Below are 55115 nucleotides of genomic sequence, written 5' to 3'. Positions count from 1 at the left end.
GATCCGACAGCCAGCGATGCAGCGAACTGGTCCCGGCCTTGGGCACGCCGCAGATGAACAGGTTGGGCAGCCAGTCGGGGGTCATGCGGCAAGGGCCTTTGCGGGGCCGTCTTCGGACAACAGCGTGTCGATCTCGGCCCGCCAGCGCGTCATGGCGAAACGGGCTTCATAGGCCGCGCGGCAGGCCGGGCGCATCCGCCGCAACTCGTCGCGATCCAGCCGCAGCAGAAGCGATTCGATCGCCTCGACCGTCAGCGGGAAATGATCGCCGGTGGCGCCGGGGGTCACCAGCCGCTCCATCCCGCTGCGCCGCGAACACAGGACCGGCGTGCCATTGCGAAGCGCCTCGGGGATGACCAGCGGCAAGCCCTCCCACCGCGAGGGCACCAGAATGGCATCGGCGCTGCGATACCAGTGGTCTATCTCGGCGCGATCCACCCAGCCGACAAGCTGCACATTCGGCGGCGGCTGGCTGGGATTGTGGCCGCCCCGGACGGCCTCGCCGATCACGTTCAGGCGCAGATCGGGGCGCTGGCGGCTGGCGCGGGCGAATGCCTGAAGCAGCAGGTCCAGCCCCTTTTGCCGGTCGAAGCGCCCCACGAACAGCAGTTGCAGCGTGTTGGGCTGGATCGGTTCGGGCAGCCGCGCGCGATCCGCGACATCGGGAACCGCATTCTCGATCACCCGCATCCGCCCGCGATAGCCAAGCCGCTGCGCCAGCTCGCATTCGGCGGTCGAGACATTGACCACGCAGGTCGCCAGCCCGGACAGCCGCCCCTCGATCACCCGCACGACGCGCTGTTTCCAGCCGCCCTCGGCAAAGTTGCTGACCGCCCAGCCATGCGGAAAATAGAAGGCGGGACTGCGATCCCCCGACAGCCGCAACAGCAACAGCGCCAGCAGCGCGAAGGTGCTGTGAAACAGATAGATATCGGGCGCAAGCCGCCGCCGCGTCTGCTGAAACCGCAGCAGCATATGCAGCAGCGCGACCAGCCCCCGGCGGCGGCGCTGAAAGGTCACGACATCCAGATCGGGGTCGATCAGAGAGCTGTGCTGCGCGGGCACCAGAAAATGCAGGTGACGCCCCTCATGCGCCAGACCGCCCAGATAGTTCTGATAGATGCCGACCCCGCCCATCGCGGTTTCGCACAGGCTGAGAACGCGCATTACGCGTTCTCCTTTGCATCTCGGCAGGAAAACAGGAAACCAGACAAATGGGGCACCAGAATGAATATCGAAACGAATGAAAATGGCCGACGGCGCAAAAGGCGATCAAATCCGAATAATATGAAGCACACGATAATTTCAAATGGAGGGGTTCACCCGGTTAATGGGATGCGATCCGTTTTGTTTCAAAAATCATCTGTTAATTGCCGTATATGAAATTGCATCAACTCAAGATTGAAGTTGCGGCGGCCGTTATTTGCCAAACCGGTTGTCTTGCCACGCTCGCATGCCGTGTTTATAATTATGTCACAAAACTGCATTATTTGTGAATTAACCATAATATGCCCGCCGTTTGCACACGCAAGGCGAGAGTAATGGGAACGAATTTTCGCACAAAAATCCCAATATCGGCGAAATATTGCCGCAATATGACGACCGGTCCCGCATCCCGCAATTGACTTCCCATGCGTTGGCAGATGGATTGGCGCGGTATTTCGTGATGTTTTTCCTTCGTGTCGGCCCGAATGTATTCAGACTGCCAGTGTTCAATCGGATCAGCCGGGCGAGGGATCGCCCGTGACCTGTCCATGCGTCTGTCCGGCACCGTCAACGCCCCGCGTTGCAGGACGCCGAGGCAATGAGCCGCCACCCCCACAACACCGCCAGCGAGACGCCCCGTGGCCCCTCGCTGCAACGCAATATCGCCTATGCGATTTCGGCGCGGGTGTTTATGGCGCTGTCGCAATTCGCGATTCTGGCGATCATCGTGCATATGGGACTGCCGCAGGATGTCGGGGCGCTGACCCTGGCCTCGGCCATCGTGACGCCGCTGTTCTTCCTGACCTCGATGGGCATGAACGAGGTCCATACCGTCGATGATTTCGACCGCTTCACCCGTGCCGATTACGTCGCGCTGCGGTTCTTTGCCGGGATCGTGGCGATCGGGCTGACGATTCTGGTCGTGGTCTTCTTTCAGGGCGACGAGAGCCGGCTGGTGCAACTGACCGCCATCGCCTTTTCGCTGGTGCGCTTTTTCGGGGCGCAGTCCAGCCTGATCCACGGTGTGTTCCAGCGGGACGAGAGGCTGAATTTCGTCGCCGTCTCGACCATCGGGCGGGGCAGCATCGGGCTGGTGGTCTTTGCCACCACCTTCTGGCTGACCCGCAACCTGCCGCTGGCCTTGTTGTGCGAGGCGGTGGCGTGGTTCTTCAGCTATTTTGTGGTGGACCGGGCCTTGCTGGTGAGGATGAATGCGCAGACGCAATTCGCGCAGTTGCGGCAGGTGCGGGCGCGGACGATCCTGGCGCTGGCGTGGTGGGTGTTGCCCATCGGGGTCGCGCTGTGGATGACGCGGGCCTCGGCCAGCGTGCCGCCGATGGTGCTGGCGCGTTATACCGATCTGGCGGCGGTCGGGCTGTTCGGGACGCTGGCCTATGTCCATTCGGCGCTGTCGATGGCGGTGGGCCCGATGGGCACGGCCAGTGCCGCCCGGCTGCGCAAATACTATCGCGAGGGCAGGGCGCGCAAATTCAGTCGCCTGACCTGCAACCTGGCGCTGTTTGCTGGGCTGATCGGGCTGTGCGCCGTGGCCTTTGGCTGGTTTCTTGGCGATGTCGCGCTGGGGCTGGTCTTTGGCGATACCTATCGCAATGCCGAGCTGTTCACGATCATCCTGCTGGGCACGGCGGTCAGTATCATCGGCATGCAGTTGCTGACGGCGGTCACGGCGGCGCAGGCCTTCAACCACCGACTGCTCAGCAGCGCGCTTGGCCTTGTCGCGGCAATGATCGCGGCGCTGGTCCTGATTCCGTCGCATGGCGTCTATGGCGCGGGCTGGGCGATGGTGGTGATGGCGGTGGTGCGGCTGATCTTCGCGCTGACCGCGTTTCGCATCGTGCTGGGCAAGATCCCGCAAGCTCGCGGAGATGCCCCATCCCATTCCATCGTCGGAGCGTGATCCGTGAATACCGCTGCTGTCAAACGCATGGCCCGCAAGACCGTGGCTTCGGCCAGAACCGCGCGCATGCATATGCTGAAACGCGCCATCGCCCGGCGCGCGCTGTCCGCGCTGGAGGCGTCGGGCCGGGCGCTGTCGCCGCAGATGCGCAGGCAGGCGCTGGACTATGCCATCGGGCATCTGGGCTGGAAGGGCTATGCCGAATGGTTGCAGGTCTATGCTGCCGCATCGGGGCAGTTCCGGCCGGGCTGGCTGCCCGACAACTATTACACGGCCGAGGTGATGCCGCGCGTCAACGGTGCCTATCACCATATGGCCCGCCAGCGGGCGGCCAACCGGGTGCTGTTCGGCGATGATGCCTTTCCCGATATCGGCTATGTGGTCAACGGCTTGCTGCTGGATGCCGATTACCGGGTGATCCCGCCTGCGGCTGCCGCCGCGACCATGTCCCGGTTCGGCGACCGGATCGTCGTCAAAAGCGATGCCAGCGGCTTTGGCGCCGGGGTGCGCAGCCTTGCGACGCGGGGCCTTGATATGGCCAGCCTGACCGCGACGGGCAATGGCGTGATCCAGCGCATGATAGAGCCGCATCCGTTCTTTGACCGTTTCGGGCTGCCCTCGGTCCCGACGCTGCGTATCGCCACTGTCATCACCGATCAAGGGCAGGCCGAGGTCAGGGGCTGCTATCTGAAGCTGGGGCGCAAGGGGCATGGTCATGTCATGGCCTCGGACCAGCTGCGCATCGCGGTGGACTGGACCAGCGGGCGTCTGGCGGATGAGGGGTTCATGACCTCGTGGCGGGTGGTGGAGCGCCATCCCGATACGGGGGCGGAATTCGCCGGGCTGACCCTGCCGCAGATCGGCGATTGCGTCCAGACCGCGCTGCGCCTGCATCGCCGGATGCCGCTGCCCCGGTTTCTCAGCTGGGACATGCTGCCCGACCGTCATGGCCGGGTGCAGGTGCTGGAATGGGAAGGCGGCGTGGTCAGCTTTGCCGAGCCGATGCAAGGCCCGTGCTTTGCCGATCTGGGCTGGGACCGGTTGCATCTGACGGGCGGGGCGTCAGGCAAGCCCGGCGCCGCGCCGACGCTGATCGCGGGCCGGACATGACCGCGCAAGGGCCGCATATCCTGCTGATGGCCAATGGCATTCTGGGCTGGAAGACCTATTCCCAGCAGGTCGCCGCGGTCATGGCATCGCGCGCGGACCTGCGTTTCGCCGTCCATTGGCGTCGTCCCAGCGGTCTCAGCACCGCCTTCGTCAAGCGCCATGACGTGTCGGGCAGGCTGATCCGCTGGCTGCGCTGACGGGATCCGATCCACGCCTACAGGGGGCGGCTGGGGGCCGATATCCGCCGCCAGATCACCGAACACGCCCCCGAGATCGTGCATTTCGCCTCTCACTGGCCCTCGGGCGCGCTGCTGGACATGGCGGATGCGCCGCCCTTTACCGTGTCGCTGGACTGCACCCGCGCCAATATCGAGCGTGATTTCGGCTTTGGCATCTGGACCCTGCCGGAAATGGAGCGAGAGGCCGAATTGCTGCGCCGCGCCGCCCGCATCTATCCCATGAGCCACTGGGCCGCCGATTCGCTGGTTGGTGATTACGGCATCGACCCCGCGCGGATCAGGATCATTCCGCCCGCGCAGAATCTGACGGCGTTCAAACCGAAGCGAAGCCATGACGGGCCGCCCAATATTGTTTTCATCGGCAATGATTTCGTGCGCAAGGGCGGGCCGCGTCTGGTGGAATGGGTGCAGGGACCGTTGGCCGGGCGCTGCCATCTGCATATCGTGTCCGCCGATCCGTTGGCGATGGTGCGGGGGCCGGATATCACCGCGCATGGGCGGGTGCCGCATGCCGATCTGATCGCCCGGTTGCTGCCGAAGATGGATATGATGTGCCTGCCCACGGAACTGGATATGTCGCCCCATGTGCTGGTCGAGGCCGCCGCCGCGCGGCTGCCGGTCGTGGCCAGCAGGCTGGGCGGCATTGCCGATATCGTGCTGAATGGGCGCAGCGGGATTTTGGCCGATATCGACAGCGACGCGGAATTCATCGCCGCGTTGACGCAGCTGATCGAGGCGCCCGACCTGCGCCGCCGCATGGGCGAGGCCGCCTTTCGCCATGCCCGCATCGCCTTTGACGCCGATACCGTCTATTCGCAGATGATCGACGAAATCCGCGCGGCAGCCTCGATGCAGGATGCCGCCATCTTCGCGCCCTATGTGCCGCAGGGGGTGGGGGTGCTGAATGCGTCACGTCAGCCGGGATGATCTGGCCGGGCGGCTGGAACCGTTTCTGATCGCGCGGCTGGCACCGGGGCAGGGGCAGTTTGCCTGTCGCCGTTTCCGGCCTGCCCTGATCTGGTCGCGGCTGGATCTGGCGATCAAGCTGCTTTACCTGAAGGACGCGGAAACCGACCGCGATCTTTATGATGCGCATATCGCCGCGTTTTCGCTTGGCGACATGAAAGAGCCGGGCAGCAACAAGTACGGCGCGGCGGCGTTCCGCCAGCAATTCGAGGATCTGCACCGGCGCATCCGCGACGAGGGGTTCGACGCGGATCAAAGCCTGATCCCGCTGGCCCGCGACGGCAGCATCCTCAACGGGGCGCATCGGGCCGCCTGCGCCATGCAGGCCGGTCAGCCGGTTGTGGGGGTCGAGACCGGGCTGGACCCGGTGATCTATGATTACCGCTATTTCCGGCGGCGCGGCATGTCGGATGAGGATCTTGATGCGGCGGTGCTGGCTTATGTCGATCTGGCGCCGCAGGCCCGCATCGCCCTGCTGTCGCCCATGCCCCGGCGGGCCGAGCGGGCATTGCTGGCCCGACTTGGGCCGCTGGTCTATCGCCGGGTGATCCGGCTGACCCCCGCACCCAATCTGCCCGCAGATGGCGCGCTGCTTTTGCTGGTCGTTGATGCGGACGCAACCGTGCCCGACGCGGCGCTGTGGGTCAGTGCTTCGCATGATGAGGCCCGGGCGATGGCCCGGCTGTTGCTGACCCCGCTGCAAGGGGCGCGACCGGGGGCTTCACGGCGCCTTCTCTATCGCTGGCGGCGTGGCACATCGCGGCTGCGCCATCAGGTGATCGCGCTGCTGGGGCGGATGGGCATGAAAGAGAACGTCCGCCGCCTCTATCGTCGGGGTCGATAGGGTCAGCCGTCGATGCGCTGGCGGCTTTCGGCGTCGAACAGAACCGCATGGGACAGATCCAGCCCGACCCGCTGCACGCCCCCGGCCACCGCCCGCGCCGCGCCGGGCAGCCGCGCCGTCAGCAGCGCGGTGCCGAAACGCAGCGACAGGAACACGTCCGACCCCGTCGGCTCGACGATCTCGACCGGCAGGTCCAGCGCGAACATGCCCGGCCCGATTTCCTGCCCGATATTTTCCGGGCGGATCCCCAACACGACCTTGCGACCCGGCGACAGAGGGCAGGGCAGCGGCAGCACATCGTCGGGCGCCGCCTCGGGGATCAGGCCTCTGCCATCCGGCGCCACCGTGCCCGGCAGCATGTTCATCGCCGGCGACCCCATGAAATCGGCCACGAACATGTTGGCCGGCTGGCCATAGATCTGCGCGGGCGTGCCGGATTGCTGGATCTCGCCCTCTTTCATCACCACGATCTGGGTGGCCAGCGTCATCGCCTCGATCTGGTCATGGGTGACATAGATGATCGTCGCGCCGGTTTGCTGATGCAGGCGCTTGATTTCGGCCCGGACCTCGACCCGCAGTTTCGCGTCAAGGTTCGACAAAGGCTCGTCGAACAGGAACAGCCGAGGCTTGCGCACCAGCGCGCGGGCCATCGCGACCCGCTGGCGCTGCCCGCCCGACAACTGCCCGGGGCGACGCCCCAGCAGATGCCCGATCTGCAAGGTCCGCGCCACGGCTTCAATGTCGGTTTCGCGCTGTGCCCTGGCCACCCCCGCCATCTCCAGCGGAAAGCCGATATTCTGCGCCACGGTCATGTTGGGATACAGCGCATAGGATTGAAAAACCATGGCAATATCGCGCTTGGACGGATGCAGGTCCATCACGCTGTGACCGTCGATGCGGATATCGCCCGCCGTTGGCGGCTGCAATCCGGCGATGGCGTTCAGCAGCGTGGACTTGCCGCAGCCCGATGGCCCCAGCAGCACCAGAAAACCGCCCTTTTCCAGCGATATGTCGATGCCTTTCAGGATTTTCAGGGCACCGATGCTGCGTTCCAGCCGCTCGATCTCGATGAAGGCCATGCTTTATCCCTTGACTGCGCCCGCCATCAACCCGCGCATGAAATAGCGCCCGGCGACGACATAGACGATCAGCGTGGGCAGGGCCGCGATCACCGCCGCCGCCATGTCCACATTGTATTCCTTGACCCCCGTGGATGAGGCCACCAGATTGTTCAGCGCCACGGTCATCGGCGCCCCCCCGCCCGAGGCAAACGAGACGCCGAACAGAAAATCGTTCCAGATATTGGTGAACTGATAGATCACGCAGACGACGATGATCGGCGCCGAGGACGGCAGCAGGATGCGCCAGAAGATGGTAAAGAAACCCGCCCCGTCCACCTGCGCGGAATGAACCAGCTCGGTCGGGAAGGCCTCGTAATAGTTACGGAAAAACAGCGTGGTAAAGCCGATACCATAGACGACATGGACCAGCACCAGCCCGGCCGTGGTATTCGACAGGCCCAGTTGTCCCAAGACCCGCGCCATCGGGATCAGCACCGACTGGAAGGGGATGAAACAGGCAAACAGCATCAGCCCGAAAACCAGCCTGTGCCCGCGAAACCGCCATTTCGTCAGCACATAGCCGTTCAGCGCCCCCAGCGCGGTCGAGATCAGCACCGCCGGAACCACCATCCTGATCGAGTTCCAGAAGTAACCCTTGATCCCCTCGCAGGTGACGCCGATGCAGGCGCTGCCCCAGGCGCGCAGCCAGGGCTGGATCGTCGGCTCGGACGGCAGCGCCAGAATGTCGCCGCCCCGGATCTCGGCCAGCGGCTTGAAAGAGGTGGTCAGCATCACGAACAGCGGCAGCAGATACATGCCCGCGAAGATCAGCAGCAGACCATAGATCACCACCCGGTTCAGCCATGAGGCGCCGGAACCTGCGGGCATGTCATGCACGCTCATCGCTTCTCCTCCCGCAGCTCGGAATAGAGATAGGGCACCATGATCGCCGCGATCCCCATCAGCATGATCATGGCCGAGGCCGAGCCCACCGCCATCTGGCTGCGGGTAAAGGTGTAGGAATACATGAAGGTCGAGGGCAGCTCGGTCGCATTCCCCGGCCCGCCGCCGGTCAGCGCGATCACGAGGTCATAGGACTTGATCGCCATATGGGCCAGCACGATCACCGCCGACAGGAATGCCGGGCGCAGCAGCGGAATCACGATGCGGCGATAGATGGTGAAGGTCGAGGCGCCATCCACCGTGGCGGCCTTCAGCATCTCGCTGTCGATGCCGCGCAGACCCGCCAGAAACATCGCCATGACAAAGCCCGATGCCTGCCAGATCCCGGCGATGGCGACGGTATAGATGGCCATGTCGGGCCGGACCAGCCAGTCGAAGGTGAACCCCTCCCATCCCCAGCCGCGCACGGTGTTCTGAAACCCCATGCCGGGGTTCAGAAACCATTTCCACGCCGTCCCTGTGACCACGAAGGACAGTGCCATCGGGTAAAGATAGATCGGCCGCAGCACGCCCTCGATGCGGATGCGCTGATCCAGCAGGATCGCCAGCAGCAGCCCCAGCGCGATGCAGATGATGATATAGAGCGACCCGAAAATCGCCAGATTTTTCAGCGCCATCCACCAGTTTGGTTGCGCGAACAGCCGCTCGTAGGCGTCAAAGCCCGCCCATTTATAGACCGGCAGGATGCGCGATGTGGACATGGACAGGACCGCCGTCCAGACGATGAAGCCATAGACGAAGATCAGCACCAGCGCGAAGGAAGGTGCCAGCACCAGACGCGGCAGCCAATCCTGCAGGCGTCGCAGCATGCCGGGGGATGTCGTGGCCATGGGCGCTCCTTGGGATGCGCGGATCGCCCGGACCGGGGGTCCGGGCGTCCTTTGGTCATTGCGCGGCGGCGACGGCCTGCGGCAGGCGGGTCAGCGCCTCATCGGTGGTGATCTGCCCGTTCAGATGCTGGGTCACCACGTCGAAGACGGCTTCTTTCACCGCCGAGGGCTGGCCATGGCCATGCGCCAGCGATCCGGCCAGCGTGCCGCCTGCGGCTGCCTCGACCAGATCGGCCATGCCTTTCTTGCCGCAATCGTCGAAGTCGGTATCGGGCACATCGGTGCGCGCCGGGACCGAGCCCTTCACCGTGTTGAACGCCACCTGAAAGGCCGGATCCTCGACTGCTGCGGCCATTTTCAGCTGCGCGCTGCGTTTTTCGTCATCGCCCAGATCGAACATCACGAACTGATCCGAGTTGAACAGGATAGAGCCCTGCGTGCCCGGAAAGCGGATGCAGACGAAATCCTCGCCCGGCACCTGATCGGCGCTCAGAAACTCGCCCTTGGCCCAATCGCCCATCTGCTGCGCGCCCGCCTGACCCTCGATCACCATGGCCGAGGCAAGGTTCCAGTCCCGTCCCGAAAAACTGCCGTCGAAATATTCGCGCAGCTTGCTCATGTCGTCAAAGACCTGCCGCATGGTGTCGCCGCCAAGCGCATCGGCGTCGGCGTCCAGCACGGCCTGACGATAAAAGTCCATGCCGCCGCGCGACAGCACCACCGATTCCCACAGCGTGCCGTCCTGCCAGGGCTGACCGCCATGGGCCAAGGGTGTGATGCCCTGTTCATTGAAGGCGTCCAGCATGGCGAACAGCCCGTCCATATCCTCGGGCGGCTCTGCGCCTGCGGCATCCAGTGCTGCCTTGTTGATCCACAGCCAGTTGGTCGAATGGACATTGACCGGCGCCGCGATCCAGTGATCGTCATATTTCGAGAAGGCCTGAATCGCCTCGGGGATCACCTCGGCCCAGCCTTGTTCCGCGGCCAGATCGTCCAAATTGCCCAGCACGCCCATCTCGGCCCAGTCGCGGATGTCGAAGCCCAGCATCTGCACGGCGGTCGGCGGATCGCCCGCCGTCACCCGCGCACGCAGCGCCGTCATCGCCTGCACACCCGAACCGCCCGCGACCGGCATGTCGGACCAGCCGACACCTTTGGACGCCAGATCCTCTTTCAGCACGTTCAGCGCGGCAGCCTCGCCGCCCGCGGTCCACCAGTGCAGGACCTCGACGCTTTCTTCGGCCCGGGCCGTGGCGCTGGCCAGAACGGAAATGGCCGCACTGGCCATCAGAATTCTACGCATTTTTCAGCCTCCCTCAGCCGGCCTCCACACCGGCGCATTATTTATAACGATTTAACATACCTTGGTGTCAAGTCTGCAATCATCTGTGGCGTCGAATTAAAATCTTTAATATTCATGCAAGTGAAGGTAACAAGGATAACGCTGCGGAAAGATGGCGGACATCCGGGTTGCTTGTATCGTTGTATATCAGGCGCCGATTGCCGCCGGGGAGGGGGAAAGATGGTCAAACGCGACCGGCCGACGCTGCGCACCGTCGCGCAAGCGACCGGGCTGGCGGTGACCACCGTGTCGCGCGCGCTGTCGGATGATCCGCGAATCGCGCAAGACACCCGCCAGCGGGTGCAGGAGGCCGCGCGGCAGCTGGGCTATTCGCCCGACCGGGCAGCGCAGAGGCTGCGGACCGGGCGCACCAATGTCATAGCCTTCGTGCTGAACCCGCATGAGGAAATTCTGGGCTATGGTTCGTCGATGATCCGGGGGCTGACCAAGGCGCTGCGCGGCACGCCCTATCATCTGGTGGTGATGCCGAACTATGCCGACCGGCCCGCGATCGAGCCCATCGAGAACGTGCTGCGCAACCGGCTGGCCGACGGGCTTATCATCTCTCGGACCACGCCCGACGACCTGCGCGTGCGGCTGATGCTGGAAGGCCGCTTTCCCTTCATCAGCCACGGCCGGACCGAGCTGGCGACGCCGCATCCCTTCGTCGATTTCGACAATTTCGGCTTTGCCCATGCGGCGGCGGCGCGGCTGATCGGGCAGGGGGCGCGACGCCCCTGCCTGATCCCGGCCCCCTCGGGCATGACCTTCGCCCAGCATCTGCGCATGGGTTTCCTGCGCGCCTGCGGCGAGGCCGGGATCGACGGGCTGATCCTGCCCGACGTCTCACTGGACGACCCGCCCGAGGCGATCCATGCCCATATCGGCGCGATGATCGCCCGGGGCACGCCCCCCGACGGCTTCGTCTGCCCGGGCGAGGTCAGCGCGATGGCCGTCCATGCCGCCTTTGCCGATGCGGGCCGGGCCGGCGATTGCCGTCTGGTGATGAAGCATACCTCGGGCATGGCCGGGATCATCCGCCCGCGATTCGACAGCATCTTCGAGGATCTGGCCGAGGCAGGCGAGATGATGGGCCGCCTGCTGCTGCGCGCCATCGCGGGCGATGCCCCGGCGGATTTGCAACATCTGTTTCCCGCCCCGCCCCTGATCGCGGGCGCCGCATATGAGGTCCGGCCATGACTGAACACACCATTCCCGCCTCTGGTCCGTGGTGGGGGACCGGGGCACATCGCGACTGGCTGCTGGCGGACGCCATGCGGCAGTTCCGGTTCTTTGCCCGCAGCCTCGATCCGGCGGGGGGCTTTCACGCGCTGGACCTGAATGGCGATCCCATCCCCGGCGTGGCGCGGGAACTGCATGCGACCACGCGCATGGTCCATGCCTTCGCGATGGCGCATCTGCTGGGCGTCAAAGGCGCGGACCGGATCGTCGATCACGGCATGGCGGCCCTGTGGCACCTGCATCGGGACAGCCGCCACGGCGGCTATCTGTGGTCGTTTGCGCCCGGAGGCGCCGCGCTGGAGGGCAACAAGCTGGCCTATGGTCATGCCTTCGTGCTGCTGGCGGCGGCCAGCGCGAAACAGGCGGGCCATCCCGATGCCGACCGCCTGCTTGCCGATATCCTCGACGTGATCGAGTCCCGTTTCTGGGACCACGACCACGCCCGCATGACCGAGGAATATGGCCGCGACTGGCGCGTCATCTCAGGCTATCGCGGGATGAATGCGAATATGCACATGTCCGAGGCGCTGCTGGCCGCGACCGAGGCGACCGGCGACCTGGCCCTGCTGCGCCGGGCGAGGGGGATTTTCGATTTCTTCATCGGCCGGATCGGCGCGGAACATGACTGGCGGTTGCCGGAACATTTCACCGACGACTGGCAGGTCGATCCGGCCTATGAGGGCAATCCGATGTTCCGCCCCGGCGGCACCACGCCCGGCCATTCCTTTGAATTCGCGCGGCTGCTGTTGCAGGCGTGGGATCTGGACGGGCGGCGGGACGCGACCCTGCCTGCATGGGCGGGCAGGCTGTACGAGCGCGCGTTGGGCGATGGCTGGCTGGATCAGGGCGGCATCCTCTATACCGTCGATCCGGGTGGAAAACCGCTGCGCCGCGACCGCTATTGGTGGCCGGTGACCGAGGCGATCGGCGCCGCCGCCGCCCTGCTGAAGGCGGGCGATGACCGGGGCGAGGATTACCTGATGTTCTGGCGGGCGGCAGAGCGTCTGTTCATCGACCGCCAGCGTGGCGGCTGGTTCCCCGAGATCGACCGGGACGGCGCGCCTTCGGACCGGCAGTTTCCGGGCAAGCCCGACATCTATCATTCGGTGCAGGCGGCGCTGCTGCCCCTGCTGCCCGGCCTGTCGGGCATGGCGCGGGATCTGTCGGCGCTGCGGCCCGGCAACCTGCCCGAGCTGAATCCGTGACCGGGATTGCCGGAAATTGCGCGGATCGGACCCCGGAAAGGCACATGAGCGGCTTGACTCCGGGGAAAATTTCAAGGGACGATGCGGCATGATCCGATTTATTGTTCTTGCCTCCGTCCTCGCGCTGTCCGCCTGTTCGTCCTCGACCACCACGACGACACGGGCGACGGGTGGGATATCCATCGGCGATCTGCGCGCGACCTGCCAGCAGGGCAACCGTTCGGCTTGCAATGCCGTGAGCGCCCATGACGGGCTGCTCTAGGTCGCGCTGCGACGGGCGCTGATTTCCCGCGTGTTTCGCGGATCGTTGCCGGGACATTCGCCACACCGGCAACGATCCGCAAATGTCATGCCGTCTTTACGCTGCGGGACTGTCGCGGCGTGCCGGGCCGTGTATAGATGGCCGCAGCCGCAATCCGTGGATTCTGTTGTTCGTGATCTGTGACAAGGCAAGGGTTCCGGCTGACCCGAAAACGCGGACAAGGGAACAGAATATGGGCGGCAAGCAGGCGATGGCCAGGATCCACATGCCGGGGGTCGATCCGGGCTTTGCCGCCTTGGGCGATGCGCCCGACCTGACCCCGGATTTTGCCGACAAGCCCGCCCTGAAGGCATTGATCGCCACCGATCATCCGCTGCACAACCTGCTGCTGCATCGCTTTCTCAGCGCCTATCGCGGCAATCGCCGGGCCGACAAAAGCGTGGTGCTGAAATCCTTCCCGGTGGTGGTCGAGGATTTCTCCTATTACGAGCGGCTGCCCAAGGCGGGCAAGAAGGTGATGATGGCCGGGGCCTCGGCCCTGCGGGTGCGCACCCGGCTGACCCGCAAGCTGAACGAGAAGAAGGCCATCGGCCAGATCGTCAAGACAACCGATCAGGCGCGTGCCAAGGGGGGCGTCCATATCCCCGGCACCGGTGCCGGTCAGGCGCGCAAGCTGCGGGACCTGCCTTTCTTGATCGAGACCAGAAATTTCTACAATTTCTATCACTTCACCACCGAAAGCCTGATCTATCTGCAAATGTATCTGGATCACGGCCTGACCGGGGAAATCCATTTCCTGACCGGCGGCAAGACCGAGGTAAAGGGCTATCTGGTGCAGGCGGTCAGGGACTTCTATCCCGAAATCGCCGATCGCGTGACATGGCATAATGGCGGCGCGGAATTTCCCCACGCCATCGTGCCGTTCAACAGCAATCACCTCTATCACGCCTGCACGCCCGACATCCTGCCCGATATCGAGGAACCGGCGGGCTTTGTCGGCGTGGCCACCGGGGATCTGCGTCCGGCCAGCACCGACAATTACAAGGCGATCTATCGCCACAGCCGCGACGAATATATCGACCGCCACCGCAACGCTGCCCTGCAACATGCGGCTTGCGAAAACCCGCTGACCCGCATCTATGTCGCGCGCAAGCCGGGCGATACCGTCAAGGAACGCGCCATCGAGGGCGAGGAAAAGCTGGTCGAGATGCTGCAACGCCACGGCTTTCAGACAGTCCATTTCGAGGACATGCCGCCGCGCGAACAGGCCGGGCTGTGCAATGGCGCCGAAATCATGGTGTCAGCCCACGGCGCGGGTTTCGCCAACATGCTTTATGCCAGTCCCGGCAGCCATTTCATCGAACTGAGCCATTTGCAGACCGCCCGCCACCGCTTTGACGATTTCAACATGCATGCGGCGGCGTCGGGAACGAATTATATCCGCTTTTTCGTCGATCACAGCGACAGCGGCGGCGAGGTGGACGCGCAGGACGTGCCGCAGATGTCCAGCGAGAACCATGTTGGGCTTTGCCTGTCAGAGGCGGCGATCCTGCGGCTGGAAGGCTATATCGACACGCTGGCGCATCCCGGCCGCTATCGCTCGTTTACCCGCCGCCTGAAGGCCAGCGTTGACCGGAATGAGGACCAGAAGGCCATGCAGATGATCCGGCGCAATGATCTGTATGCCCGGACCTGCGTGAATACCTGCATCATCGGCGGCGAGATCAACGAGCGCTGGCAGAATCAGCAGGGCGCGATGGATTTCTATCGGCGGGCGGCGTCGCTGGCCCCTTACCGGCAGGATGTCTGGGCGCGGATCATCCGGCTGGCCGAGGCGCAGGGGCTGGACAAGGAATTGGCCGAAGCGACCGAGGCCAGCCGGAAATATCGTCCTTTCCGCTGGATGCGATGGGCGCGCGACCCGGGCGGCGGGATCAGGTTCCTGAAGGGCTGAGCGGTCTGGGGCGCAGGTTCAGCCCGGCAATCGCCCGATCCACCTGATCGACCAAAGGCAGGGACAGATCGACGCGCAACCCGTCCTCGTCCGGGGTCAGCGGCTCCAGCGTGGCAAGTTGCGATTCCAGCAGCGCGGCGGGAAAGAAATGCCCAGGCCTGTTGCCGGTCCGCGCCGCCAGCAATTCGCGCGAGCCGTGCAGATGCAGAAACCCGACCCCCGGCGCGGCATCGCGCAGAATGTCGCGATAGGCGCGACGCAGCGCCGAACAGCCCGTTACCGAAGCGATGCCACGCGCCTGCAATCCGCCAATCTCTGCCGCCACCCGGCGCAGCCATGGCAGGCGGTCGCTGTCCTCCAGCGGCTGTCCCGCCGCCATCTTGCGGATATTGCTGTCGGGATGCAGCTGGTCGCCTTCGATCCACTGCCAGCCCAGCCGCTCGGCCAGCGCCCGGCCCACGGTACTTTTGCCGCAGCCCGAGACGCCCATCACCACCACATGCCGGATGCCGCCCCCCATCCCCGGCTCAGACCGCATCCAGCCCAACATCGCGCAACCGGTCCAGATCGGCCCATTCGGCATCGCTCAACGGAATACCCCCGGCCTGCGCCCGTGCCCGCGCGGCAAAGCGGCGCTGAGAGGGCAGGCGCGCGCCCTGATCCTCGATCCCGCCCAGCAATGTCTCGGCCGAGGCCATTGCCGCCGCCGCCCCTCCGGCCGAGAACCGTTCGGGCGCAAAGGCCAGGATCAGCTCTCCATGATTGGGCAGGATGGTGGTCGAGCCCAGATAATCCAGCGCCTCGCGGCTGGTGCGGTCGCCGATCATCGACCCGGCCAGCAATTCGATCATGATCGCGATGGCCGATCCCTTATGGGCGCCAAAGGGCAGCATCGCGCCATCCAGCGCCGCCTCGGGGTCGGTGGTGGGCTGGCCTTCGGCGTCCAGCGCCCAGCCTTGGGGCAGGGGCTTGCCCTGTTGGCGGTGCAGCTCGATCTCGCCGCGCGCGGCGACCGAGGTGGCAATGTCGAAGACGAAGGGATCGCGATCGGGCCGGGGCCAGCCAAAGGCGATCGGGTTCGTGCCCAGCAGCGGCGCGGTCCCTCCGGCAGGCGCCACCACGGCATAGCTGGGACACATCGCCAGCCCCGCCAGCCCCATATCGGTCAGCGCCTCGATTTCCGGCCACAGCGCGGAAAAATGGGTGCAGTCATTGATGACCAGCGCGGCCACCCCCAGATCGCGCGCCCGTTCGGCCAGAACCGGCGCCCCCAGCTCAAACGCCGCGGGGGAAAAGCCGCCTTGCGCATCGACCCGGATCACGCCTCCGCCCGCATCGTCCAGCACCGGATCCGAGGTCGCATCCACCTTGCCCGCCCTGATCGTCCGCAGCAGCCCCGCGATGCGATAGACGCCGTGGGATTTGCAGTCGTCACGCTCGCCCTTCGCGATCACCCGGGCAACCGCCCCGGCCTGCGCGGGGCAGGCGCCGACATTCAGGAAAATCTGTTCGATCCGCTGGCTCAGCGTCTCGAAGGGAATGGTGGTGCTGGACATGATCTCTCCGGTCTTGACCGCCCCAGCCTGCCTGTTCTGGCGACAACGGCAAGACCCAAGATTCGGGTCCGGGATTCAGGCGCGCTGGATCGCCCGCCACAGTTTGGCACGGGCCGAATCCAGCGCCGCCAGCGTGTCGATCTGCCGCGTGGCCAGCAGCCCCAGCCGCTGCGCATGGGTCAGCAGGATGGCCAGCATCTCGGTCTCGGTCAGCCCGATCCAGTCGGCGGGAACCAGCACCACCCGCTCGCGGCGCAACCGCTCGGTATCCTGCGACCAGACGGTGAACCAGCGCGGCCCGGCGCTGCGGATGGTCCAGCCCTCGGCCCGGATATCGGCGGCCAGTTCGGCGATGCCCAGCCGGGTCAGCCGGGGCATGCGCACCGGGCTGGTGGTGAACCGGAAAACAACATGCGCCAGACCGCAAAAGCCGCGTTCCGGGCCGGTCACGCGATGATGCCTGAAATCATGGTTGATATCGGGATACATCATCCACCTGCCCGCGCGGACCTGACCGCGCCCTGTGGCAGCGGGTCGATCCGGGCCTGCCACAGCGCCGGGTCCCGCCCTTTCAGCAATTCCTCGGCCGAGCCTTTCGGATCGGATGTCAGCACCGACAGCGGCGAGCCGTTGCGCCTGTGGATGCGTCCCGTGCGGCGATCGACCAGCGAAACCGCCCAGCAGCCTTCGGCATCGCCCCGCATCGCCGTATTCCGTGCAGTTCCGTTCATGTCAGCATCTCCTTTGCGCTGATTGCCCTGCGGCAATTCCTTAATTACGACATGAACGGTCGTGTTTTGCAAAAGAGAATCCGACACGAATTTTCCGCCCGAAAGAGCGGATTTTTCTCTGTTTCGGCGATTTGAGAGATCAGGGTTCGCTCAGTTCCTGCGGCAGGTGGCCAGCCGAAAGGATATCGGCCAGCGTCAGCGACTCGATGATGATCAGATAGGACCAGAAGATTTCGGCGAACATGCGACGGATGCGGCAGGTGGCCTCGTCGGTGCAATCGTCGCATCGCTGATAGGCGCTGCGTGACAGGCAGGGCAGGGGCGCAATCGGCCCGTCCAGCAGGCGCAACAATTCCGGGATCGAGACCAGCGCCGGTGGCCGGATCAGCAGATAGCCACCATCACGCCCCCGGATCGACCCGACGATCCCGGCATTGCGAATCTCCAGCAGGATCTGCTCCAGAAACCGCTTGGGGGTTCCGGATCTGCGGGCGATGGTGCTGATGGTCAACGGCTCGGGAACGGACCGCTCGGCCTCGTCCCCCAGAACCATCAATGCCTTGAGCGCGTATTTCGCCTTCTGGGTAATCATTCCCGAAAGGTAGATTGCCGCCGCGCGCAAGACAATCAGACGCGACGATCCGGGCATAGGATATTTTTCCATATATCGACGCTTTGGGGGAAATTTCATCCGCCCCCGCCCGGAAGGCCCGCGATCTTCCCTTCCACCCACGCGCCAGAGGCTATCATTTCCCCTGCACCGCCAAGTTTGGAACAAAAATACACGACCAGTTTGCTAGATTTAATGCAGGACATAAAGGAGGTCGCTTCGATGTATGATATCCAGACCGAACTGATCCTGCGACGCATGGACCGGCAGGCCGAGGCCGCAAGCAGCGCCCGCATGAGCCGGCAACTGGCGATTCTGGCCAATGTGGCGGTTTGGGGGCTGCTTCTTCTGCTGCTTGTGTGACCCGTCCCGAACGGCCCGCCCGAGGGGCTTTCATGCGACAGGGAATTGGCTAAGCTGAACCCTGACGGGGCGGCCATGCCCCTTGCATGACAGGAGGATGGGCATGTCGGTCAAGTCGCACAAGGGCGGGTCATTCAGCTGGGACGATCCGTTTTTCCTCAGTGAGCAACTGACCGAAGAAGAGCGGATGATCAGCGACAGCGCGGCGGCCTTTGCGGCTGATCGACTGGCCCCGCGGGTGCAGAACGCCTATCTGACCGAACATACCGATCCCGAGATCTTTCGCGAAATGGGCGCCGCCGGCCTGCTGGGCGTCACCGTGGCCGAAGATTATGGCGGCATCGGGGCGTCCTATGTCGCCTATGGTCTGGTCGCGCGGGAAATCGAGCGGATCGACAGCGGTTATCGCTCGATGGCCTCGGTGCAGTCCTCGCTGGTGATGTATCCGATCGAGGCCTACGGCAGCGAGGACCAGAAACGCAGATATCTGCCGAAACTGGCCTCGGGCGAATTCATCGGCTGTTTCGGCCTGACCGAACCCGATGCCGGCTCCGATCCGGCGGGCATGCGCACGCGGGCCGTCGCCTGCGATGGCGGCTATGTTCTGTCGGGATCGAAGATGTGGATATCGAACGCGCCGATCGCCGATGTCTTCGTGGTCTGGGCCAAGTCCGAAGCGCATGGCGGCAAGATCAGGGGATTCGTGCTGGAAAAGGGCATGAAGGGGCTCTCCTCGCCCAAGATCGAGGGCAAACTGAGCTTGCGCGCCTCGGTCACCGGCGAGATCGTGATGGACAATGTCGAGGTGGGCGAGGACGCGCTGCTGCCCGGGGCCGAGGGCATGGGCGGCCCCTTCGGCTGTCTGAACCGCGCGCGTTACGGGATCAGCTGGGGCGCGATGGGCGCGGCCGAGGATTGCTGGTTCCGGGCGCGGCAATACGGGCTGGACCGGCACCAGTTCAACCGCCCGCTGGCGGCGACGCAGCTTTACCAGAAGAAACTGGCCGACATGCAGACCGAAATCGCGCTGGGGCTGCAAGCCAGCCTGCGGGTGGGGCGATTGTTCGACGAGGGCCGCTTCGCCCCCGAAATGATCAGCCTGATCAAGCGCAACAATTGCGGCAAGGCGCTGGACATCGCCCGCATGGCCCGCGACATGCATGGTGGCAACGGCATCCAGATCGACTATCACGTCATGCGCCACGCCCAGAATCTGGAAACCGTGAACACCTATGAGGGCACCCATGACGTGCATGCCCTGATCCTTGGCCGGGCGCAGACGGGGATTCCGGCCTTTGGTTGAGGCGCCGCTGAAGGGGCTGCGCGTCGTCGAACTGGCCCGCATCCTTGCCGGACCCTGGATCGGCCAGACCTTGGCCGATCTGGGCGCCGAGGTGATCAAGGTCGAATCCCCCGAAGGCGACGACACCCGCCGCTGGGGCCCGCCCTTCATCACCCGAGCCCGCGCCGATGGCGGATCCGAAACCGTCGCCGCCTATTTCCACGCCGCCAATCGCGGCAAAAGCTCGGTTATCTGCGATTTCAACGACCCGACCGATCTGGAACGCCTGAAGGCGCTGATCGGTGACGCCGATGTGGTGATCGAGAATTTCAAGGTAGGCGGTCTGACGAAATTCGGGCTGGATTACGCCAGCCTGTCCACCCGCAACCCGGGCCTGATCTATACCTCGGTCACGGGTTTCGGACAGAACGGCCCGCGCGCCGCGCAACCGGGTTATGACTTCATGATCCAGGGCATGTGCGGAATCATGGACCTGACCGGCGACCCGCAAGCAGAGCCGCAAAAGGTCGGCGTCGCATGGATCGATATCTTCACCGGACTGTATGGCGTGATCGCGGTGCAGGCAGCGCTGGCCGAGCGCGCGCACTCTGGCCTCGGCCAGCATCTGGACCTGTCACTGCTGGATTGCGCGACGGCGGTGCTGGCCAATCAGGCAACGAATTACCTGCTGGGTGGAACGGTGCCGCACCGGCTGGGCAACGCCCATCCCAATATCGTGCCCTATCAGCTGTTCCCGGCATCCGACGGCCATCTGATCATCGCCTGCGGCAACGACCGGCAATTCGCGGCACTTTGCCGGGTGCTGGACCTGTCCGACCTGCCCGCCAATCCCGATTACGCCACCAACCCCGCCCGCGTCGCCCATCGCGACCGGCTGGTACCGATCCTTGCCGCAGCCACCGCGCGCCGCCCCCGCAACGACCTGATCGCGGCGCTGGAACAGGCGGGCGTACCCGCCGGGCCGGTCAATGACGTGGCCGAGGCGCTGGCCGACCCCCAGATCGCCGCCCGGGGCATGCGCATCATCCCCGAAGGCATCCCCGGCCTGCGCAGCCCCCTCAATCTGTCGCGCAGCCCGCTGACCACCACCCGCGCCGCCCCCGCCCTGGGCCAAGGCGAATGGCGCTTTCATCCACGATCCTGAAACACCCATCCCATCTCTGGTGTCGCAAATATCCCGGGGGAAGCCCAGCCAGCCCCATCGAGGGGCTGGCTGGGCTGGGGGCAGAGCCCCCGCGCCACTCCGAAAGGACAACACGCCTCAGCCACCGAACCCACGACGGACGCAGTCCTCGATGCCGCTGACCCGTCCGCCCTCGAAGCCCAGAACCAGCACGATCACCGCATGACGAAAGGGCGGCTCATTATCCTGCCACAGCCGGATGCTCAGCACGGCGCTGCCATCCGCCTGCCACAACAGATCGAAATCCGACCGGAGGTGATCGATATGATCGGGCAATTCGGTTGCATGCAGGCCGGTCAGAATCTCGCCGGCAACGACACTGATCTGCGCCTTGTCCATATCCAGACGCAGTCGCAGCGCGCCCGGCCGCTGCCCTTCGGTCATTTTGGCATGGCCTTCAGGCCCAGCAAGTCGGTCACCACCGACCCGTCATGGCCAAGATCCAGAAGGAAACGCTGATCGGGGCGGAAAAACCCGCGCCGCAAACCGAAGGTGACCGACAGAACCTGATCCCCTGCCCGCAGCCCGTCGCCCAGATCGGTGCCCGGCGCAAGATCCATCGCGGCCAGATCGGTGACGGCAACCCCTTGCGCGCCAGCCTCGGCCAGTCGCCCGGCCACCGCATCCGGCGCAAGTCCGATCAGTTGTCGGGCCAGTTTGGCGCGGGTCGCCTCAAGCGCGTCAGAGGGGTTCAGCGGCTCGGCGGCTGGGATCATGCTGGTCTCTTGGGCTGGCGGCTGTTGGGCAAAGGCGGGGGCGGTCAGGGCGATCAGGGCCGCCAGCAGGACAGGGCGCGGGATCATATCTTGATCCCTGAACCGGGTGCGTCCCCTTCGGGCTTGCGGCGGGGCAGGCCGACACGTTCGGCCAGGGACATCGCGAAAGAGTTGCTGTTGGGACCGGTGGGAACATAGCGGATCCGCATTGCATCCATGGCGTGGGATTGTGCCATCAATTCGGTGCCCAGATCACGGTTCATGTCGCGCAGGATAACATAGCGGTTGTCGGGCGCATATTCCCCGCTGCGGGCGAAATCCGCCGCATGGGCGGATTGCAGATAACCCATATCCCCCGAATCGGCGGGATCGGTCTCATGCCCGGCCTCGACGGGTTTCGAGCTGTCGCTGGTCGAGGCCCCCTTCAGCGGTCCCAGCACCCCCGCATCGCCATCGGGATGGGACGGAAAGGCGCTGTAGGTCGGCATCGCGCCGGTTCCGCCACGGTTCCAGGCGATCAGAAACAGATGGTGCCAGGAATAGAGATAAGGCACCCCGCCCAGCCTGCGGATCCCCATGACATAACGCCAGTCGGGACAGCTGTGGCAGGTGCGCCCGCCCGACAGCTCGGCCGGCATGGCGGCATCGTTGCTGCCCGATGAATTGCTGTTGCTGCCCGACCCCCGCGACCCCGACCCGGCTGAGGCGGAACCGCCCGAGCCACCTTGTGACAGCCGGGAACGGGCGGAATGCGCGGCGCGGCGGGCGCTGTCGCTGATCGAGGATGATGGGTTGGTCACGATCCGAACCTCACCTGACTGTGCAGCAGGTCGGGCGACACGCCCTGCCGCAGCCCGAACATGCACAGCCCATGCAGGATCTCGATCTGGGGGGACAACTGACCCGAGGAATCGAAACAGGCGCGCACCGTTTCATCCGTCAGCCTGTTTCCGGCGCTGTCGCCAAAAAATCCCACCATGCTGTAACTGATATCGACGCATTTCATGACGAAGCGATAATCCATTCCCACCAGTCCGAACCGTTCCTTCGCCAGCGCGTAAACAATGTCGGTATTGCAGCCCTTTAGAAACTCTTTTTCAAGCCGTCTCGCATGACGTAGCGCCACCATTGCCGTTCCTGCCTCGAACAGCAGGTCCAGATCGCCCTCGCGGTCGGGCGGGGCTTCGGGTGTGGCGCGCAGATCGGTGCGGGCGGTGATGATGCGCCCCTCGCTGGCCAGTGCAAAGCCGGTCAGATCCGCCAGAGGCGCCAGCATCCGGCGCCCTTCCAGAAACAGCACGAAATACAGAAAGAACTCGGGCTCCCAGAAACGGTTGAAATACCACTTTCCGTCGGTGTCCTGCACCTTGGTCAGCTTGCGCAGGCTTTGACGCATCGGGACCAGCGGCAGCGGGCTGCGCAGAAACAGCTGGCATCCGGGGCCGGTGCCCTTGGCAAATGCGCGCCGGTGCAGGCTGGTGGGCGCAAAGCGGGGGACCTCAGCCCCCGGAATGGTCAGGTCGATCAGCCAGGGCGCGGTATCGGCGCGGCTGTGATCGCTGTCCAGATCGAACAGGCTGGCGGCGGGCAGACCGGCGGCCGCGATATCCTCGGGCAGGCTGCCATGCTGCGAGGGCCACAGATGCGGGTCGATGACGGCGTAAATCCGATCCGTCCCGCAAGGCGCAAAAAGCGCATCCCGAAAGGCCGGGTCGATCCAGTCCGGTTGCGCCGATCCGGGGGGGTGGGGCAGGGTTTCGGAAATGTGGACGGCGCCATCGCCGGGATGGCCGGTCCAGTGTACCGGCCCCTCGCGCAGCATGTCCGATGCGCCGACCTCGGCAAAGCCGTCGCCTGTTTTCTCTTCGGTCAGCGATACCGACAGCAGTCGCCGCCCGTCGCGGGCCAGCCGGTGCCGGATAAGGGTCAGCGCATGATCGCCGTCCGACGCCTCGACCGCCCAGTCCGAGCGACCTTCGCGCCCCTCTGGATCGGTGAAATGGACCGTGGCGAAAAAAACCGACATTCAGGTAAACAATGAACCGGGAACCCGTGGCGAATGAAAAACAAGGCTGGGGCGAGTGGTCAGGACAGCGCGGCGCTGCCCTTGCATTCCGAGATGATCCCGCCGCAGCTGGTCTTGGCGCCGAAATAGCTGACCGGGCGCCCATCACACAGCGCGCCGGGATCGCCCTCGACGATGACGCCGCCGCAGGCGCATTTATCGCCTATTCGCGCAACGGCGCGACCGTCGATCAGGCTGCTGCCGCCTTCGACGATCATGTTGGTGCCATGTCTGGGGCACAGATGCTTGTCGCCGACCCGTGCGATGATCCGCATCCTAGGCCTCGTCCTCGAACCTGGCGCATTCCTCGCAGAGCGGCAGCCCCTCGCGCGCGGCCATTTGCAGCGTGGGCACCTGCGCGCCGCCCGATCCGCCCATGGTCACATTGCCCTTCAGCCGGATATTCGCGGCCTCCAACGTGATGCCGCTGGCGTCGATGGTCAGCTTGCCGCCCGGCCCCTTGATCTGCATCTTCTCGAAGGCCATCAGCGTGTGGCGGCGGGTGTTGTTGGTGATCGACTCACCCACATCCAGACTGAAGCGGCCGAAAACCTCGCCCTCGAAATTCCGTCCGGTTTCATAGAGATGGTCGGCAAAGATCGACTGCTTGTAAATATTGCCGACGCGGTGGATGTGGTCCTTGCCATAGTTTTCCTGCTGGCTTTGACCGACATCATAGAACATGTCGTTGCCGATGGTTTCCCGATGATCGTGACCGACGCTGATGGTCTTGTCATTGCCGATCGATTCGGACTGGTCATTGCCCACGGTCTTGCTGCGGTCATGGCCGATCGAATGGCTTTCATCATTCTCGATGATGGTGTTGTGGTCCTTCTGCGCATGCATGAAGACCTCTTCGCGCCCGGCCTGATCCTCGAACCGGAATTCGTTATAGCCGCCGCCCTCATGCGTGTCGGATTTGAAGGTCGAGACGGTCTTGTTCGCAGGCAGCGGATAGGGAACCTGATTGCGGCCGTTATAGACGCAGCCGGTCACCAGCGGCTTGTCGGGATCGCCTTCCAGAAACTCGACCACGACCTCCATGCCGATGCGGGGGATGACCATGCCGCCCCAGCCCTGACCGGCCCAGTTCTGGCTGACCCGGCAGCGCATCGAATGCGCGCCTTCCAGATCCCAGTGGAACCGGACCAGAATCCGGCCGAATTCGTCGCAGTCGATTTCGCCCTCGCCGACGACGACGGCGGTTTGCGGACCCTGCACCACCGGCACCGTGGTGCGCCGCGGCGGGGCCATGGGCGCGGTGTCGGGCATCAGGATGAAGCTGCCGGTGAAGGAATAGCCGTCGCTGTCCGCCCCGCCCGAGCCGTAAGCCTCGCTGACGAAGTGGTAATTGCCGCTGAGGCACAGGTAACGCTCGCCCGTGCCCGGCACCGGATCGCCCGCCAGCTGCACCACCTTGCCCGCCGCCAGCGACAGCGTGTCACCCACCGCGCGGTTGCGCCGATCGGCGCCGCGTTCCTGCCGCGTGCGCAGCCCCGACACGATCTTGCCGATATCCTGCGACAGGTAATCGCCGGGATAGTCGAAGCTTTCGATCTTGCCCTGCGCATGGGCGGCGTCGCCGGTCTTGTCGGTCTCCATCGAGGCGGTGGGCGTCTTGAAGTTGTAATCGGTCAGCCGGATCGCGCCGGTGGTCAGATTGCGTTCGGGCGCCCATTCCCAGAAATGCTCGCCTTCGGACTGGTGATGGCCGTCATAGCTTTTATAGGGGCGTGCGCCGATGCTGTCATGGGCCAGAACATCGTCGGTCAGCACCAGCGTGTGACTGCCCGGCTGGTGGCGGAAATGAAAGCTGATGCCGAACCGCTCCATCTGCCGCCGGGCGAAATCCAGATCGGATTCGCGATATTGGACGGTGTATTCCAGCTTGGGGTAATCCTCGGACAGCTTCAGTTCCAGCGCCGGATCGCCAAGCGGGGCGTAATCCGACAGCAGTTCCTGCAAGATCTCGACCACGGTCTTGTTGTGGAAAATCCGCTGGTTGCGCCGACGCGAGGCCAGCCAGAACCACGGTCGCAGCGTCAAGTCATAGCGGTGGCCGTTCTCGCCCGTGCCGGCCCAACGGGTCTGCGTGACGATCCCGTCGAATTGGCGGATGCCTTCGCGGCCCTCGATCTGGACCGTGGCATGGGTGCCGACCAGCTCGTCGAAATCGATATCGGCGCGACTGGCCAGCGCCTCGACCCGATAGTCGAACAGGTCGTTCAGGTGATCGCTGCCGTCAAAGCGCAAAAGCACGAGAACATCTTCGCCCAACACCGTCGTCAGGCGGCCAAGCCGTTCGCCTTGCTTGAATATGGGGGGCATCAAAACCGCTCCAGAAGACTAAATCGCTTTCAAATGCCAACAGAATGGCATCTTGTGGCGGTCAGGCCAAGCAGAAATGCACCTGTCTGGCCCCTTCGGCCCGAAGGGGTGCGGCGTGCTGTATGTTCAACGATGTTGATGATTGTTGAACATGGGTGTATTCAACAATCGAAAGGATTGTTGAACATGGCTGGCAGACCTGCGGTTCCGCGCCACGGCGCCCTTGCCCACGCGGCCTATCACGACCTGCTGCGCGCGCTGCGGGACGAGGCCCTGACCGATCTGCGCGGCACGCCCACGCGGGTCGAACGGGGCGGGCGGGTCTATTGGTATGACAGCTATCGCGTCGGCAGCGAGGTCCGCAAACGCTATATCGGCGAGGACAGCCCCGATCTGCGCGACCGCATCGCCCGGCATCGCGAAACCCGCGCCCCCGCCGAGGCCCGCCGCCGCGACCGCGCAAGGCTGGTCCGGCTGCTGCGGGCCGAGGGGTTTCTGGGGCTGGACCCGACGACCGGCAGCCTGATGGCGGCGCTGGCCGGGGCAGGGGTGTTCCGGCTGGGTGGCACCGTTGTCGGCACCCACGCCTTCCGGCTGTATGAGGGGGAGCTGAACCTGCGGTTGGGATTCGAGCAGACCGCGCAGACCGACGATCTGGACATCGCCAGTTTCGAGCGCCTGTCGCTGGCGCTGGAGGACACCACCGCGCCCCCCGTCCAGCAGGTGCTGGCCGAATTCGACTTTGCCGCCATGCCCAGCATGGAACAGGGCCGCACATGGCGCTGGCGGCAGACCAGCGGCACCGCTCTGGTCGAGTTCCTGACCCCCGCCTTTGGCGACGAAGGCCTGCGCGATCTGCCCGCGCTGGGGGTGCAGGCGCAGGCGCTGCGGCATCTCAACTATCTGATCGCGGGGCCGATTCCGGCGGCCATCCCCTATCGCAGCGGGGTTCTGGTGCAGGTGCCGCGCCCGGAACGCTTTGCCATCCACAAGCTGATCGTGGCCGAAAGGCGGCGCGACAGCGACCGGATGAAGGCCGCCAAGGACCGCGCGCAAGCCGGGTTCCTGATCGCCGCGCTGGCCGAGGACCGCCCCGACGATCTGGCCGAGGCGTTGGAGGATGCCCGCGCGCGCGGCCCCCGCTGGTCGGCCCGGATCGAGGCCAGCCTGTCGCGGATGCCGGACACCGCCGCATTGCTGGCCGGGCTGACATGATGAATCGCGTTCGACATTCAATCGGGTATAAGACACGGACATGACCGACGACGATGACCTGTTCCCGGACGACTTCGACGAGTTGCCCCCCCTGCCGCGCGCCGGGGCCGACCGCCGCCACCTGATCGAGCCTGCGGACTGGCTGCGCTTCGAGGCCGCATTGGCGCGGGCGCTGGCCGATGCGGCCATGTCGGTGGGGCGTCTGGATCAGATGTTGGCAGCGATGGATCGCGATGCCCGCGCGGGCGCCACGCGGCGGCTGGCGCTGATCGAGATCGAATCGATGCTGTGGGCGCAATCGACGCCGCTGCGCCGCGAAGAGATCGGCCGCGATCTGATGGAAGCCCGCGCCGACAGCGACCTTGACGCGATGGGTCTGGCGCGTTGGGCGCTGCGCAGGCTTGAGGGGCAGGGCAGCCTGACCGATCTGCGCAGCTTTCTGGCGCTGCGCCGCGTCGATGTGGCCGGGCTGGACGATCCCGTCGCGCCGCGCCCCGCAGGCGACGATTTCGACGCCGCCGCCACGTCCTTCCACGAGGTCATGTCACGGCTTCAGCCGCTGCACCCGCTGTCACGGGCCCCCGCCGCGCGGATCGGCTGGCGGCTGGCCGAGGTCTCGCCCCCCGAGGATCTGGTCGAGGCCGCCTGCTGGAATGGCCGCGCGATGGCCTCGGGCTGCGAGGCGCTGGCCTTCGTACCGCTGGGGCGGCATGGGCGGGCGGTCTGGAATGACGGCGCCGAACAGCCCGAGCGTCTGGCCCGGCATCTGGCCGCCGTCACCGCAGGCACCGAAGAGGCCCGGCTGACGCTGCGCCGCATCGCCGACTGGGCCGAGGATGCCCGCCGCCGCACCGCCACGATCAAGGGCGACAACCCCGCGCGGATCATCGCCGCGCTGGCCGCCCATCCGCTGATGAGCACGGCCATGGTCGAAACCGCCGCAGGCACCAGCCGCGCCACCGCCGAAAGGCTGCTGGCGCGGATGTATGCCCAGGGCGTCGTGCGCGAAGTCACCGGCACAAAGCGATTCCGGCTGTGGACCGCCGCCGCCTGAGCCGTTCCACTCTGCCGCGCGGCAAGGGAATTCCTTCCGGCAGCGTTTGACGCCGAGGAAGAAATTCCTTTTTTCTTTCAAGGATAAGGCGCAGGCCTTGAACCATCTTGCCGTCGGGCGCATCTGATCATCATGGGGGACGGTTTCCGCCCCTGACTCATCAGATTGCGGAGGGCGCCATGACTGCTGTCAGCCGACAAGACGACCGTTTCGAGGTTGACGCGACCCTGATCGCCGAAGGCTTCGATCTCGATCCCGCCTCGGTCGCGGGGTTCATGCGTGACGGCCAGATCACCAGCCGCTGCGAAGCCGGCGTGGATGCCGATTCCGGGCGCTGGCGGCTGACCTTCTATCATCGCGACCGGGCCTTGCGGCTGACCATCGACGGCGCGGGCCAGATTGTCAGCCGGGCGCGCTTTGCCGTGGCAGATCGCACAGCCGGCGCTGATCCAGCCGCCTAATCCTGTTTTCGCGACCCCAGAGGCCCGCCACGGGCCTGCAAGGCCTCGCTGACATGATCGGCATCGTCCAGCGCCTGCAACATCAGGGGCAGCACCAGCCGCCAGCCCGGACGGCGGCGGGATCGGGCGCGCCATGCCTCGGCCAGCGTCTGCGCCCGGCCCACCAGCACCGGCGTAAAGCGAACCACCAGCGGAATCGCGGTTTCCAGCAGATGCACGGGCAGGCCAAGGCGGCGCAGCGGCGCGGTCAGGCGATGGACCAGATCGGTCAGTTCCTCCAGCCGGGTGGTCATCGTCACCAGATTGGCCAGCGCGACCAGCGTCACCATCCGCAGCACGATCAGCAGCCCCTGCCACAGCTCATCCGTCAGCAGATGCCACAGCATCAGGATGACGACGAAGGGCAGCACCACCCGCAAGGCGCGCAGACCCGCGCGCAGAAACAGCCCCCCCGGCGCGGCATAAAGCGCCAGCACCACCGCCAGCGCCCCGGCATGGACCCAGGGATCCTTGATCAGGAACAGTCCGGTCGAGGCCACGCACAGCCCCGCCAGCTTGAGGCCCGCAGGCCAGCGATGGGCGCGGGTCTCAACCGGCGAGGTCAGCGATATCATCGAGATCCCCCTGCCGGATCATTTCGGCGGTGAAATCGGCCAGCAGGGGGGCGGCGGCACCCTCGGCCATGATCCGGCCACGATCCAGCCAGAACAGGTGGTCATAACCGGCCAGATCGCCGGGATCATGGCTGATATGGATCAGTCGCGTGCCGGAACGGTCCAGATGCCGGGCCAGTTGCCGCCGCGTCGGAATGTCCAGCCCGGCAAAGGGTTCGTCCAGAATCATCAGTTGCGGACGCATGGCCAGCACCGCCATCATGCAGACCAGATGTTTCTGCCCCTGCGACAGGGCCGAGACCGGCGCATCCGTCCAATGCGCCTTTCCAAAGGATTGCAGCATGGCCTGACCGCGACGGGCGGCCTCGGCCTTGTTCAGACCCTGCTGGCGCAGGCCAAAGGCGATTTCCTCGCCGACATGGGGAAAGATGATCTGATGTTCGGGGTTCTGGAACAGGATGCCCACGGTTTCCAGCGCCGCGCGGCGATCGCGGATGGGGTCGATACCGGCGATGCGGACCTGCCCGGATGTCGGTTTCAGCAAACCCGCCAGCAGCCGCGCCAGCGTGCTTTTGCCCGACCCGTTGCGCCCGACCACGCCGATACGGCGGGCCGGGGAATGCAGGGTAATGCCCGACAGAACCGGACGACCCGCGACCTCATAGCCCAGATCGTCCAGCCGGATCGAAAATTCCGCCATCTCGGCCTGATCCATTCCGTGCCACCCCCAGCGGCCCTTGCGCGAAGGCCGAAAACCTCGCGGCGTTATAATCCCGCCGCGCGGGCAATGACAACGCCGCCACTTTTGGTGCAGGCCAAACCGGTTGCCGAAATGAAAAAGGCAGCCCGAAGGCTGCCTTTTTCCGGCATGGAGGGCGCGTTATTCGGCTGCAAAAGAGGTCGCATATTGGCCGCACCAGTCCGACGATTTCACCACCGGCCAGAAGCCACGGGTATCGGCCTCTTTCTGGGTGATCGGCGGATTGGCCCGGCACAGGCCGGAATCGGTCAGATTGCTGGCAGAGTTGGCAACGTGATCTTCATAGAACGCACAGGCGCTGCAAGCGGCATGGGCCATGTCATTTTCTCCTGACTTGCTGTCTTCGAATTGGGTGGACGGCTGGCTGGCGGATGCTGGCTGGCTGTCCTGAGGGTGATATAAGGCGCCACATCGCAAACGTCAATAAAAAATCAATAAAAACAAATAGTTGAGTGATTTGATCGGCTGTTATTGACCAAGGAAATCGCTCTGGAATCGGGGTGGAATGCGAATTTCCGATGCAGTTCCGATGCTTGCGCCAACCCGGTCAAAAGGCGAGGATTTTACTGGGTCGGCGCGGTTGCAGGCCAGATCGGGCGGGTCGTCCCGCAACCCGGCTTCAGGCTTCGCGGATCGCAGCGGCGATGCGGCGAATCCCTTCGGGGATGCGCGCGGCGGAAATCGAGGAATAGGCCAGCCGGAAAAACCCGTCGCCCTGATCGGGGCGGGCAAAGAAGGGCCAGCCCGGCTCGATCAGCACATCGCGCGTGCGCAGCAGATCGGCCAGCGCGCGCGAGGGCACGGGCGAGGCCAGCCAGAAGCTGGACCCGCCGGTCGCGCCGCCTGCCATCTGCAGCCCCTCTTGCGCCATGGCCGCCAGCATGACCGCCCGCCGCTCGGCATAGCTGCGCCGCATCCGCTTCATCTGCGCGTCGTGATGGCCAAGCGACAGGAAATGCGCCAGCGTGCGCTGCATATGTCCGGGCGGATGGCGCAAGGCCAGCCCGCGCAGCGCCCGCGCCTCGGCGATGAAGGCCGGATCGGCCACGACATAGCCCAGCCGCAGCCCCGGAAAGACCGATTTCGAGAACGACCCGACATAGATCACCGCCCCCCCCCGATCCATCGCCTTCAGCGCCGGAGAGGTCGCCCCGGCAAATGACAGCTCGAATTCGTAATCGTCCTCGATCAGCGCGAAACCATCGGTCAACGCGCGATCCAGCAGCGCATGGCGGCGCGCCAGCGGCATGGTCGAGCCGGTCGGGCATTGGTGACTGGCGGTGGTAAAGACGGCGGACAGCCCGGCGGGGATCGCATCGGGCGGCAGGCCCTGCGCATCGACGGCCACCGGCAGAACCTGCGCGCCGTCATGGGTCAGGATTTCGCGCAGACCGGGATAGCAGGGATCCTCGATCGCGCAGCACCGCCCTGGCCCCAGCAGGATCTGCGAAATCAGCCACAGGGCATTCTGCGCGCCAAGGGTCAGCAGGATTTCCTCGGGTCCGGCGCGGATGCCGCGGCGGGTCAGGATGTGGCGGGCGATATAGTCGATCAGTTCGGGGTCGTCCTCGCCGTAAAGATCGCCGGTCAGCGCGTCGAATTCGCGCCGCCCCAGCGCCCGGACCGCGCAATCGCGCCATGCCGCGTGGTCCACCAGTTCCGGGTCGGCCTGACCATAGACGAAGGGAAAGCGGAAACGCCGCCAGTCGGGCACCCGGTCGCGCCGCTGCGCCCGGGTAAAGCGGCGGTTCAGATGCCGCTGCCAGTCAAGGCGCGGCGTGGCGGGGGCAGGGGTGCCCGCATCCGGCGCAAGCTCGATCCCGTCCGAGATGTAATGCCCCGAACGGTCACGGCTGCTGAGGTAATCCGTCGCCACCAGTTCCGCGAAGGCCTGCGCCACGGTAACCCGCGCCACCCCCAGATGCCCGGCCAGCGCGCGGATCGAGGGCAGTTTCTCGCCCGGCCGGAAACGCCGCGCCATGACGCCCTCGATGATCTGCCGCCGCAGCTGCACCTGCAACGGGATGGCGGCATGACGGTCGAGGATGAAGGCTTCGGCGGGAATGGGCATGGCTGATCCGTAACGCTGGCCGGGGCGATCAAGCCCCAGCCAGCGCCACGGATCAAGGGGTCAGGAAAAGACCCGGGTCAAAGCACCGTCCATGGCATCGGTGATGCGGTCGATATCGTCCGCCGTGGCGATCAGCGCGGGCGACAGGGTCAGCGTATTGTTCAACCCCTCCATCGAGCGGTTGGTGGCGCCGATGATGACACCTTGCGCCAGACAATCGGCAACCACGGCCTGCACCTTCTTCTCGTCCATCGGCTCTTTGGTCTTGCGGTCCGCGACCAGTTCGGCGCCGCAGAACAACCCCTTGCCGCGCACATCGCCGATGACGGAATGCTTTTCCATCAGCGCATTCAGGTTCGCCATCACCCGTTCGCCCATGCGGGTGCAGTTTTCCAGCAGGTTCTCATCCTCGATGATGCGCATGTTTTCCAGCGCCGCCACCGGGCCCGCCGTGCAGCCGCCGAAGGTCGAGATGTCGCGGAAATAGCTCATCCCGTCCTCGGGCGCGTCCTTGAACATATCAAAGACACGCTCGGTGGTGACGGTGCAGGAAATCGCGGCATAGCCCGAGGCCACGCCCTTGGCCATGGTCACGAAATCGGGCTCGATCCCGTATTGCTGATAGCCGAACCATGTGCCGGTACGGCCAAGCCCACAAACCACCTCATCAATATGCAGCAGTATATTGTATTTGCGGCAAATTTCCTGAACGCGCTGCCAATACCCCTCGGGCGGGGTGATGACGCCGCCACCCGCCGTCACCGGCTCCAGCACGATGGCGCCCACGGTGTCGGGGCCTTCGCGCAGGATCACCTCTTCGATGGCATCGGCAGCACGTTCACCATAGTTTTCCACATTCCATTGCGCCCGATATTCAAGGCAATGCGGCACCATCACGAAACCATCGGGATAGGGACCATATTGCGCCGCCCGCTGCCCCTGACCCGAGGTCGCCAGCGTTCCCAGCGTGGTGCCGTGATAATCGCGGTCGCGATACAGGATCTTCTGCTTGGCCCCGCCGTAATGACGCGCCGAGATCTGACGCACCATTTTATAAACCTTTTCATTCGCTTCGGAACCAGAGTTCGAGTAATAAACCCGACTCATCCCCGGCATCTTCTCGATCAGTCGTTGCGCGAACAGCGCGCCCGGAACGGTTCCCGCCGCGCCCGCGTAATAGTTCAGCTTGATCAGCTGATCGCGCACCGCATTGGCGATGCTTTCGCGGCCGTAACCGACATTCACCGTCCAGACCCCGCCCGACACCGCATCAAGGAATTCACGCCCGGTCGCGTCCCACAGCTTCATCCCCTTGCCTTCGACAAAGACGCGCGGGTCGATGGTCTCGTATTGCTTGTGCTGGCTGAGGTGGTGCCAGACATGCTCGCGGTCGGCGGCGACGACCCGGGTCAGGTCATTGATGTTCAGATCGAGGGTCATGGCAAGGCTCCTGCAAGACGGTTCCGCCAAGGCTGCGCCGCCCGGACGAAAAGCGATAGGGTCAGTTGTATTCATCATATGGGGCCAGTTGCCGGAAGCACCCGCCGGAAAGGGGTGACGAATTAACCATTGGGACATAAATATGACGCAATCGCGGCGGGTTGGTTTATGCTGGGCGGGACCGAAACCCGCATCTGATACCGTCAAGGAAGGGGGGAATATGCCGGTCAGATCAACGATTGCTGCGTTTTTTCTGGGCGTGTCGCTGGCGCTGGCGGCCCCGCCGTCGGCCCGTGCCGACGAAAGCCCGCAGAATCAGCCCGGGCTGGCCCCGGACACGCAGCTTTGGGGGATCGGCTCAACCGCGTGGCTGTGCTTTCAGCCGCCCTGTGGCTGGCGCGGCGTCTTTCCTGTCGATGACGAAGGCACGCGGGGCCGTCCGCTGTCGATCCATGACGAACCCGACCCTCCGGCGATGCGCGGCATGCCCGCCGATCTGGCGCGGATCCGCGAGACCTATGCCGATCATGGCTGCATTCTGGCCGAGGGGCATTTCGATTATGGCATTCTGAAGGTCCGGCGCATCGCCGGGGATTGCTGAAACCGGTCAGGCCGTGCCCGCAAGCTGTCCCAGAATCGCGCACTGGGGATCGTCATTGCCGTGGCATTCGGCGATCAACCCCTCCAGCGTCGTTTCCAGCTTGCGCAATTCCTCGATCTTCGTCCGGATTTCGGCCAGATGGTCGATGGCCAGCGCCCGCACATCGCGGCTGGCACGGTTCTGGTCGCAGTAAAGCCCGATCAGATGGCGGCATTCCTCCAGCGAGAAACCCAGCTTGCGGGCGCGGGACAGAAAGCGCAGCCGGGTCAGTTGCTCATCATCGAAATCGCGATAGCCGTTATCGCCGCGATCTGCACTGACCAGCCCGATTTCCTCGTAATAGCGGATCGTCTTGACCGGCAGCCCGGTCACACGGGCGGCCTGACCGATATTCATGGCGCTCTCCTTGTTTCGGCGGCATCCGCTGTTCGATTTGGCCACAGGCCGCGCCGAAATCAACCGACAGAGGGCTGGGCGGCCAGTTCACGGTCGATCATCACCGTCAGGTTGCCGCGCGAACATCGCTCGACCCGCGCCTCGACCTGATAGACCTCGGCCAGCATGGCGGGGGTCAGCACCTGAGCGGGCTGGCCGTGACTGTGCAGCCCGCCCTGATGCAGCACCACGATGCGGTCGGCCCATTGCGCCGCCAGCGCCAGATCATGCAGCACCGCCAGCACGACGCGGCCCTCGGCTGCCAGCCGCCGCAGTTCCGCCAGCAGCCGCACCTGCCGGGCCAGATCCAGCGCGCTGGTGGGTTCGTCCAGCAGCAGCAGGCGCGGATCGCGGACGATGGCCTGCGCAAGGCTGACCATCTGCCGCTGCCCGCCCGACAGCTGATCCAGCGGACGCAGCGCCAGATCGGCGATCCCCAGCCGGTCAAGCACCGCCATCGCCGCGGCGTCGGCCTCGGCCGCAGGAGTCTCTCCGGTGGCGCGCAGGGCGGCAAGGATGCTTTGCAGCACGATCAGCGACGACCCCGAGGGCAGGGTCTGCGGCATGAAGCCCACCAGCCGCGCGCGCTCTGCCCCCGGCAGATGCGCCAGATCGCGACCGTCCAGCGTGATGCCGCCGTGATAGCTGCCCAGTTGCGCCACCGCCCGCAGCAGGGTCGATTTCCCCGCCGCATTCGGCCCCGCCAGCACCGTCACCTGACCGGCGGGCAGATCGGGCAGCGACAGCCCGTCAAGGATCACCCGCCTGCCATAGCGGATCGAGACATCCCGCACCGACAGCCCGTTCATCGTCCCGTCCTTCCGCGCAGGATCAGCGCAAAGAAGATCGGCAGCCCGATCAGCGAGGTGACCAGCCCCACCGGCAGCAGCACCCCCGACACCACCGTCTTGGACAGGGTCGAGGCCAGCGACATCACCAGCGCCCCGGTCAGCAGGCTGGCGGGCAGGAAAAAGCGGTGATCCTCGCCCACCAGCAGCCGCGCGATATGCGGACCGGCCAGCCCGACAAAGCCGATCACGCCCACCATCGAAACAGCGGTGGCCGACAGCAGGCTAACCCGCAGCAGCGTCCAGCGGCGCAGCGAATGGACATTGACGCCAAAACTGCGGGCCTGATCCTCGCCCATGCGCAGGGCCGTCAGACGCCACGCGGCGCGGAACGAAAACGGCGCGGTCACCGCCAGCACCAGCGCCAGCGCCATCACCCCCGGCCAGCTGGCCGCCGCAAGGCTGCCCATGGTCCAGAACACCAGCTGTTGCAGCGCATCCGCCGAGGCGATGAATTGCAGCAGCGACAGGAACGCCCCGGCGGCAAAGTTCAGCGCGATGCCGAACAGGATCAGCACCTCGGGGCCACCGCCGCGCAGCCGCCCCAGCGCCTGCAACAACAGCAGCGCCCCCAGCGCGAACAGGAAGGCATTGGCCGAGATCGACCAGCGGGCGGGCAGGAAAGGCAGGGTCAGCCCCAGAATGATCGCGGTGGCCGCCCCCAGCGCGGCGGCGCTGGAGACACCCAGCGTAAACGGCTCGGCCAGCGGGTTTTCCAGCACGGTCTGCATCTCGGCCCCAGCCAGCGCCAGCGCGGCGCCGACCAGCAGCGCCATGATCGCGACCGGCAGGCGCACGGTCCAGACGATCACCTCGGTCGCGCGCGATACCTCTCCGCTGCCGGTCAGCGCCCGCAGCGTTTCCGACAGCGGCAGGCCCGCAGGCCCGGTCACCAGATCCAGCAGCACGCCGAAGGCCGCGATCAGCGCCATCACGCCGACCAGCACCGCGCGGCGCCGGTTCTGACGGTGGTAAAGGTCCAGCAGCGCGGCGCTCATTCCCCGGCCTGCACCCACCAGGTCCCGGACACGCTGACCGGCAGGAAATCGCGGTCGATCAGCTCCAGCGTGCCTGCCGGATCCAGATCGGCAAACAGTTCGGGATGAAAGCTTTGCGCCAGATATTCGATCAGCGCGATATGGACCGGGCTGTCGTTGAACATATGCCAGATGCCGGTCGCATGACCCTCCTCGATCGCGGGCAGCGAGGAAAAGCCGGGCGCCGACAGCAGCCGGTCGAAACTGGCGCGGGCGGCATCCGCATCCACGCCAGAGCCCAGCACCAGCCCGTCGCGCCCCGCCATATGGGTGCCGCCGGTGGCCAGATAGATGTCGGGATCGGCGGCGATCAGATATTCCAGACTGACATTGCCCAGCACCCCCTGCACCACGCCCTCGGCAATGTTCTCGCCGCCTGCGGTGGTCACGAAGTCATGGAACACCCCCGACCCCACGGTCGAGCAGCAGTTCTGCGCCGAGGCATGGGCGTGGATGAAGACACGCGGACGCACAATCGCGGGATCGGCAAGCCGTTCGGTGATGCGCGACAGCCGCGTGTTGTAGAAATCGGCGAATTCATCGGCCTTTTCCGCCGCGCCGGTCAGGTCCCCGAGGATTTTCAGGCTGGGCAGCGAGTTTTCCTGCGGATGGGCGAAGAAATCGACATAGACGACGGGGATACCCGCCGCCTCGATCTGTTCGCGGGCGCGATCCATGCCGGGATCGCCCTGATCCATCAGCGACAGGACCAGCAGGTCGGGTTCCAGCGCGATGACGTTCTCGACCGAGATGTCGCGATTGCCCGAACCGACCGGACGGATCGCGTCGATGGCCGGAAAGCGCGCGCGATAGGCCTGCTGGGTGGGTTCGTCCAGCGCCTTGTCCAGCCGCCAGCCCGCCACCAGCGACACCGGATCGTCATGCAGCAGACCCAGCACGGTCAGATGCCGCCCCTCTCCCAGCACGATGCGGGTGGCGGGGGCGGGCAGCGTGACCTGACGGTCCAGCAGATCGGTGACGGTGACCTGGGCCTGAAGGGGCGCGGCCAGACCGCACAGGGCCAGACCGTAAAAAGCCAGTCCCGGCATGGCGGTGAAGCGAAGTCGCGGCATCGTCCCTCTCCTTCAGGGCCAGCAATCCGGCCCGACTCTGTAAAATGGCGAGGGCGGCCGATGCCGCCCGCGCCCTCGTCCAGTCTTGCCGGTCTTTTACTCTGCGACCGGCTGGATGCGCCAGATGCGATCGCCCTTTGGGTCGTTCTCGCCCATCGACTTGTTGACGGCATAGATGGTGCCGTCGGCGGTCGCGCGCGCCTGATTGGGGAAGCTGCCATTGTCCAGATTGGCGACGATCTCGCCTTCGGTGCTGACCACGGTCAGCGTGCCCGCGCCGCGATTGCTGACATAGGCATTGCGCCCGACCGGATCGAAGGTGACGTTCAGCGCACCCGCGCCGACCTCGACATCATGCAGGACCTCGCCCGATTCCGCATCGACGATCAGCAGGTTGTCCGTCCCTTGCGAGGCCACGAAGATCAGCCCGTCCTGCGGATCATAGGACGCGCCCGAGGCCGAGACCGCGCCGGTCAGCGCGATCACCCTGGCCTCGCCGCTGTCCAGATCGATGATGGCGGCTTCGGGGGTGGACAAGCTGACGGTGACCAGCGTGCCGCCCTCTTCGTCCAGCGCAAGGCTCATGACCGAGAACTCTTCGCCGCGCAGTTGCGACGGCACGGTGATCGGTTCCAGCTTGTCCAGCGTGGCGGTGTCGAACACCTCAATCACGTCAGAGCCGGTGGCGCTGGCATAGGCGTGGCCACGGGTCTCGTCCACGACCACGTCGCGGGCATGGTTCACGTCGCCCGGCTCGAACTGCTTGACCAGCGACAGGTCTTCCTGGCTGTAAACGGCGATGGTGTTCTGGCGGGTATTGGTCACCCAGACATTGCCATTCGCATCATCCACATCGACGCCATAGACGGCGAACACACCGCCATCGCTGCCGTCGGGACGCGCGGGCGCGGCCTCGGGCGTGGTGCTGGCGATGGTTTCCAGCGTTTCCGGGTCGATCTTGATCAGCGCCGATTCCCTGACCGGCGGGCGGCCAACGGCGGCCGTCACGAACAGCGCATTCGATTCCGTGCTGAGGGCAACCTGATAGAGGCCCGCGGTCACGGCTTCGCTGGCGATGTCAAAGCGGTCCTCGTTCGAGACCGGGATCTGCGGCGAGACCTTCAGGTCCACCACCGTCGCGGCGGCCGGGTTCTCGGCGATGACGACGATGGGCTGCAATCCGGTCGAGGCGGCATCGTCCACGGTCAGTTCGAAGCTGATTTTGCCCTCGTCATCAACGGTCAGCGGGCCATCGGCGTTCAGCACCGAGGTGCCGCGCATCAGGGTGATCTGCTGGCCGGGCACCAGCCCCTCGCCCGAAATCACTGCCCCGGAACCGGGATAGACCGGCTGGCCACGCTCGGCCCCGGCGGCACTGACACGGCCCTGAAAGACATCCGAGGTCGGGGTGAAGATGCTATCGGCCAGAACCGGCTGGGCCGCAAGGCTGAGCGCAAGCGCGGTGGCACCAAACAGGGCACGCAAAGATTGACGCTGAAGCATGGTCTTGAATTCTCCTGACTAAAGGATCGCTTCGGGCTTGTCCGGTGATACGGTCTGGCTTCGATCCCGTGCAGCAGTATATTCCTGACCAAGGTTGTCAACATCTGAAACCCATGACACGGGGCGACAATGGCAGAAAACAGGAAAGGGGCCGGACAGTGACGCAGACAGGCAGGGATACCGGGCGCGTGGGGCCGGAACATGCGCGGGCGCAGGCGGAGCTGAGGATTTTCGGGGAAGATCTGCCGACCCATATCCTGTCGCAAAAGGTCGTGGATTGCGGCCCCGGCCACCGGCTGTTTCTGGCCGTGCCGCGCGGCGAAGCGCCGCAGGCGGGCTGGCCGGTGATCTATCTGCTGGATGGTAATGCGGCGTTCGATTTTCTGACGCCGGAACATCTGGCGCTGGTGCCGGGACTGATGCTGGTCGGCGTTGGCTATGACATCGACCGCCAGTTCGCCCGCGAAAGGCGCACGCTGGATTTCACCGCCCCCGACGGGCCGGGCGACGGCATCCGCCCCGATCCGGTCCATCCGGGCCGCATGGCGGGCGGTGCCGCGCAGTTTCTGGACCGCCTGACCGGCCCCCTGCGCGCCGCAGCCGAGGCCGGTCTGCCCATCGACCCCACGCGCCGGACCTTGTGGGGGCACAGTTTCGGCGGGCTGTTCACCCTTTATGCGCTGCTGACGCAGCCCGACAGTTTCGCGCGTTTCGCCTCGATCAGCCCGTCGATCTGGTGGGACGAGCCGTTGATCCGCCGCGTCGCCGAACAGGCCGGGCCGATGGCGGATGCGCCGCCCCTGCTGGTGGCGCTGGGGAACAAGGAGAAACGCTCGGGCAGTTCCGGCCCGCCGCCCGACGGTCCCGCCCCCGCCACGCTGAAATTCGTGGCCGATCTGCAAGAGGGCACCGGGCTGTCGCCGGATCTGCATGTGCTGCCGGGGCTGATCCATATCCAGACCATCGCCGGATCGCTGCCGCTGGCCTTGCCTTTTGCGGCGGCGTAAGCCTTAGCCCATCCGCGCGGCCAGCAACGGCGCGATCAGTGCCGATGCCTCGGCCGAGGTCATATGCGCGTGCAGGAACGGCACCTCCAGCGCCTCGACCCGCGCGGCATAGGGCTGCCACAGGGCCGCCGTCAGATCGCGATCCCTGTGATCCAGCGCGGCGCGGATATGGGTCAGCGTGGCGGCGCCGTGGCGGTGATGATGGCCGCGCACCAGCCGGTTGGTATCGGTCACCGTCCGCACCACCCCATCCAGAACCGGCGTGGGAAGCGCCCCCAGCGTCGAATCGCCCGCCCGCAGGAAGGCCACCACCTTGTCGCGGCTGTCCAGATCGCGATGCGCCTCGGGGTCGTAACCGGCGATGGCCAGCAGCGCACGCAGGGCAGCCACGGGATCGGGCGCGGGCTCGTCGCGCCAGACATCGGCGGGATAGCTGTCCAGCGCCGCGACCAGCCCGACCTCTCGCCCCATTGCCGCCAGTTCGACCGCCATGGTCTGCGCGATGATGCCACCGACCGACCAGCCCGCCAGATGCACCGGCCCCGAAGGCACCAGAGCGACGACGCGGCGGACATAATCCCGCGCCAGCGCATCGAGGCTGTCAGGCAGGGGCTGCGCCGCATCCAGCCCCGGATGCTGCAATCCCCAGACCTGCCGCGCGGGCGCGATCAGCCGCGCCAGCCCGCGATAGCCCCATGCGATACCGCCCGCCGGATGGATCACGAACAAGGGCGCCGCGTCGGGTGCCCCCTCGGCCAGCAGGATCAGTGGACCCAGACCGTCATCCTGCGTCTCGGCCTGCAACGCCTGCGCCAGTTGCGACAGGACCGGCTGTTCAAAGATCGTGCCCAGACCGGGGTCGCGCCCGGTTTGGGCCTCGATCCGCTGCGCCAGCCGTACTGCCGACAACGAATCGCCGCCAAGCGCAAAGAAATCGGCCTCGGCCGGGGCGGGTGCGGGCAGGTGCAGGATATCCGCGAACAGCCGCGCCAGCATCTGTTCCATCGGCGTTTCAGCCGCGCGACCGCTGGCGGAAAAGACCGGCGCGGGCAGGGCCTTGCGGTCCAGCTTGCCGTTCGAGGTGACCGGCAGCGACGCCAGCGCGATCTCTGCCGATGGAAGCATATAGGCGGGCAGCACCGCCGCCAGTTGCGACGCCAGCGCGCCCTGGGTGTAATCGTCGGATGGCACCAGATAGGCGACCAGACGCTTGTCGCCCGCCCGGTCCTCGCGCGCCAGCACCACGCATTCGCGAGCCAGTCCGGTGGCGATGATGGCGGCCTCGATCTCGCCCAGTTCGATCCGCAACCCCCGGATCTTCACCTGATGGTCCGAGCGACCCAGATAGACCACCGCCCCGTCATCACGTCGCCGCGCCAGATCGCCGGTGGCATAGAGCCTTTCGCCGGGCCGCGCCGGGTCGGGAATGAAGCGTTCGGCGGTCAGGTCGTCACGGCCCAGATAGCCGCGCGCCAGCTGCACCCCGCCCAGATAGAGATGCCCGGCCAGCCCCGGCGGCACCGGGCGCATCCGGTCGTCCAGCACCTCCAGCCGGGTATTCCAGACCGGCCAGCCGATCGGCACCGGATTGGCACTGTCGTCGGGCGTGGCGGGCCAGTAGCTGACATCGACCGCAGCTTCAGTCGGCCCATAAAGATTGTGAAGTTGCGCGTTGATCTTGCTGTGAAAACGGTCGCGGTGATCGGCGGTCAGTTCCTCGCCCGAACAGAAGACGCGGCGCAATTCCAGTCCGTCGGATGCGGGCGAGGCCAGAAAGGCCGACAGCATCGAGGGCACGAAATGCAACGTGGTAATCCCGTGGCGGCGGATCGCGGCAGCGATCTGCGCGGGGTCGCGATGGGCGCCGGGCGCGGCCATGACCAGTTCGGCCCCGGCCAGCATCGGCAGGAAGAATTCCCACACCGAGACATCGAAGGTCGCCGGGGTCTTTTGCAGGATGCGGTCGCTGGCATCGACGCCGTAATGCGCCTGCATCCACAGCAGCCGGTTCACGATGGCGCGGTGTTCGACCATCACGCCCTTCGGCTCTCCGGTCGAGCCAGAGGTGAAGATGACATAGGCCAGATCGCCGGGCGTCGTGCCGGTGGGGCCTGGCCGCCCCTGTTCCGGCCAGTCATCGGTCAGCAGCAGCGCCGCATCCGCCGGAAACAGCCCGGCCAGGTCGGCAGAGGTCAGCACCGCGACCGGCTGCGCCCGCGACAGGATGCGGGCGATCCGCTCGGGCGGGTGATCGGGGTCCAGCGGCAGATAGGCGGCGCCCGCCCGCAGAACCGCCAGCAACGCGATGGGCAGATGCAGCGAGCGTTCCAGCGCCACGGCCACCAGCCGATCCGGCCCCGCACCCAGCGCCTGCAACCGCGCCGCCAGCGCCGCACTGAGCCGATCCAATTCATTGAAGTTCAGATTATTGTCGAAGAAACTTAATGCTGTTTCTTCGGGGCGAGCGACCATCTGCGCCTCGATCAGCGCGGTCAGGGTCGTGTCTGTCAGCGGATGGCTGGTGTCGTTCACCGCATTGGTCGCCGCGATCTCGGCCGGGCTGGCGGTGGGGATCTGTGCCAGATTGTCGGCCCGCAGCGCAGCCGACAGAAAGGCGATCAGTCGCGCCGAATGTCCGGCGATATCGGTGGCGGTATAAAGCGCCGGATTCGCATCGACCTCGAACAGCAACCCGGCCTGCGGATCGCCCCGGAAGGTGAAGGTCAGATCATCCACCGCCCCCGCGCCAAGGATGTGCAGCCCGACTTGCAAGCCCGGAAAGACCGGCGGGCGGTCGAAGGGCTGCACATTGACCAGCGGGCCATAAAGCCGCCGCGAACCACCGATCAACCCCAGATCGCGGCGCAGATATTCGCTGCGGTACAGCCCATATTTGCGGGCCTCGCGCATCAGGGCGGCCTGATCGCGCAGCCAGCCGGGCAGGGGCGCGCCTTCGTCAGGGCGGATGCGATGCGGCAGCACGTTCATTGCCATGCAGGGCAGTCGCGCGATCTTACGCCCGATCCGGGCCATGAAGGGCAGGCCGATCACCGCCTCATTGCCGGTCCAGCGGGCCAGATAGGCCCCGGTCAGCGCGTTCAGCACATCGGGCCAGCTCAGCTTGTGGGTTTCGGAATAAACCTCCAGCAAATTCGTAATATCATCAGGCAACCATCTTGTTTTACGAATGAAATCATGGCCACTGTTGGCGCGTCCCGGAACGGGGCCGGTGACCTCGGGCAGATCGGTCAGCGCGGCTTTCCACCATGCGGCGGCGGCCTGTCGGCGGTCGGAGGCACGCCATGCGGCATCCTCGTCATGGGCGCGCTGATAGGGCGGAAAGGCGATCGGCACCGGTCCCGCGCCGGTCAGCGCGGCATAGTGTTCCCCGATCCGGTTCGTCACCAGCACCATGCCATAACCGTCGATGGCCAGATGGTGGATCCGTTCATACAGCAGGTGGCGATCATCGCTGAGGATGAACAGGGTAAAGGCCGCGACGGGATCGCGGCTCAGATCCAGCGGGCGGTTGCTGTCGGCCTGCATCCGGGCCAGCGCCTCGGCCTCGGCCCCGGGGTGGCCGCGCAGATCGACGGTGGCGGGTGTGATGCCCTGATCCGAAAGCCATTGCCGGGGGCCGTCCGGGCCGGTCTGAAAGCGCAGATGCAGCGCCTCGGATTCCGCGATGGTCTGCGCCAGCGCCTGCAGCAGCGCCGCGCGATCCAGCGGGCCGCGCAGGTCCAGATACTGCCCGGTGTTCAGGATCGGGTTCGCCGGGTCCAGCGCCTGCGCATACCACAATCCCTCCTGTGCCTCGGTCAGAGGGCGCATGCGGATATCGCCCGGCAGGGCGCGCGTGACCGGATCATGGGCCGTCATGTCAGTCGGCCTGAGCGGGCCGGACGACCTCGCGCCACCATTCGCCAAGGGTGGAGTATTCGGCGAACAGCCCGAAATCGGCCTTCAGCCCAGCCTCTTCCCAGGCCAGAACCAGACGCATCATACGCAGCGAATCCAGCCCCAGATCGGGCAGGATATCGTCATCGCCCACCTCGGACGGGTCAAGGTCGATGATGGCGGCGATATCGGCGCGCATCTTGTCCAGCGTCAGCGTCATGGCCTTGCTCCTTCCTCCAGGAAACGGGCGCGCAGCCGGGCGCGCAACTGGTTACGGCTGATCTTGCCGACGGCGGTGGTCTCGAATTCAGGCACGAACACCACCTGATCGGGCACCTTGAAATCGGCCACGCCGCGGCCACGCATGAAGGCCTTGACCTCGGGCGCGCGCAGGGCGGTATCGGGCTGAAGGATCACGAAGGCGCAGCTGCGTTCGCCCAGAAATTCGTCGGGGATCGAGACCACGGCGGCGTCGAAGATGCCTGTATGGGCCAGCAGGTGGTCCTCGATCTCCTCGGCCGAGATCTTCTCGCCCGCCCGGTTGATGTGATCGCCCGCCCGGCCCTGCACCACCAGATAACCGCCGGGCAGCCGCCGGACGATATCGCCGGTGCGATAGAAGCCGTCCGGGGTAAAGCTGCGGGCATTGGCCGAAGGTTCGTTGTGATAGGCGCGGATCGTATAGGGGCCGCGCGTCAGCAGATGGCCCGGCTCGCCCTCGGGGACCGGATTGCCCTCGTCATCCAGCACCAGCACCTCGTCATCGGGGCTGATCGGGCGGCCCTGTGTGCCGATGATGATTTCTTCGGGGTCGTCCAGCCGGGTATAGTTCACCAGCCCCTCGGCCATGCCAAAGACCTGCTGCAAGGTGCAGCCCAATGCGCCGCGCACCCGGGCCGCCGCCTCGGGGATGAATTTCGCGCCGCCCACCTGCAAGACCTGAAGGCTGGAGATGTCGTGCTTCGTGCGGGGCGCGGCCTGCATCCACAACAGCGCCACGGGGGGCACGACGCCGGTGATGGTCACGCCCTCGGCCGCGATCAGCCCGAAGGCGGTTTCGGCGCTGGGATTGGGACACATGACCACGCGCGATCCGGCATAAAGCGCGCCCATCAGCCCCGGAGAGCTCATCGGGAAGTTATGCGCGACGGGCAGCGCGGCCATATAGACACTGTCGGGCCCCAGTCCACAGATCTCGGCACTGGCGCGGAAGCTGTAGATGTAATCGTCATGCGTGCGCGGGATCAGTTTCGACAGCCCGGTCGAGCCGCCCGAGATCTGCAAGAACGCCACCGAGGACGGATCGACCTGCGGCAGTTCGGCATCGCTGGCGGGCAGGGCGTCCAGCGCCAGATGCGGGCCGGGATCGCCGATCACCACGACATGCGCGATGCCCGGCACCTCTTGCTGCACGGCCGAGGCCAGCGGGCGATAGTCGAACCCCTCGTGCCGGTCGGCGATCATCAGCGCCCTGGCGCCAGAGCGGTTGGCGAAATGGACCAGCTCGGTCTGGCGATGGGCGGGCAGGGCATAGACCGGGATCAGCCCGGCCAGAAACACGCCAAAGACCGCCGAAACGAAACCGGCGATATTGGGAAGCTGCACGATCACCCGGTCGCCCGGCTGCAAACCCAGCCCCATCAGTCCGCGCGCGGCGGCTTCGGCGCGTTCCAGCACCTCGGCATAGGTCCAGCGGTTCTGGGCATCGACCACGGCCAGCCGGTCGGGATGCCGGGCGGCGCGGGCGCGCAGGAAATCACCGAAAGTTTCGCCCTGCCAATAGCCCTTTTCGCGGTAAAGACTGGCGAATTCATCCGGCCAAACCTGCCGGGGCATGAAATCAACTGGATCGGACACCGCACACCTGCCTTGCTTGCCTGGGCCCGGCAATACTGTGCCCGACTGTAATCGTCAACTTTTCGTCACGCCATTGCTGCCCCGCAGCATCGCCGGTATGTTTTGTCAGGACATTTCGTCCCGCCCCTTTGCCAGACAGCGTCCCCGGTACGCGGCGTGTTCCAGAAAGAGCGAGTATTCAGATGACGACAGTTCCTCCCCCGACACAGGCGTATTGGCGCGACAGCAGCGAACGCTATGGCATCGTGACCCGGGTTCTGCATTGGCTGATGGCCGCGTTGCTGTTGTGGCAGTTCGTCGGCATGGGGCTGCGTCTGCTGCTGGGCCGGGATTCCATCGCCAGCTTTTTCGTCGGGCTGCATCAGCCGGTTGGCACGGTGCTGTTTCTGCTGATCCTCGTGCGGCTGATCTGGGCACGCAGCAACCGGCGGAACCGCCCCGATCACGGCAGCGGATTCATTGCCACCACCGCACGTCTGGGGCATGGCGCGATGTATGTTCTGATGCTGACCGTGCCCAGTCTGGCGCTGCTGCGGGCATGGGGCGGCGAACGTGTCTTTGCGCCGTTCGGCTTTGAAATCTTCCCTGCGCGCGAGGTCGAGATCGCCTGGACTGGCAAACTGGCCGGGTTGCTGCATGGGGAACTGGCATGGGTGATGGCCCTGCTGATCCTGGGTCATGTCGGCATGGTCATTGTGCATGAACGGATGTGGCGCGACGACACCCTGTCGCGGATGGCGGGACGCCGGGGCTGAGGCCCCTCAGCGCCGCGCCAGCCCTGCCGCGGCCAGCGCGAATTCTCCACGCTCGACGGCCCGCGTCAGGATATCACGCTCTGGCCCCGGCAGTTGATCGACGCGCGAGGGCCGTACACGGGGCAGACCCGAGGCCGCGTTCAGCCAATCCTCGGGCGCGCGTCCGGTCAGATAGATGCCCAGCCGCGCCAGCTCGCTGCGGGGCCGGGTGCAAAGGTCTTCGTAATGCAGGACCAGCGGGCGGGCACCCTCCATCCCACGCAGACCGGCAACGGTGACCGCCGACCAGAAGGCGCCGCATTCACGCAACCCGGGGCGGCGCGACAGGATGCGGCGGACCCCGACCTGCCCGCCGATGGCGGCGATCACCGGCCACAGCGCGCCGCGCCCGTAATGGCCGCGCGGGCCCAGCAGGTCGATGCCAAGGGGGCGCAGCCTGCTCCACATCCAGATCGCCAGCCGCGCCGCCGGATAGTCGCGCATCGACAGCGCCGTATCGGCCCCGTTGCGCAACAACAGCACCGGCCGGGCCTCGGGAAACAGCCCGCGCAAGGTGCCCGCCGCGGCCAGTGATCCGCCCGACCGCTCGACCCAGATCCTTTTCCCACCGGCCTCGCCCGCAAGATCCGCAAACAGCGCCCGGTAATGATCGGCCAGCGGCAGATCGAGGCGGGCGTTCGCGGCAGTGGCAAGACGCGCGAACAGGTCGTCGGGTCGCTCGCTCAGATGCGGCAGCGTCACCGCCAGCAGCGGCGGGCAGGCATAGGGATCATGCGCGGGATCAGCCACCCGGCCATAGAGGAACTCGTCCGGCGCGATATCGGGATTGGCCAGTTGCGACAGCGCAGCCGAAGGCCTGGCCAGCCGATGCCAAAACGCCGCGCCACTGATTCGCGTGCGCACCGGACGGAAGGCATGCGGCCCGGCGGTCGAGAACAGCTCGGACAGCGACAGGATATCCGGGTGCAGCCGCAGCACTTGCGACAACAGGGTCGAACCGCAGCGGGCCGAGCCAAGAATCAGCCCGCCGCGCATCGGCTGGCCGGACGGATCGGCGGCCCGCAGGGGTGCGGCTTCCATCCGCATCCTCAGGCGGCCCCGGACTTGATCGAGGCGATCAGCCGGTCGATCATCCGATGCGCCAGCTGGTGCGGTTCCTGCCGGGTCAGCAGGTCCAGCCGCGAACTGGCCGACAGCGACACGACGCCGTGGACCGATACCAGCAATTCCTCGGCCAGCAGGCGCGCATCGGTGCGTGGCTCAAGCGCCCTGATCGGCAGGGCCACGCGGTCGATCAGCGCCTCGATCATGCCGGTATACCAGACCGGAAACTGGTCGGTGACGCGCGGGCCTTCGAACAATCCGCGCCAGACCTCGGGGCGTTCGACCACGAAATCGACATAGGTATCGGCCATCGCCACCAGCCATTCGCGCGAATCCTGACCGGGCGGAATTGCATCGACGGCGCGGGCCAGATCGATGAACCCCATCCGGTTCACCTCCAGCAGGACCGCGTTCATGCCGTCGAACAGATTATAGATCGTGCCGGGCGTCGTCCCGACCGCCTGAGCCAGCGCGCGCGCTGTCAGGGCGGTGGGGCCGCCTTCCTCCAGAAGCTGCCTGGCAGCCTCGATCGAGGCAGAGCGGAGGGCTTCGTAATCATACTGACGAGGACGGGCCATGAATCCTTTTCCAACATTTGTGAACAATGTTCAATAAAACGTCTTGACGTGAAGGTCAACCTTTGTCAACGTTAATGAACACTGTCCAATAATGGTATCAGCGATGCAACCGATTCCCCTCAAGATCTGCGGCACGGGCAGCTATCTTCCCCGCCGTATCCTGACTTCGGAAGAAATAGACGCCCGTCTGGGCTGGCGTCCGGGCACCTGCCATTCGCTTTATGGCATCAAGACCCGCCACGTCGCCGATGACGAGGAAACCACCTCGGCCATGGCGGCCGGGGCGGCGTTGCAGGCGATGGAGATGGCGGGCTGCGGTCCGCGCGACATCGACCTGATCATCGGCGCCTGCGGCGTCATGGAGCAGCCGATCCCCTCGACCGCCGTTCTGGTGCAGGACCGGCTGGGGCTGGGACGCAGCGGCATACCCGCATGGGATGTGAACGCGACCTGCCTTGGCTTTCTGAAGGGGATGGATGTCGCGGCAATGCATATCCAGACCGGGCGGGCCAAACGGGTTCTGGTGTTTTCGTCGGACATCGCTTCGGTCGGGCTGGATTGGGGCCACCCGGAGGCGGCGGCGATCTTTGGCGATGGCGCGGCGGCGGTCGTGCTGGAGGCGGGCGAAGGCGACAGCGCCCTGCTGGCCATGGGTTTCGAGACCTATTCGCAAGGCCGCGATGCCTGCGTGCTGGCCGCCGGGGGCACCCGCGTCAACCCGGTGCGCGGCATGCAGACGGGCGAGGATCGCTTTCGGATGGACGGGCAAAAGGCGTTCCGCGTCGCCTCGCGCTATCTGCCGCGCTTCCTGCGCCGCCTGCTGCTGAAATCCGAGGTCGGGCTGGACCGGCTGGATTGCGTCATTCCCCATCAGGCCAGCGCGCAGTCGCTGAACCACGCCATCCAGAACCTGCTGCTGGGGGCAGAGCGGGTGGTCAATATCTTTGCCCAGCATGGCAATCAGATCGCGGCTTCGATCCCGACGGCGCTGGATCATGCCGTGCGCAGCGGGCGGCTGAAGCGCGGCGATCATGCGCTGCTGATCGGAACCTCGGCCGGCATTTCGCTTGGCGGCAGCGTGGTGAGGTTCTGATGCGCGCCCTTGTCACCGGAGCGACGGGCTGCCTTGGCCGCGCCCTTGTCGAAGAGCTGAGCCTGCATGGCTGGAACCTGCGCACGACGGCGCGGACCCCTGCCGACCTGCCCGATTTCATGGCCGCCGATCTGGTCACCTCGGATCTGCGCCCGATCCTGAAGGGCGTCGATGTGGTCTTTCACTGTGCCGCGCTGTCTTCCGCCTGGGGGTCCGAGGCCGAGTTCATCGCCGCCAATGTCACCGCCACAAGGCGGCTGCTTCAGGCCGCCGAAGATGCCGGGGCGATGCGCTTTGTCTTTGCCTCGACCCCCAGCCTCTACGCCGACGGCACCGACCGGCTGGACGTGGCCGAGAATGCGCCGCTGCCCGCGCGCTGCGTCACCCCCTATGCCCATTACAAGCGGCTGGCCGAGCGGATGGTGCTGGCCGCCGATGGCGGGATGCGCTGCAACGCGATCCGGCCCCGCGCCATCTATGGCCGCTACGACCGTTCGCTGCTGCCGCGGCTGTTTCAGGCGATGCGCCGGGGCATGGTGCCGATGATCGGCGGCGGGCACGCCCTGATCGACGTGACCCACCGGCGCGATGCGGCGCGGGCGATGATCCTTGCCGCGTCGGGGCCGGGCGGGCGGGTCTGGAACGTGACTTCGGGCCGGGCCTTCGCCTTTCGCGATCTGGTCGAGATCGCCGGGCGCCGCAGCGGGCTGCGCTTTCGCAGTCCCCGGATCCCCTATTCGCTGGCCATGTCGCTGGCCACGACCGCCGAGACGATGGCGCGCTGGCGCGGCGGGGCCGAGCCGGCGCTGACCCGGCAGGCCGTGGCCTCGCTGGGGCGCAGCCTGACGCTGGACATCACCGCCGCCCGGCGCGATCTGGGGTACAAGCCGCTGGTCGGGTTCGAGGAAGGGCTGCAAGAGTGCTTTGCCTGACCACCCATCAGGTCGGTTCCTGCCGCGCCATCGGCTGGGCGGCGGGAACGGGCGGGCCGCTGCCGGTCAGCTTTCCCGCGCTGGTCACGCTGATCCGGCTGGAGGGGTTCAGCCTGCTGGTCGATTGCGGCTATGGCCCGGCGTTTTTCGAGGCCACCGCCGGGTTTCCGGCCCGCATCTATCGCTGGTTGACGCCGGTCAGGCTGCCCGACAGCCAGCGGCTGAACCGGCAACTGCCCTGCCAGCCCGATCTGGTGATGCTGACCCATCTGCATGCCGATCACGTCGCCGGGCTGTGCGATCTGCCCGCCCATGTCCCGGTCGCGGCCTCGGCCACAGCCGTGGCGCATCTGCGCGGGCTGTCCGATCTGGCGGCAACGCGGGCGGCCTGTCCGCCGCGCCTGCGCGACATGATCCTGTCGCGCCCGCTGTCAATGATCGAGAACCAGCCCTTGCGCGACACCGGCCTGCCGTGCTTTCCCTCGGGCCATGACCTGCTGGGCGATGGCCGCCTGCTGGCGGTGCCGTTGCCGGGGCATGGCGTCGGCCAGATGGGCCTGTGGATCCCCGAGGCCGCGCGGCTGCTGATCGCCGATGCCGCCTATTCGCGCCGCGCGCTGCGCCTGAACCGGATGCCGCCGCGCGTGGTGTTGTCGGGGCTGGGCGATGCGACGGCCTATGCCCAGACCTTCACCGCGCTGCGGCGGCTGATGCTGCTGCGCCCCGAGATCCGCCTGGACCCCTCTCATTGCCCCGAGGTCGCGCCATGTTCCTGACCACCTTCCTGACCGCGCGCTATGGCCGCTGCTTTCCGTCGCGCGCCGCGATCGAAAGCCATCACGTCCGCGCCTTCGACCGCTTCCGCCGCAAGGTGATGCCGCGATCGCCCTTTTATCGCGATCTGGCCCGCACACCGCTGGCCGCCCTGCCGCGCATGGACAAGGCCAGCCTGATGGAGAATTTTTCCGCCATCAACACCTGCGGACTGGACTATGATCGGGCGCTGGAGGTCGCGCTGCGGGCCGAAAAGACGCGCGACTTCTCGCCCCTGATCGGCAAGGTATCGGTCGGGCTGTCCACCGGCACCTCGGGGCAGCGGGGGCTGTTTCTGACCACGCCGCGCGAAAGGGCGCAATGGGCGGCGATCATGCTGGGGCGGTTCTGGCCCGATCTGCGGCGGCGTCAGCGGGTGGCGTTTTTCATGCGCGCCGACAATGCGCTGTATCGCAGCATGTCCAACCCGATGATCCGGTTCGAGTTCTTCGACATGATGACACCCTGGGACGAGCATCTGCCGCGGCTGAATGGGCTGGACCCGACCGTGCTGATCGCGCCCGCCCGCATTCTGGGGCAACTGGCGCTGGCCGGGCTGCGGATTTCGCCGCAGCGGGTGATCTCGATCGCGGAAACGCTGATGCCCGATGACCGCGCCGCCATCACCGCAAGTTTCGGCTGCCGGGTGGATGAGGTCTATCAGGCGACCGAGGGCGTGATGGCGATGACCTGCCCCGCCGGCAATCTGCACCTGAACGAACATTGGCTGCGGATCGAGCGTGACGTGATCGACCCCGCCACCGGCGCCTTCTGCCCGGTCATTCACGATTTCACCCGCGAAAGCCTGCCGATCCTGAATTATCGGCTGAACGACGTGCTGATCCCCGACCCAGAGCCCTGCCCATGCGGCTGCGCCAGCCAGCGCATCGCCCGGATCGAGGGAAGAGAGGACGACATGCTGTGGTGGCCCGGCCCTTCGGGCCCGCGTCTGGTGCCCGCCGACGCCATCCGCAACATGATCGCCTGCCTGCCGCTGCGCCTGCGGGACTGGCGCGCGATCCAGCGGGGCGATGTGCTGGAAATCTGGCTGGACGGCGCCGACAGCGATCCCCGCCCGGCGCTGGAACAGGCCCTGACCGATCTGGGGCGGCGGCTGAACTGCACCCCGCCGCAACTGCTGGTCCGTCAGGGCCTGCCATCCGAAGGCGACGCCAAGCGACGCCGCGTCCGGGTGGATGCGGGCTGATCGCGGGGGCGGGTGACATTCCCGCCGGGGCAAGGCATTGTGACCCAGCCCAAGCCCCACCGGATGACCTGATGCCCGAACTGGACCTGATAGACCGCAAGATCGTCCATGAACTGATGCAGGATTCCAGCCTGTCGGTGGCGCAGATCGCCGATCGGGTCGGCCTGTCCCAGACCCCCTGCTGGAAGCGCATCCAGAAGCTGGAGGCAACCGGCGTGCTGACCGGGCGCGTCGCCATCGCCAATCCCGCCCGGATCGGCTTTGGCCTGACCGTGTTTGTGGGCATCGTCGCCCCCGATCACAGCGCCGAATGGCGGCAGCGTTTCACCGAAACCGTCAGCACCATCCCCGAGATCATGGAGGTCTATCGCATGGCCGGAGAGATGGACTATCTGCTGCGGGTCTCGGTCCGCGACATGGCCGCCTTCGATGGTCTTTACAAGCGCCTGACCGATGCGATCCCGATCAAGAACGTCACCTCTCATTTCGCGATGGAGCGGATGATCTTTACCACCGCCTATCCCATTGACACGCACAGCTTCTGAACCGCCGGGAAAGGATTTGGCCTCTGAACTCGCCTTATGGGCGGTATGGAGAATATTATTCCTTTACGGCGGTATCATTTGGCAAATCCATCCAAAATGCCGGGGTAAATGATCGGCTTCCTTTCCTTGGCTTCACCTTGCGCCGTGCTTAGTTTTCATCCAGTGCAAACCGGACGTGAACATGAGCCTCTCCATCGCCAATCTGACCCGTCGCTTCGACCAGACCGAGGTGTTGCGGGGCATCGACCTCGACATCCGGCAGGGTGAACTCGTTGCCCTGCTGGGGCCGTCGGGATCGGGCAAGACCACGCTGCTGCGGATCATCGCCGGGTTGGACTGGCCCGATGCGGGCAGCCTGACGGTGGGCGGGCAGGACTGGCTGCGCAAGACCGCGCAGGAACGCCGCACCGGCTTTGTCTTTCAGCATTACGCGCTGTTTCCGCATATGAAGGTGCGCGACAATATCGCCTTCGGCCTGACCGTCCTGCCACGGCGCGACCGTCCGTCCAGTCCAGAAATCGCCGAGAAGGTGCGGGAATTGCTGCATTTCCTGCAGATCGACACGCTGGCCGACCGCTATCCCACCGAATTGTCGGGCGGGCAGCGTCAGCGGGTGGCGCTGGGGCGGGCGCTGGCGATCTCTCCGCAGCTTCTGCTGCTGGACGAACCCTTCGGCGCGCTGGATGCGCAGGTCCGCCGCGATCTGCGCCGCTGGCTGCGCGGTGTCCACGAGGCCAGCCAGACCACCACCATCTTCGTCACCCACGATCAGGAAGAGGCGTTCGAGCTGGCCGACCGCGTGGTGGTGATGGGGGCAGGGCGGATCGAACAGATCGGCCACCCGGATGAGATCTATGACCACCCCGCTTCGGATTTCGTCGCCCGTTTCGTGGGGCTGACGGTCGAACTGCCGGTGACCATGCGGCAGGGCCGGGCCGAGGCACCGGGGCTGGATCTGGCCGCGCTGCCGCGTCGGGCGATGGCCGATGGCCCGGCGACGCTGTTCCTGCGCCCCTCGGATATTGCGGTCCAGCCCGACCCGGCAGGCCCGTTCCACGTCACCGATGTCGCCTCGACCGGCGCGCTGCTGCGTATCACCCTGCAAGGCCCCGGCGATTGCCGCCTAGAGGCCGAGGTGCCGCGCCGCACCCTCGACCGGCTGGAACTTGGCCAGACCGTCAGCCTGCGCCCCGAGGCAGGCCGCCTTTTCCCCGGCCAGCAGTCCCCCAGGACCGCCGCCGCGCCAACCCCGATTTCCGCTTTCAAGGAGCAAAGACTGTGAAAACCCGTATTCTTGCCGCCGCGCTGACGCTTGGTCTGGCCACTCAGGCATCCGCTCAGGACGCGATCCTGAACGTGTCCTATGACATCGGACGAGAGCTGTTCGCCGCCGTCAACCCGGTCTTTGCCGAGAAGTGGAAGGCCGATACCGGTCGCGACGTGACCATCGACCAGTCCCATGCCGGTTCGTCGCGGCAGGCGCGCGCCATTCTGGAAGGTCTGCCCGCCGATGTGGTGACTTTCAACCAGACCACCGACATTCAGGTGCTGGCCGATTCCGGGTTGGTGGATGAAAACTGGCGCGAAGCCTTCCCGAACAACGCCTCGCCCTATTATTCGCTGCCGTCCTTCCTTGTGCGCGAGGGCAACCCGAAGAACATCGAGGACTGGGACGATCTGGTGGCCGAAGGCGTGCAGGTGATCTTCCCCAACCCGAAAACCAGCGGCAATGCGCGCTATACCTATCTGGCGGCCTATGCCTTCGCGCTGGACGGCAATGGCGGCGATCAGGAGGCCGCGCAGGACTTCGTGCGGGCGCTATTCGCCAATGTCCCGGTCTTCGACACCGGCGGGCGTGCCTCGACGGCCACCTTTGCCGAACGCGGACTGGGCGATGTTCTGGTCACCTTCGAGGCCGAGACCGCGCAGATCGCCGCGCAATATGCCGATCAGGGTTTCCAGCAGGTGACCCCCTCGCTGAGCCTTCTGGCCGAATTCCCCGTCGCGATCGTCTCCGAGAATACCGAACGCAAAGGGACGACCGAGGTTTCAAAGGCTTATCTTGACTTCCTCTATTCCACTGAAGGTCAACGCGTTCTGGCCGAGAACGCCAACCGCGTCCATGACGAGACCGTTCAGGCCGAGTTCGCCGACAAGTTCCCCGAGCTGCGTCTGGTCACGGTCGAGGATGTCTTCGGCGGTTGGGACAAGGTCAACG

The 55115-nt window shown here is 65.7% G+C and carries 57 protein-coding genes (2 of these 57 only partly in view); 25 read left to right on the top strand and 32 right to left on the bottom strand.

What is annotated here, in order from left to right; genetic code table 11:
• Window positions 1-85: the beginning of a sulfotransferase domain-containing protein gene (locus JHW40_RS21995; RefSeq protein WP_090613240.1), read on the bottom strand. Its footprint begins 812 nt before the window's first position; only the first 85 of its 897 coding nucleotides appear in the window; it begins with the start codon at window positions 83-85; the stop codon falls past the left edge of the window.
• Window positions 82-1167, bottom strand: coding sequence for a glycosyltransferase family 4 protein (locus tag JHW40_RS21990; protein WP_090613243.1), 1086 nt, complete (start codon window positions 1165-1167; stop codon window positions 82-84). Before JHW40_RS21990 ends, JHW40_RS21995 begins: the two co-directional genes overlap by 4 nt.
• A 637-nt stretch (window positions 1168-1804) precedes the next feature.
• Here JHW40_RS21990 and JHW40_RS21985 point away from each other — a divergent pair.
• From JHW40_RS21985 to JHW40_RS21965, 5 genes are read left to right on the top strand one after another with little or no spacing between them, the layout of a single operon-like run.
• Window positions 1805-3124, top strand: coding sequence for a lipopolysaccharide biosynthesis protein (locus JHW40_RS21985; RefSeq protein ID WP_090613246.1), 1320 nt, complete (start codon window positions 1805-1807; stop codon window positions 3122-3124).
• A 3-nt stretch (window positions 3125-3127) separates the two neighbouring features.
• Complete coding sequence (locus JHW40_RS21980; protein ID WP_139208171.1) at window positions 3128-4234, top strand: sugar-transfer associated ATP-grasp domain-containing protein; 1107 nt, start codon at window positions 3128-3130, stop codon at window positions 4232-4234.
• Window positions 4231-4431 carry a hypothetical protein gene (locus tag JHW40_RS21975; protein ID WP_090613252.1) on the top strand — a complete coding sequence of 67 codons (201 nt, stop codon included), beginning with the start codon at window positions 4231-4233 and terminating at the stop codon, window positions 4429-4431. The genes JHW40_RS21980 and JHW40_RS21975 overlap by 4 nt, the downstream gene beginning before the upstream one ends.
• Window positions 4432-4440: 9 nt before the next feature.
• Window positions 4441-5400 carry a glycosyltransferase family 4 protein gene (locus tag JHW40_RS21970; RefSeq protein ID WP_336390200.1) on the top strand — a complete coding sequence of 320 codons (960 nt, stop codon included), beginning with the start codon at window positions 4441-4443 and terminating at the stop codon, window positions 5398-5400.
• Entirely contained in the window at window positions 5378-6283 is a 906-nt protein-coding gene (locus JHW40_RS21965; RefSeq protein WP_090613256.1) for a hypothetical protein, read from the top strand. The genes JHW40_RS21970 and JHW40_RS21965 overlap by 23 nt, the downstream gene beginning before the upstream one ends.
• Before the next feature lie 2 nt (window positions 6284-6285).
• Here the strand turns inward: JHW40_RS21965 and JHW40_RS21960 are convergent, their stop codons facing one another.
• From JHW40_RS21960 to JHW40_RS21945, 4 genes are read right to left on the bottom strand one after another with little or no spacing between them, the layout of a single operon-like run.
• The gene (locus tag JHW40_RS21960) at window positions 6286-7362 is read right to left on the bottom strand and encodes an ABC transporter ATP-binding protein (protein WP_090613258.1); all 1077 of its coding nucleotides are present in this window, start codon (window positions 7360-7362) and stop codon (window positions 6286-6288) included.
• A gap of 3 nt (window positions 7363-7365) precedes the next feature.
• On the bottom strand, window positions 7366-8247 hold the full coding sequence (locus JHW40_RS21955; protein ID WP_090613261.1) for a carbohydrate ABC transporter permease: 882 nt from the start codon (window positions 8245-8247) through the stop codon (window positions 7366-7368).
• Window positions 8244-9137 (bottom strand): carbohydrate ABC transporter permease, encoded by an 894-nt coding sequence (locus JHW40_RS21950; protein ID WP_090613263.1) that lies wholly within the window; start codon window positions 9135-9137, stop codon window positions 8244-8246. Before JHW40_RS21950 ends, JHW40_RS21955 begins: the two co-directional genes overlap by 4 nt.
• A 55-nt stretch (window positions 9138-9192) precedes the next feature.
• Window positions 9193-10440 carry an ABC transporter substrate-binding protein gene (locus tag JHW40_RS21945; RefSeq protein ID WP_090613265.1) on the bottom strand — a complete coding sequence of 416 codons (1248 nt, stop codon included), beginning with the start codon at window positions 10438-10440 and terminating at the stop codon, window positions 9193-9195.
• 219 nt (window positions 10441-10659) lie between these two features.
• Here JHW40_RS21945 and JHW40_RS21940 point away from each other — a divergent pair, with 219 nt between their 5' ends.
• The 4 genes from JHW40_RS21940 (at window position 10660) to JHW40_RS21925 (ending at window position 15142) form a co-directional block, all read left to right on the top strand.
• Window positions 10660-11679: a LacI family transcriptional regulator gene (locus JHW40_RS21940; protein WP_090613268.1), complete on the top strand. Its 1020-nt coding sequence runs from the start codon at window positions 10660-10662 to the stop codon at window positions 11677-11679.
• Window positions 11676-12926 (top strand): AGE family epimerase/isomerase, encoded by a 1251-nt coding sequence (locus JHW40_RS21935; protein ID WP_090613269.1) that lies wholly within the window; start codon window positions 11676-11678, stop codon window positions 12924-12926. Before JHW40_RS21940 ends, JHW40_RS21935 begins: the two co-directional genes overlap by 4 nt.
• Before the next feature lie 88 nt (window positions 12927-13014).
• Window positions 13015-13188, top strand: a complete 174-nt coding sequence (locus tag JHW40_RS21930) for a hypothetical protein (RefSeq protein ID WP_170851838.1) — start codon at window positions 13015-13017, stop codon at window positions 13186-13188.
• A 232-nt stretch (window positions 13189-13420) separates the two neighbouring features.
• Window positions 13421-15142 (top strand): glycosyltransferase family 61 protein, encoded by a 1722-nt coding sequence (locus JHW40_RS21925; protein WP_170851839.1) that lies wholly within the window; start codon window positions 13421-13423, stop codon window positions 15140-15142.
• Here the strand turns inward: JHW40_RS21925 and JHW40_RS21920 are convergent.
• From JHW40_RS21920 to JHW40_RS21900, 5 genes are all read right to left on the bottom strand, one after another.
• Entirely contained in the window at window positions 15123-15680 is a 558-nt protein-coding gene (locus JHW40_RS21920; RefSeq protein ID WP_244519231.1) for a gluconokinase, read from the bottom strand. The genes JHW40_RS21925 and JHW40_RS21920 overlap by 20 nt on opposite strands.
• Window positions 15670-16701: an Ldh family oxidoreductase gene (locus JHW40_RS21915; RefSeq protein ID WP_419182490.1), complete on the bottom strand. Its 1032-nt coding sequence runs from the start codon at window positions 16699-16701 to the stop codon at window positions 15670-15672. Before JHW40_RS21915 ends, JHW40_RS21920 begins: the two co-directional genes overlap by 11 nt.
• A gap of 72 nt (window positions 16702-16773) precedes the next feature.
• Window positions 16774-17190: a hypothetical protein gene (locus JHW40_RS21910; RefSeq protein WP_139208172.1), complete on the bottom strand. Its 417-nt coding sequence runs from the start codon at window positions 17188-17190 to the stop codon at window positions 16774-16776.
• The gene (locus JHW40_RS21905) at window positions 17187-17429 is read right to left on the bottom strand and encodes a hypothetical protein (protein ID WP_090613280.1); all 243 of its coding nucleotides are present in this window, start codon (window positions 17427-17429) and stop codon (window positions 17187-17189) included. Before JHW40_RS21905 ends, JHW40_RS21910 begins: the two co-directional genes overlap by 4 nt.
• Before the next feature lie 139 nt (window positions 17430-17568).
• The gene (locus tag JHW40_RS21900; RefSeq protein WP_090613384.1) at window positions 17569-18021 is read right to left on the bottom strand and encodes an RrF2 family transcriptional regulator; all 453 of its coding nucleotides are present in this window, start codon (window positions 18019-18021) and stop codon (window positions 17569-17571) included.
• Window positions 18022-18261: 240 nt separating this feature from the next.
• Between JHW40_RS21900 and JHW40_RS21895 the strand changes: the two genes are divergently transcribed.
• From JHW40_RS21895 to JHW40_RS21885, 3 genes are all read left to right on the top strand, one after another.
• Window positions 18262-18402, top strand: a complete 141-nt coding sequence (locus JHW40_RS21895; RefSeq protein WP_170851840.1) for a hypothetical protein — start codon at window positions 18262-18264, stop codon at window positions 18400-18402.
• 103 nt (window positions 18403-18505) lie between these two features.
• Window positions 18506-19705, top strand: coding sequence for an acyl-CoA dehydrogenase (locus JHW40_RS21890; protein ID WP_090613387.1), 1200 nt, complete (start codon window positions 18506-18508; stop codon window positions 19703-19705).
• Window positions 19698-20849, top strand: a complete 1152-nt coding sequence (locus JHW40_RS21885; RefSeq protein ID WP_090613283.1) for a CaiB/BaiF CoA transferase family protein — start codon at window positions 19698-19700, stop codon at window positions 20847-20849. The genes JHW40_RS21890 and JHW40_RS21885 overlap by 8 nt, the downstream gene beginning before the upstream one ends.
• A gap of 117 nt (window positions 20850-20966) precedes the next feature.
• Here the strand turns inward: JHW40_RS21885 and JHW40_RS21880 are convergent, their stop codons facing one another.
• Genes JHW40_RS21880 through JHW40_RS21855 form a run of 6 tightly spaced genes read right to left on the bottom strand, consistent with a single transcriptional unit; the run spans window position 20967 to window position 25997 of the window.
• Window positions 20967-21272, bottom strand: coding sequence for a hypothetical protein (locus JHW40_RS21880; protein ID WP_090613285.1), 306 nt, complete (start codon window positions 21270-21272; stop codon window positions 20967-20969).
• Entirely contained in the window at window positions 21269-21691 is a 423-nt protein-coding gene (locus JHW40_RS21875; RefSeq protein ID WP_090613287.1) for a hypothetical protein, read from the bottom strand. Before JHW40_RS21875 ends, JHW40_RS21880 begins: the two co-directional genes overlap by 4 nt.
• On the bottom strand, window positions 21688-22404 hold the full coding sequence (locus JHW40_RS21870; protein ID WP_090613290.1) for a hypothetical protein: 717 nt from the start codon (window positions 22402-22404) through the stop codon (window positions 21688-21690). Before JHW40_RS21870 ends, JHW40_RS21875 begins: the two co-directional genes overlap by 4 nt.
• The gene (locus JHW40_RS21865; RefSeq protein WP_090613292.1) at window positions 22401-23630 is read right to left on the bottom strand and encodes a DUF4123 domain-containing protein; all 1230 of its coding nucleotides are present in this window, start codon (window positions 23628-23630) and stop codon (window positions 22401-22403) included. Before JHW40_RS21865 ends, JHW40_RS21870 begins: the two co-directional genes overlap by 4 nt.
• A gap of 59 nt (window positions 23631-23689) precedes the next feature.
• Window positions 23690-23944, bottom strand: coding sequence for a PAAR domain-containing protein (locus JHW40_RS21860; protein WP_090613294.1), 255 nt, complete (start codon window positions 23942-23944; stop codon window positions 23690-23692).
• A 1-nt stretch (window position 23945) separates the two neighbouring features.
• Window positions 23946-25997 (bottom strand): type VI secretion system Vgr family protein, encoded by a 2052-nt coding sequence (locus tag JHW40_RS21855; RefSeq protein WP_090613296.1) that lies wholly within the window; start codon window positions 25995-25997, stop codon window positions 23946-23948.
• Window positions 25998-26183: 186 nt separating this feature from the next.
• Between JHW40_RS21855 and JHW40_RS21850 the strand changes: the two genes are divergently transcribed.
• The 3 genes from JHW40_RS21850 to JHW40_RS21840 all read left to right on the top strand — a co-directional run bounded on the left by JHW40_RS21850 (window position 26184) and on the right by JHW40_RS21840 (window position 28727).
• Window positions 26184-27212, top strand: a complete 1029-nt coding sequence (locus JHW40_RS21850; RefSeq protein WP_090613299.1) for a nucleotidyltransferase family protein — start codon at window positions 26184-26186, stop codon at window positions 27210-27212.
• Window positions 27213-27252: 40 nt separating this feature from the next.
• Window positions 27253-28266, top strand: a complete 1014-nt coding sequence (locus JHW40_RS21845) for a hypothetical protein (protein ID WP_090613301.1) — start codon at window positions 27253-27255, stop codon at window positions 28264-28266.
• A gap of 179 nt (window positions 28267-28445) precedes the next feature.
• Window positions 28446-28727 carry a DUF6522 family protein gene (locus JHW40_RS21840; protein WP_090613302.1) on the top strand — a complete coding sequence of 94 codons (282 nt, stop codon included), beginning with the start codon at window positions 28446-28448 and terminating at the stop codon, window positions 28725-28727.
• Here the strand turns inward: JHW40_RS21840 and JHW40_RS21835 are convergent.
• From JHW40_RS21835 to tpa, 5 genes are all read right to left on the bottom strand, one after another.
• Window positions 28724-29341: an energy-coupling factor transporter transmembrane component T family protein gene (locus JHW40_RS21835; RefSeq protein ID WP_090613304.1), complete on the bottom strand. Its 618-nt coding sequence runs from the start codon at window positions 29339-29341 to the stop codon at window positions 28724-28726. The two genes, JHW40_RS21840 and JHW40_RS21835, sit on opposite strands and share 4 nt — an antisense overlap.
• Window positions 29316-30056, bottom strand: coding sequence for an energy-coupling factor ABC transporter ATP-binding protein (locus JHW40_RS21830; protein WP_090613307.1), 741 nt, complete (start codon window positions 30054-30056; stop codon window positions 29316-29318). Before JHW40_RS21830 ends, JHW40_RS21835 begins: the two co-directional genes overlap by 26 nt.
• Window positions 30057-30221: 165 nt before the next feature.
• A complete protein-coding gene (locus tag JHW40_RS21825; RefSeq protein WP_090613310.1) occupies window positions 30222-30419 on the bottom strand; it encodes a hypothetical protein in 198 nt (65 codons plus the stop codon).
• A gap of 301 nt (window positions 30420-30720) precedes the next feature.
• The gene (pdxR, locus tag JHW40_RS21820) at window positions 30721-32172 is read right to left on the bottom strand and encodes a MocR-like pyridoxine biosynthesis transcription factor PdxR (protein ID WP_090613312.1); all 1452 of its coding nucleotides are present in this window, start codon (window positions 32170-32172) and stop codon (window positions 30721-30723) included.
• A gap of 60 nt (window positions 32173-32232) precedes the next feature.
• On the bottom strand, window positions 32233-33612 hold the full coding sequence (gene tpa / locus JHW40_RS21815; RefSeq protein WP_090613314.1) for a hypotaurine--pyruvate aminotransferase Tpa: 1380 nt from the start codon (window positions 33610-33612) through the stop codon (window positions 32233-32235).
• A 220-nt stretch (window positions 33613-33832) separates the two neighbouring features.
• On the opposite strand from tpa, the gene JHW40_RS21810 reads away from it, so the two are divergent.
• Window positions 33833-34213, top strand: a complete 381-nt coding sequence (locus JHW40_RS21810) for a hypothetical protein (protein WP_090613317.1) — start codon at window positions 33833-33835, stop codon at window positions 34211-34213.
• 6 nt (window positions 34214-34219) lie between these two features.
• Here JHW40_RS21810 and cueR read toward each other — a convergent pair whose 3' ends face one another.
• The 5 genes from cueR to JHW40_RS21785 all read right to left on the bottom strand — a co-directional run bounded on the left by cueR (window position 34220) and on the right by JHW40_RS21785 (window position 39109).
• Window positions 34220-34609: a Cu(I)-responsive transcriptional regulator gene (gene cueR / locus JHW40_RS21805; protein WP_090613319.1), complete on the bottom strand. Its 390-nt coding sequence runs from the start codon at window positions 34607-34609 to the stop codon at window positions 34220-34222.
• 59 nt (window positions 34610-34668) lie between these two features.
• On the bottom strand, window positions 34669-35457 hold the full coding sequence (locus JHW40_RS21800; RefSeq protein ID WP_090613322.1) for an ABC transporter ATP-binding protein: 789 nt from the start codon (window positions 35455-35457) through the stop codon (window positions 34669-34671).
• Complete coding sequence (locus JHW40_RS21795) at window positions 35454-36494, bottom strand: FecCD family ABC transporter permease (RefSeq protein ID WP_090613324.1); 1041 nt, start codon at window positions 36492-36494, stop codon at window positions 35454-35456. The genes JHW40_RS21800 and JHW40_RS21795 overlap by 4 nt, the downstream gene beginning before the upstream one ends.
• The gene (locus tag JHW40_RS21790) at window positions 36491-37606 is read right to left on the bottom strand and encodes an ABC transporter substrate-binding protein (RefSeq protein WP_244519232.1); all 1116 of its coding nucleotides are present in this window, start codon (window positions 37604-37606) and stop codon (window positions 36491-36493) included. The genes JHW40_RS21795 and JHW40_RS21790 overlap by 4 nt, the downstream gene beginning before the upstream one ends.
• 96 nt (window positions 37607-37702) lie before the next feature.
• The gene (locus tag JHW40_RS21785) at window positions 37703-39109 is read right to left on the bottom strand and encodes a YncE family protein (protein ID WP_090613326.1); all 1407 of its coding nucleotides are present in this window, start codon (window positions 39107-39109) and stop codon (window positions 37703-37705) included.
• 158 nt (window positions 39110-39267) lie between these two features.
• Here JHW40_RS21785 and JHW40_RS21780 point away from each other — a divergent pair, with 158 nt between their 5' ends.
• Window positions 39268-40116 carry an alpha/beta hydrolase gene (locus JHW40_RS21780; protein ID WP_244519233.1) on the top strand — a complete coding sequence of 283 codons (849 nt, stop codon included), beginning with the start codon at window positions 39268-39270 and terminating at the stop codon, window positions 40114-40116.
• A 3-nt stretch (window positions 40117-40119) separates the two neighbouring features.
• Here the strand turns inward: JHW40_RS21780 and JHW40_RS21775 are convergent, their stop codons facing one another.
• From JHW40_RS21775 to JHW40_RS21765, 3 genes are read right to left on the bottom strand one after another with little or no spacing between them, the layout of a single operon-like run.
• A complete protein-coding gene (locus JHW40_RS21775; RefSeq protein ID WP_211657316.1) occupies window positions 40120-43995 on the bottom strand; it encodes a non-ribosomal peptide synthetase in 3876 nt (1291 codons plus the stop codon).
• A gap of 1 nt (window position 43996) precedes the next feature.
• Window positions 43997-44233: a phosphopantetheine-binding protein gene (locus tag JHW40_RS21770; protein WP_090613333.1), complete on the bottom strand. Its 237-nt coding sequence runs from the start codon at window positions 44231-44233 to the stop codon at window positions 43997-43999.
• Window positions 44230-45849: a (2,3-dihydroxybenzoyl)adenylate synthase gene (locus JHW40_RS21765; protein ID WP_090613335.1), complete on the bottom strand. Its 1620-nt coding sequence runs from the start codon at window positions 45847-45849 to the stop codon at window positions 44230-44232. Before JHW40_RS21765 ends, JHW40_RS21770 begins: the two co-directional genes overlap by 4 nt.
• 203 nt (window positions 45850-46052) lie before the next feature.
• On the opposite strand from JHW40_RS21765, the gene JHW40_RS21760 reads away from it, so the two are divergent.
• Window positions 46053-46625, top strand: a complete 573-nt coding sequence (locus JHW40_RS21760; RefSeq protein WP_090613337.1) for a cytochrome b — start codon at window positions 46053-46055, stop codon at window positions 46623-46625.
• A 6-nt stretch (window positions 46626-46631) separates the two neighbouring features.
• Here the strand turns inward: JHW40_RS21760 and JHW40_RS21755 are convergent, their stop codons facing one another.
• Together JHW40_RS21755 and JHW40_RS21750 are read right to left on the bottom strand one after the other, a co-directional pair.
• Window positions 46632-47705, bottom strand: coding sequence for a sulfotransferase (locus JHW40_RS21755; RefSeq protein ID WP_244519235.1), 1074 nt, complete (start codon window positions 47703-47705; stop codon window positions 46632-46634).
• An 8-nt stretch (window positions 47706-47713) separates the two neighbouring features.
• On the bottom strand, window positions 47714-48307 hold the full coding sequence (locus tag JHW40_RS21750; RefSeq protein ID WP_090613338.1) for a TetR/AcrR family transcriptional regulator: 594 nt from the start codon (window positions 48305-48307) through the stop codon (window positions 47714-47716).
• A gap of 103 nt (window positions 48308-48410) precedes the next feature.
• Between JHW40_RS21750 and JHW40_RS21745 the strand changes: the two genes are divergently transcribed.
• The 7 genes from JHW40_RS21745 to JHW40_RS21715 all read left to right on the top strand — a co-directional run.
• Complete coding sequence (locus JHW40_RS21745; protein ID WP_090613341.1) at window positions 48411-49400, top strand: 3-oxoacyl-[acyl-carrier-protein] synthase III C-terminal domain-containing protein; 990 nt, start codon at window positions 48411-48413, stop codon at window positions 49398-49400.
• Window positions 49400-50332 (top strand): NAD-dependent epimerase/dehydratase family protein, encoded by a 933-nt coding sequence (locus JHW40_RS21740; RefSeq protein ID WP_090613343.1) that lies wholly within the window; start codon window positions 49400-49402, stop codon window positions 50330-50332. Before JHW40_RS21745 ends, JHW40_RS21740 begins: the two co-directional genes overlap by 1 nt.
• Complete coding sequence (locus JHW40_RS21735; RefSeq protein ID WP_090613345.1) at window positions 50320-51108, top strand: MBL fold metallo-hydrolase; 789 nt, start codon at window positions 50320-50322, stop codon at window positions 51106-51108. The genes JHW40_RS21740 and JHW40_RS21735 overlap by 13 nt, the downstream gene beginning before the upstream one ends.
• Entirely contained in the window at window positions 51099-52352 is a 1254-nt protein-coding gene (locus tag JHW40_RS21730; RefSeq protein ID WP_090613346.1) for a F390 synthetase-related protein, read from the top strand. Before JHW40_RS21735 ends, JHW40_RS21730 begins: the two co-directional genes overlap by 10 nt.
• Before the next feature lie 71 nt (window positions 52353-52423).
• Window positions 52424-52897, top strand: a complete 474-nt coding sequence (locus JHW40_RS21725; RefSeq protein ID WP_090613349.1) for an Lrp/AsnC family transcriptional regulator — start codon at window positions 52424-52426, stop codon at window positions 52895-52897.
• 181 nt (window positions 52898-53078) lie between these two features.
• Window positions 53079-54179, top strand: coding sequence for a sulfate/molybdate ABC transporter ATP-binding protein (locus JHW40_RS21720; protein ID WP_090613350.1), 1101 nt, complete (start codon window positions 53079-53081; stop codon window positions 54177-54179).
• Window positions 54176-55115, top strand: the 5' portion of a protein-coding gene (locus JHW40_RS21715; protein ID WP_090613353.1) for a sulfate ABC transporter substrate-binding protein. Its footprint extends 53 nt past the window's final position; 940 of the gene's 993 nt are visible here — the first part of the coding sequence; the start codon lies at window positions 54176-54178; the stop codon falls past the right edge of the window. The genes JHW40_RS21720 and JHW40_RS21715 overlap by 4 nt, the downstream gene beginning before the upstream one ends.

It is taken from the genome of Paracoccus alcaliphilus, assembly GCF_028553725.1.
Lineage (GTDB): Bacteria > Pseudomonadota > Alphaproteobacteria > Rhodobacterales > Rhodobacteraceae > Paracoccus > Paracoccus alcaliphilus.
Note: the sequence above shows the minus strand (reverse complement) of the source record. Positions and strands in the feature narration are given on the sequence as shown.

Bases quoted from the DNA above. Each gene is read 5' to 3' on its own strand.
- JHW40_RS21925 (WP_170851839.1), top strand. From the start codon at position 13,421: ATGGGCGGCAAGCAGGCGATGGCCAGGATCCACATGCCGGGGGTCGAT.
- JHW40_RS21720 (WP_090613350.1), top strand. From the start codon at position 53,079: ATGAGCCTCTCCATCGCCAATCTGACCCGTCGCTTCGACCAGACCGAG.
- JHW40_RS21940 (WP_090613268.1), top strand. From the start codon at position 10,660: ATGGTCAAACGCGACCGGCCGACGCTGCGCACCGTCGCGCAAGCGACC.
- JHW40_RS21930 (WP_170851838.1), top strand. From the start codon at position 13,015: ATGATCCGATTTATTGTTCTTGCCTCCGTCCTCGCGCTGTCCGCCTGT.
- JHW40_RS21875 (WP_090613287.1), bottom strand. From the start codon at position 21,691: ATGATCCCGCGCCCTGTCCTGCTGGCGGCCCTGATCGCCCTGACCGCC.
- JHW40_RS21895 (WP_170851840.1), top strand. From the start codon at position 18,262: ATGTATGATATCCAGACCGAACTGATCCTGCGACGCATGGACCGGCAG.
- JHW40_RS21790 (WP_244519232.1), bottom strand. From the start codon at position 37,606: ATGCCGCGACTTCGCTTCACCGCCATGCCGGGACTGGCTTTTTACGGT.
- JHW40_RS21960 (WP_090613258.1), bottom strand. From the start codon at position 7,362: ATGGCCTTCATCGAGATCGAGCGGCTGGAACGCAGCATCGGTGCCCTG.
- JHW40_RS21765 (WP_090613335.1), bottom strand. From the start codon at position 45,849: ATGCCCCGGCAGGTTTGGCCGGATGAATTCGCCAGTCTTTACCGCGAA.
- tpa (WP_090613314.1), bottom strand. From the start codon at position 33,612: ATGACCCTCGATCTGAACATCAATGACCTGACCCGGGTCGTCGCCGCC.
- JHW40_RS21935 (WP_090613269.1), top strand. From the start codon at position 11,676: ATGACTGAACACACCATTCCCGCCTCTGGTCCGTGGTGGGGGACCGGG.
- JHW40_RS21830 (WP_090613307.1), bottom strand. From the start codon at position 30,056: ATGGATCAGGCCGAGATGGCGGAATTTTCGATCCGGCTGGACGATCTG.
- JHW40_RS21755 (WP_244519235.1), bottom strand. From the start codon at position 47,705: ATGGAAGCCGCACCCCTGCGGGCCGCCGATCCGTCCGGCCAGCCGATG.
- JHW40_RS21760 (WP_090613337.1), top strand. From the start codon at position 46,053: ATGACGACAGTTCCTCCCCCGACACAGGCGTATTGGCGCGACAGCAGC.
- JHW40_RS21890 (WP_090613387.1), top strand. From the start codon at position 18,506: ATGTCGGTCAAGTCGCACAAGGGCGGGTCATTCAGCTGGGACGATCCG.
- JHW40_RS21990 (WP_090613243.1), bottom strand. From the start codon at position 1,167: ATGCGCGTTCTCAGCCTGTGCGAAACCGCGATGGGCGGGGTCGGCATC.
- JHW40_RS21835 (WP_090613304.1), bottom strand. From the start codon at position 29,341: ATGATATCGCTGACCTCGCCGGTTGAGACCCGCGCCCATCGCTGGCCT.
- JHW40_RS21785 (WP_090613326.1), bottom strand. From the start codon at position 39,109: ATGCTTCAGCGTCAATCTTTGCGTGCCCTGTTTGGTGCCACCGCGCTT.
- JHW40_RS21740 (WP_090613343.1), top strand. From the start codon at position 49,400: ATGCGCGCCCTTGTCACCGGAGCGACGGGCTGCCTTGGCCGCGCCCTT.
- JHW40_RS21795 (WP_090613324.1), bottom strand. From the start codon at position 36,494: ATGAGCGCCGCGCTGCTGGACCTTTACCACCGTCAGAACCGGCGCCGC.
- JHW40_RS21900 (WP_090613384.1), bottom strand. From the start codon at position 18,021: ATGATTACCCAGAAGGCGAAATACGCGCTCAAGGCATTGATGGTTCTG.
- JHW40_RS21745 (WP_090613341.1), top strand. From the start codon at position 48,411: ATGCAACCGATTCCCCTCAAGATCTGCGGCACGGGCAGCTATCTTCCC.
- JHW40_RS21840 (WP_090613302.1), top strand. From the start codon at position 28,446: ATGACTGCTGTCAGCCGACAAGACGACCGTTTCGAGGTTGACGCGACC.
- JHW40_RS21850 (WP_090613299.1), top strand. From the start codon at position 26,184: ATGGCTGGCAGACCTGCGGTTCCGCGCCACGGCGCCCTTGCCCACGCG.
- JHW40_RS21865 (WP_090613292.1), bottom strand. From the start codon at position 23,630: ATGTCGGTTTTTTTCGCCACGGTCCATTTCACCGATCCAGAGGGGCGC.
- JHW40_RS21955 (WP_090613261.1), bottom strand. From the start codon at position 8,247: ATGAGCGTGCATGACATGCCCGCAGGTTCCGGCGCCTCATGGCTGAAC.
- JHW40_RS21775 (WP_211657316.1), bottom strand. From the start codon at position 43,995: ATGACGGCCCATGATCCGGTCACGCGCGCCCTGCCGGGCGATATCCGC.
- JHW40_RS21725 (WP_090613349.1), top strand. From the start codon at position 52,424: ATGCCCGAACTGGACCTGATAGACCGCAAGATCGTCCATGAACTGATG.
- JHW40_RS21730 (WP_090613346.1), top strand. From the start codon at position 51,099: ATGTTCCTGACCACCTTCCTGACCGCGCGCTATGGCCGCTGCTTTCCG.
- JHW40_RS21920 (WP_244519231.1), bottom strand. From the start codon at position 15,680: ATGCGGTCTGAGCCGGGGATGGGGGGCGGCATCCGGCATGTGGTGGTG.
- JHW40_RS21945 (WP_090613265.1), bottom strand. From the start codon at position 10,440: ATGCGTAGAATTCTGATGGCCAGTGCGGCCATTTCCGTTCTGGCCAGC.
- JHW40_RS21810 (WP_090613317.1), top strand. From the start codon at position 33,833: ATGCCGGTCAGATCAACGATTGCTGCGTTTTTTCTGGGCGTGTCGCTG.
- JHW40_RS21825 (WP_090613310.1), bottom strand. From the start codon at position 30,419: ATGGCCCATGCCGCTTGCAGCGCCTGTGCGTTCTATGAAGATCACGTT.
- JHW40_RS21770 (WP_090613333.1), bottom strand. From the start codon at position 44,233: ATGACGCTGACGCTGGACAAGATGCGCGCCGATATCGCCGCCATCATC.
- JHW40_RS21965 (WP_090613256.1), top strand. From the start codon at position 5,378: ATGCGTCACGTCAGCCGGGATGATCTGGCCGGGCGGCTGGAACCGTTT.
- JHW40_RS21975 (WP_090613252.1), top strand. From the start codon at position 4,231: ATGACCGCGCAAGGGCCGCATATCCTGCTGATGGCCAATGGCATTCTG.
- JHW40_RS21880 (WP_090613285.1), bottom strand. From the start codon at position 21,272: ATGACCGAAGGGCAGCGGCCGGGCGCGCTGCGACTGCGTCTGGATATG.
- JHW40_RS21905 (WP_090613280.1), bottom strand. From the start codon at position 17,429: ATGAACGGAACTGCACGGAATACGGCGATGCGGGGCGATGCCGAAGGC.
- JHW40_RS21985 (WP_090613246.1), top strand. From the start codon at position 1,805: ATGAGCCGCCACCCCCACAACACCGCCAGCGAGACGCCCCGTGGCCCC.
- JHW40_RS21910 (WP_139208172.1), bottom strand. From the start codon at position 17,190: ATGATGTATCCCGATATCAACCATGATTTCAGGCATCATCGCGTGACC.
- cueR (WP_090613319.1), bottom strand. From the start codon at position 34,609: ATGAATATCGGTCAGGCCGCCCGTGTGACCGGGCTGCCGGTCAAGACG.
- pdxR (WP_090613312.1), bottom strand. From the start codon at position 32,172: ATGCCCATTCCCGCCGAAGCCTTCATCCTCGACCGTCATGCCGCCATC.
- JHW40_RS21845 (WP_090613301.1), top strand. From the start codon at position 27,253: ATGACCGACGACGATGACCTGTTCCCGGACGACTTCGACGAGTTGCCC.
- JHW40_RS21860 (WP_090613294.1), bottom strand. From the start codon at position 23,944: ATGCGGATCATCGCACGGGTCGGCGACAAGCATCTGTGCCCCAGACAT.
- JHW40_RS21855 (WP_090613296.1), bottom strand. From the start codon at position 25,997: ATGCCCCCCATATTCAAGCAAGGCGAACGGCTTGGCCGCCTGACGACG.
- JHW40_RS21950 (WP_090613263.1), bottom strand. From the start codon at position 9,137: ATGGCCACGACATCCCCCGGCATGCTGCGACGCCTGCAGGATTGGCTG.
- JHW40_RS21750 (WP_090613338.1), bottom strand. From the start codon at position 48,307: ATGGCCCGTCCTCGTCAGTATGATTACGAAGCCCTCCGCTCTGCCTCG.
- JHW40_RS21800 (WP_090613322.1), bottom strand. From the start codon at position 35,457: ATGAACGGGCTGTCGGTGCGGGATGTCTCGATCCGCTATGGCAGGCGG.